The sequence below is a fragment of the Sphaerisporangium sp. NPDC049457 genome (assembly GCF_055586705.1).
Map to the genome: position 1 here is coordinate 1 of NZ_JBVJHR010000002.1, position 57458 is coordinate 57458.

The following is a 57458-nucleotide window of genomic DNA, read 5'->3' on the forward strand; positions in this document are numbered from 1 at the left end:
TACATTCCGAACCCGGAAGTTAAGCCTTCCAGCGCCGATGGTACTGCACCGGGGACGGTGTGGGAGAGTAGGACACCGCCGGACAAAATTTCATATACGCAACACGGGCGGTAGTGTCGTGTTGTGTGGTTGCAGGGAAGCCATCCGGTATCCGGGTGGCTTTCCTGCGTTTCAGGACCCTTATCCCCGCGGTCCCCTCTTCTGTCCCGGCCCGGCGCCCTTTCCCTCTGGGCCCTCCTTTTCTCCTCAGTCCCCCCTTCTGTTCCGGAGCCCTTCCCTCTCGGCCCTTTTTCTTCTCTGGGCCTGTGGGATAGGCCACCGCCGGCGATCACTCTTCCCCCGGCCGGGGATCACCCTTCCCCCGGTGACGAGCTGCTCCTCCATGGCGCCGACGCGGCGGGATGCTGGTCGGTGAATCCGGCGTCGTCCTACGGCGCAGCACCCTTCCCGGTGGGAACCGCCTGCCCCCGGTCATCGGCTATTTCTCATGGCGTCCACGGAATGGGGAACTGGTGTGCTGGCCATGGACAGGTGCCGGGTCGGGCACCGTACGACGGCGCCGGCATCGCCGTACCACTTCTCGCCGACCCGGCGCCGGTCATGTCCAGCACATGCTGGGGTGGGGCGGGGTGCCCGGTGGGCGGGTGTCGGTGGTGGTGCCGGGGTCGCCGCCGTGCTGATTCTCGCCGGCCGGCGCTGACCGTATCGGGCACACACTGGGGTGGGGAAGGGGTCCCAGTGAGGGCGTGGGGCTGGGTGCCTTGGGCGGTGTGGGAGGTTAGGGGACGAGGAGGAGGGCGTCGCCTACGGTGCGTTCGGAGCCGTCGGAGGGGTGGTTGACGACCTTGCCCTTGACGATCATCGCGCTCGAGCCGCCGCCGTCGAGGTTGATGGCCTGGCGGGCGCCGAGCCAGAGCATCAGATGAGCGGCTTCGATCATCGAGGCCCCGACGGTGACGCCCGGCTTGCGGCCGTCGACCACGGCGAGGATGAGTCGGCCCGACTTGGTGACGCCCGCCATCGTGCGGGGATGACGGCGCAGGATCATGTTGATGTTCGCCTGGCCGTCGGCCTTGGCGGTGACGTGCTCGTGGCCGTCGCGGACGAGGCCGACGCCGCCGCCGATGATGCTCGTCTCGGGGGTGAGCGGGATGGCCTTCCGGGTGCGCAGGTCGGTGACCTTGCTGGTGATCTTCAGGCTCCAGCTCTCCCAAGCGTGCGACCAGATCCAGTCGGCCATGATGCCGGTGCCGTGCAGGACGCTGGTGCCGGCCGCCACCTTGCCGCCCGCCGGGCGCAGTTCGAGCACCTGGCCCTTGGCGTCCAGGACGGCTTCGGCGCCATCGTCGGCAGGAGTCTTCGCGCCGTACTCCTCGGTGTAGAGCACCAGCTCGTCTGACGCGGGGACGCGGTTGACGCCGTTGATGATCGTCTTCTCGCCGTCGGCGGACGTGGCCGTGATGGCGGTCGCCACCTCGGAGATGCGCGCGGTGCGGCCCTTCAGAATGAGGGCGCTGCGTCCGAGGACGGCCTCGCTCAGCAGGCGGCCGTTCACGACGGAGATGCCGACGGGTTCGCCTCGGAGGTTCTTTTCGGTGTGGATGTTGAAGAAGCCGCCGTTGACCGCGGCGACCGCGCCGGCCTTCTTGGCCATCGAGGAGGTGGTCTCGCGCTTGGCGACCGTCGCCCCGAGGCTGGCGTGGTAGGAGCCGGTGAAGGCGCGGGGGTCGACGGTCAGGACGCGCATGTCCCAGGGGCCGGTGGTCTGCAGCCCGTCGTCGCCGAGGAAGTCGACCTTCGCCTTGACGCCCGACTCTCCGAGCTGCTTGACGATCTTCTCGGCCTCGGCGCGCTCGTCGAGTTTCCACATGCCGACGCGCACCATGTAGCTCAGGCCCGCGGGGAAATCGGCGACGGCCGGGCGGGTGAACTCCTGGATGCCGGCCGGCAGGCCAGCCGCCTGGACCGCCTGGGCGGCGGCGTCGGCTTGCTCCCGGGTGCCGTAATCCTTGCCGTTCATGAGCGCCGACACCGTGTATCCGTCGGTCGGCTCCCCATGGACGAAGGTGAACAGGTCGATGCCCTTGGCGACCGCTTTCTGCTTCCGAGCCGGCTTTCCTGGCTGTCCCAGTGGGAAGTTCGACGTCGGGAGGCCCGAACGGACCCGGGCCGCCGTCGTTTCCGTCGACTGCGCCGCCTTCGCCGAGTGTGCGGCGCCCGTCGATTTCGCCATCGCAGGTGCCGGAGCGGCGACGGCGGCGAGGGATAGAGCGGCAAGTCCGGCGACGAGACGACGTGGCATCAAGGGGCTCCCGTGGGTGATCTGTTCCTCGGTCACCATCGTCTTGGCTGTGGAACGTCAAGCGCCGGTAAACACGCCAACGTCTACGAGAATGTAACCCGGAATGTAATTGGCCCTCGTGCCGGGGGTTGGGGCGGTGCCGGGCCGTGTGGGGAAAGTCGTCGGCGGGGATGGCGCGGATGGCGCGGGCGTCCGGAGGTCCGCGTCGTGGAGTCGGTCCATTCGTGTGGAGTCGGTCCACTGGTGTGGTGATGGGACTCGTGGTGACGGGCTTCGCGGTCGTGCGGTGTTGGGTGTTGAAGGCCGTGTGGGGATTGGTGTTGAAGCCGGTGAAATGCCCAGCCCGGTACCAGTAAGCGTGGGGCGGCAGGGTTGGGTTCGCCGGGCGCCGGGCGCCGGGCGCCGGGTGGCGGGTGGCGGGTGGCGGGTGGCGGTTGCCGGGTGGTTGGTGGCGGGGCGCGGGGGCTTCGGTTTGGCGTCGGGCTTCGGGGGCGGTCGTGCGCGTGATGATCGGTATTTCGGCGTCGTGGTATTCCGCGGTGTCAGAGGACGGCCGGTGCAGGTGGAAGCCCCTTTTGGGATGAGGGCGGCGGAGTGGCCGTAAGGGGCTACGTAAATCTGGTCAATGCCGTGGTCATTCCGGATCAGTCGGCCGCGATCCGCTGTCCGGGCTCGCATTCCGGCGTTACGGTTCGTCAGGCCGCAATCACCGAGCAGGCGGCACACCTTCCTCGAGAGGCACCCGTCATGGGGCTCAACGTTCTTTTCGTGATAATCCTGGCAAGCATGAGCCTTGGTTTCATCCTCGGAGTGATCATGGCTCGGCCGCGCCGGTGGGACGCTTACGTCTGCGCCGACGACGCGGCTCATACGGCTCACGCGACGCGCGCGGACGCCGTTCCCGACCCGTGAGGCGCGGCCTTCAACGGATCTCTCTGCGGAACGACTCCAGCGCCAGGAGCGCCACATGCAGCGACAGGCAAGAGTCGACGTCGTCCAGGTCGGTGTCCAGGACGCGTTCGAGGCGGCGGAGCCGGTCGTAGAACGCGGGCCTGGACAGGTGGGCCCGCTGTGCCGCGACCGCCTTGTTGCGCCCGGCGTCCAGGTAGATGCGCAGGATGCCGGTCAGGTCGCCGCCCCGGTGCGCGTCGTGGGCGAGCAGCGGGCCGAGCTCGCGTTCGGCGAAGGTCTGCAGCCGCGCGTCGTCGCGCAGCAGGTGGAGAAGGCCGCGAAGGCGCAGGTCGGGCAGGCGGTAGAAAGGGCGGCGGTCGGGCTGGCGCGCGGCGGCCTCGGCGACCTGCTCGGCCTCCAGGAAGCTGCGCCGCACCTCTTTGATCGACTCGACCACCGAGCCGGCGGCCAGGACGAACGGGGTGGTGAAGGTGGTGCGGAGCCGTTCGGCCAGGGTGGTGAGCGCGCCTTCGGCGAGGACGCGCGGTGGCAGGGGCAGCAGGACGCCGACGCGGTTCTGGTCGAGCGCGCCGACGAGGGCGGGCAGCTTGGCGTCCCGGCAGGCGGCCGCCGTGGCCTCGGCCAGCTCGCTCAGCTTGGCCTGCAGGTTGAGCACGGTCTCGGCCGGCGGCTCGGCGAGGCGGAGCACGACGCTGATGAGCTTGCGCCCGGTGAGCGGGACGCCGACCGCGCGGGCGCGTGCCGCGACCTCTTCAGGGTCGGCGTACGCGTGGGTCAGGATGCCGGCGATGATCGTGCCGTGCGCCTGGCGTTCGAGGCTTTCTTGGTGGCGCTCCAGCAGCCGTCCGAGGGCGAGCGTGGTCGCGGCCCGTTCGGCCAGGACGATGTCGCGCGGGCTCGGCGCCGACTCGCAGAGCAGGATGAGCCGTCCCCAGTCGTGGCCGCGGGCGCCGACCATCGTCACCAGCCAGCCCGACGAGGGGTCGTAGGCCGTGCGCTCGCGAGGTGCCACGGCGCGTGACCGGGCTTCCCAGTTGGCGAGCAGGATGCCGGTGTCACGTCCGGCGGACTCGCAGGCGAGCACCTGGTGGGCGAGGTTCTCCAGCAACGCCGGCCGGGCCGAGAGGCGGGAGACCTGGGCCAGCACCTCGGCCGGGGAGGCGCCTTCGACCGACAGCTCGGTGAACACCTCGTGCAGTTGCTCGGAGGCGCGCAGCTCTTCGAGCTGGATGTCGATGATGCGGGCGTGCACCGACTCGGTGATCTGCACGAAGGGCGTCTCGCGGGCGAGAGTGACCAGCGGCAGCCCGTGGGTCTCAGCGGCCTCCACGACGGCGCGCGGCAGCTCGCGGATGAACCTGCGGCCGAGCTCCACGATCAGGCCGGAGGCGCCCACGCTCGCCAGGTCGGCGATGTAGTCGGCGAGTTTGTCCGCCTCTTCGGGCAGGGCGACGCCTGTGGTGAGGATGAGCTCGCCGCCGCGCAGCAGATGGGCGATGTCGCTGACCTCGCCGACGTGCACCCAGCGCACGCGCGTGTCCAGCCGGTCGGAGCCCGCGACCACACGTGGGTTGCCTCGGCGGACGGTGTCCAGAGCAAGGACGTCGGCCAAGGTCGGTAGCATATTTACGAGCCTAGCCGATCACGCTGTAAGAACGACCGGCCCCTGTGTGACATAGTGTCCGCCCGTTATGTGGCACTCGTTCCAGTTGGCGGCTGATCGTCCCACCACCTGCTCCCGTCAGGTCGTATCTGTTGACCGGTCGAGTGGATCGGCCGGGTCGGCCGGGTCGGCCGGGTCGGCCGGGTCGAGCAGGTCGGTCGGGTTGGGCGGGCGGGTCCGGTGGGCCTGGTGGGGTGGTCAGGTTTGGTGGAGGCGGAGCGCTAGGCCGTCGAGGAGGGCGGAAAGGCCGTAGTCGAAGCTGAGGCGGCGCAGCTGGGTGATGTCCAGGTCGTGCATGGCGTCATAGCGGGCGAGCAGCTCGGGATGCCCGGCGCCGGCGATGTGGAGCTGGTCGCGAATGTGCCGCATGGACTCGGCCTGGTCGGTGTCGGCGCGGCCGACCATGTTGATCCAGCTCGCCTCTGGTGTGGTGGCGCCCAGGGTGTAGGCGATGACCGAGGCGACGGCGAAGTCGAGGGTGACGCCGGTGAAGCCGCCGGACTCCAAGGCGGTTGTCAAGGTGGCGACCACCTTGAGCGCGTTCGGCCCGATGCTCGGCATGGAGCCGATGAGCGTGATAGACCACGGATGCTGAAGCATCGCGTGGCGCAGCCCATAGGCGAACGCGGCCGCGGTGTCGTGCCAGCCGACCGCCTCGTCGTCGGGCAGGTGCATCTCGCCGTACACCTCGTCCAGCGCCAGCTCCAGTAGCTGCTCTTTGTTCGAGACGTGCCAGTAGATGCTGGTGGCCCCGGAGCCGAGGCGTGAGCCGAGCTTGCGCATGCTGAGGGCGTCGAGGCCCTCGGCGTCGAGCAGTTCGATCGCCGCCTTGACGATGTGGTCGCGGCTCAGCGCCGGCTGCTCGCGGACGGGCGCGGGTTTCTGGGCGCTCTGGCGGGACCAGACCGAGGTGAAGCGTTGTTTGGGCGGCACGTGCGCGGGCTCCTTCGTTCGCTCCAGGATAAATCTGTCGCACACTGTGCGAGCCGTATCGTACGCTGTGCGAGTGAACTCGAACAGTGTACGAGAAGAGGTCGGGCAGGCCCCGGCCAAGCATCCGCGCCGCTGGTGGATCCTCGGCGTGCTGTGCGTGAGCCTGCTGGTGCTCGTGGTCGACAACACGGTGCTCAACCTGGCCATCCCGTCGTTGATCCGCGACCTCGGCGCGAGCCCCGCCCACGTTCAGTGGATCATCGACGCATACGTCCTGGCCTTCGCCGGCCTGCTGCTGACCGCCGGCAGCCTGTCCGACCGGTACGGCCGCCGGCGGTTCCTGATCATCGGTCTGGTGGCGTTCGGGGCGGCCTCGCTGGTCGCGACCCTCGCGCAGGAGCCGTGGCAGCTCATCGGCGCCCGCGCGCTGATGGGGGTGGGCGGGTCGTTCCTGATGCCCAGCACGCTGTCCATCTTGGTCACGGTCTTCGACGACTCCGAGCGCCGCAAGGCGTTCGCGGCCTGGAGCGCCGTCGCCATGGTGGGTGTCATCGCCGGTCCGACGCTCGGCGGTTTCCTGCTGGAGCACTACTGGTGGGGTTCGGTGTTCCTGCTGAACGTGCCCATCGCCGCCGTCGCCGTCATCGCCGCGGTGGTGCTGATGCCGGAGTCCCGCGCGCCGGCCCGCCCCACGGATCCGGTGGGCGCGCTGCTGTCTACGGCCGGCATGGCGGCGCTGGTGTACGTCGTGATCGCCGCGCCCCGCGACGGCTGGAGTTCGGCCGGGTCCGTGGCGGCGATGGCGGTCGCCGTGCTGGCGCTCACCGCCTTCGTGGTCTGGGAGCGCAGGACGGAGCACCCGATGTTGCCCCTGACGCTGTTCCGCGACCGTGACTTCAGCGGATCGTCGTTCTCCATCGTGCTGATGTCGTTCGGCACCGGCGCGCTCCTGCTCATGCTCACCCAGTACCTGCAGTTCGTCCTCGGCTACGGGCCGATGAAGGCCGGCCTGGCCCTGCTGCCGTACGCGGTGGCCGCGGCGATCTTCAACGGGGTGGGCGCCGGGCTGGGGCAGCGGGTGAGCAACCGCGTGCTGATCGCCGGAGGACTGGCCGTGCTGGCGGGCGGTTTCGCGGTGCTCGGGACGGTCGGCCCGGCCGACGGGTACGGCAAGCTGATCGCCGGCCTGCTGGTCATGGGCGTCGGCGGCGGCCTGGCCGGCCCGGCGGCGTACGCGACGCTGATGGGCGCGGTGCCGCAGGAGCACGCGGGGGTCGGCTCGGCGCTGAACGACACCGTCCAGCAGGTCGGCATGGCGCTCAGCGTGGCGATTCTCGGCAGCGTGCTGGCCGGGGTCTACACCGTGAACATGCCCGCCACCGCGCCCGCCGCGGCCCGCGACTCGATCGGCGTGGCCCTGCAGATGGGGGACGCGGGCCTGGCGAGCACCGCCAAGGAGGCGTTCGTGTCGGCGATGTCGTTCGGCTCGTGGGTCGGGGTCGCGTTCACCCTGGCGGCCGCCGCGCTGGCCTTCGCCGTCCTGCGGCCACGTCGGCCCGCGCCCGTGGCCCAGCCGGACCCGGACCTGGACCCGGAGAAGGTCGCCTGAGAGCGCGGACGTCGGCCCCCACGGCGGAGAGCCGGTGTGGGGGCCGCTCGCGTCCACGGAGCTATAGCATTATGTCTGGACATTAAGTTCACCGGGAAACATGACATTTTAGCCTGACCCTAGCAGCATGTAAGGTGATTTCCGGGTACGCCGACACCTTGAAGGTGGGAGCGATGGCGATGAGTAGACATAATCGGTCTATGTCCGACCTGCTGCCACGCCACCGTGCGGTCATGCCCAACTGGCTGTCCCTCTACTACGACGAGCCCATCGAGATCGTCCGGGGGAAGGGCAACCGCGTCGTCGACGCCGAAGGCCACACCTACCTCGACTTCTTCGCCGGCATCCTGACCAACATGATCGGGTACGACGTCCCGGAGGTCCGTGACGCGGTCGAGCGCCAGCTCGCCACGGGGGTCGTGCACACCAGCACCGTCTACCTGCTGCGCGCCCAGGTCGAGCTGGCCGAGAAGATCGCCAGGCTGTCGGGCATCGAGAACGCCAAGGTGTTCTTCACCAACTCCGGCACCGAGGCCAACGAGACGGCTCTGCTGCTCGCGACCTACGCCCGTAGGTCCGACCAGGTGTTCGCCATGCGGCAGAGCTACCACGGCCGCAGCTTCGGCGCCATCTCGGTCACCAGCAACCGCAGCTGGAAGAACAACTCGCTGTCGCCGCTGAACGTCCACTTCCTGCACGGTGCCGACCGTCACCTGGCGCAGTTCCGCGGCCTGTCCGACGCCGACTACATCGCCGCCTGCGTCGACGACCTGCGGCACGTGCTCGCCACCGCGGTGTCCAACGACGTCGCGGCGCTCATCGCCGAGCCGATCCAGGGCGTCGGCGGTTTCACCATGGCGCCCGACGGGCTGTTCAAGGCGTACAAGGAGGTGCTGGACGAGGAGGGCATCCTCTTCATCTCCGACGAGGTGCAGACCGGGTGGGGTCGTACGGGCTCGGCCTTCTTCGGCATCCAGAACCACGGCGTCACTCCGGACATGATGACCTTCGCCAAGGGGCTCGGCAACGGCTTCGCAGTCGGCGGCGTGGTCGCGCGAGGCGACCTGATGGACGCGCCGCACGCCATCGGCCTGGCCACTTTCGGCGGCAACCCGATCTCCATGGCGGCGGCCAACGCCACCCTCGACTACGTCCTCGACCACGACCTGCAGACGCGTGCCGCCACCACCGGCGCCATCCTCATCGACGGGCTGCGCGCCGCCAAGGGCCGGCTGCCGATCGTCGGCGACGTGCGGGGCAAGGGGCTGATGTTCGCCCTTGAGCTGGTCGACCCGGGCACGGGCGCGCCCGCGCCCGCCCTGGCCGCCCGCTTCATGGAGGAGACCAAGAAGCTCGGCCTGCTGGCCGGCAAGGGCGGCCTGTACGGCAACGTGCTGCGCATGGCGCCGCCGCTGACGCTCAGCGAGGACGAGGCGCGCGAGGGGCTGGGCATCATCCTCACCGCGCTGGAAACGATCAACGGGGAGACGGGCAAGTGAACGACGGGCCGGTTCGGGGACCGCTCGACCAGCAAGCGCACGATGACGAGGCCGGGCAGGGCGGGGCGGTGAAACGGGTCACGCACTGGATCGGCGGCGCGCCCGCGTCCGGCGGCTCCGGGAGGCGGGGCGACGTCTACAACCCGGCCACCGGCCAGGTGAGCGCCCAGGTCGACCTGGCCGGCCCCGAGGACGTCGACGCGGCGGTGGCCGCGGCCGCGGCGGCCTTCCCCGCCTGGCGGGACGCCTCGCTGATGAAGCGGGCGCAGGTGCTGTTCCGGTTCCGCGAGCTGATGTACGGCCACCGCGACGAGCTGGCCGCGCTGATCAGCGCCGAGCACGGCAAGGTGCGCTCCGACGCGCTCGGCGAGGTGTCCAGGGGCCTTGAGGTCGTGGAGTTCGCGTGCGGCATCCCGCACCTGCTCAAGGGCGGCTTCTCGGAGAACGTCTCGACGAACGTGGACTCGTTCTCGATCAGGCAGCCGCTCGGCGTCGTCGCGGGCATCACCCCGTTCAACTTCCCGGCGATGGTCCCCCTGTGGATGTACCCCGTCGCCATCGCCTGCGGCAACACCTTCGTGCTCAAGCCCTCCGAGCGCGACCCGTCTGCGTCGCTGCTGATGGCCTCGCTGTGGAAGCGGGCCGGCCTGCCCGACGGGGTGTTCAACGTCGTCCAGGGCGACAAGGCGGCGGTCGACCGGCTGCTCGAGCACCCGGACGTGCGGGCGGTGTCCTTCGTCGGGTCCACCCCGATCGCCCGGTACGTCTACGAGACGGGCACCCGGCACGGCAAGCGGGTGCAGGCGCTCGGCGGCGCCAAGAACCACATGCTGGTGCTGCCCGACGCCGACCTCGACCTGGTCGCCGACGCCGCGGTGAACGCCGGCTTCGGCTCGGCGGGCGAGCGCTGCATGGCGATCTCGGTGGTGCTCGCGGTGGACCCGGTGGGCGACGAGCTGGTCGCCAAGATCGCCGAGCGGGTGAGCGGGCTCACCATCGGCGCGGGCGACGACCCGGACGCCGACATGGGCCCGCTGGTCACCGCCGTCCACCGCGACAAGGTGGCCTCCTATCTGGACACCGCGCTGTCCGAAGGGGCCAAGCTGGTCGTCGACGGGCGGGAGACGCCGATCAAGGGCGGCGCCACCGCCGCCGAGACGCCCGGCTTCTGGCTCGGCCCGACGCTGATCGACCACGTCAGGCCGGGGTCCGCCGTGCACCGCGACGAGATCTTCGGCCCGGTCCTGTCGGTGATCAGGGTCTCCTCCTACGAGGAGGGCCTGCGCATCATCAACGGCACCGAGTACGGCAACGGCACGGCCGTCTTCACCAACGACGGGGGCGCGGCGCGGCGCTTCCAGAACGAGGTGGAGGTCGGCATGGTGGGCATCAACGTGCCGATCCCCGTGCCGATGGCCTTCTACAGCTTCGGTGGCTGGAAGGCCTCGCTGTTCGGCGACACGCACGTCCACGGCACCGAGGGGGTCCACTTCTACACCCGGGGCAAGGTCGTCACCTCACGCTGGCTCGACCCGAGCCACGGCGGCGTCAACCTCGGGTTCCCCACCAACAAGTAGCGAAGGCCTCCGGCCGGTAGGCTGCCTCGCAGAAGTCGGAGCGGACGAGGGGGCGGCCGGCGTGACCACGCGGAGAAGTCGTCGCCGGTCGGCGGCGGCGCTGCTCGCCTCGGCCGCCGTCGCCCTCACCGGGTGCGGCGGCACCGGGCGGCAGGCTCCGGTGGCGACCGTGGCCACGGGGCCGACGCCCAGCGCCTCCGCCTCCAGTTCCGGTTCCGGTTCCGTTTCTCCGGCCGGGTCGCTCCCGCCGTCCGCCTCGCCCACCCAGACGGCCTCGCCGTCGCCGTCACCGTCGCCCAAGGCGCTCGGGCCGGGGGAGGGGTCGGTCACGGTGCTCGCCTACCGGGGGTACGCCGAGTACGGCGGGACCCAACCGGACTACAACTGGGTGGGGCCGTTCGAGACCGCCACCGGCTGCCGGGTCAATCTGCGCTTCCCGCCGTCCGACGACCAGCTGGACAAGACGCTGGCCGGCACCGCGTTCGACGTGGCGTCGGTCCCCCCGCAGGTCGGCGGGCGGTTGATCGCCGAGCGGAAGGTCGTCCCGATCGCCACCTCGCTGCTGTCGCACTACGACGAGATCCCCGAGTGGCTGCGCACACAGCGGGCGCTCACGGTGGGCTCGCGGGTGTACGGCGTGCCGTTCCTGTGGGGGTGGTACGCGACGCTGTACGACAGCGGCAAGACGCGTCCGCCGGCGGGGACCGCGCTGTACACCGGCGGCGGGCCGGTCACGCTCAAGGACAGCCCGATGACCATCGCCGACGCCGCCCTCGCGCTCAAGCGCGAGCGGCCGAAGCTCGGCATCGACGACCCGTTCAACCTCACGCGGGCCCAGCTCGACGCGGCGTTGACGCTGGTCGGCCGGCGGGACGGCGCCGACCGCTTTTACTGGAAGAGGCCGGTCCAGGCGCTGCGGAAGCTCGCCGCCGGCACGGTCGTCGCCGGACGCGCCCTGCCCTCCCAACTGGACACCCTGCGTAGGTCCGGCCATCCGGTGAAGGCCGTGAAGAACGCGAAGGGCGAGCCTGCGACCGGCTGGGTGGACTCCTGGATGATCTCGGCGCGGGCCGCGTCGCCCAACTGCGCCTACCGCTGGATCAACTGGGCGTCCTCCGACAAGGCGCAGCAACGGGCGTCGGTGTGGAACATGCTGGCGCCGGCCAACCCCAAGGCGTGCGCCTTCAGCGACGAGGGACACGCGGCGGCGAGCCAGGCCAGGCTGGAGAAGCGCGTCTGCGCGGCGTTCCGGGTCACCGACGATTCCTGGGGGGAGAAGGTCGACTTCGCCGTCCTTCCCGGAAGCGACTGCGAAGATCGGGGCGGCGACTGCACCGACTACGCCGAGTGGGCGGCCAGATGGCGCTCGCTCGTGGACTGAACGGGGCGCCGTTCACCGGAAGGTGAGAAGGGACACGGGCGGCGCCCGCCGCTCGCCGCTCGCCGCTCGCCGCTCGCCGCTCGCCGCTCGCCGCTCGCCGCTCGCCGCTCGCCGCTCGCCGCTCGCCGCTCGCCGGGCGCCGGGCGCCGAAACTCGGATGCTTCCTCCCGGCAGCCTCGATGCTCCCTCTGACATCGGAGCGGCCTTCCGTGTCCCGTCCCCCCTCCCTGGCGCGTTCCCGCCTCGTGGACATCCAGGTCCGAATACTGGATCGGTCGATTCGGCGGCTGACAGCCGTCCTTCTGGTCACGGATCCGGCTGGGCGGCCACGGAATACGTGGTGAAACCGGGGGCTCGTGACGGGCGACATGTTGATTGGTCGACCAGTCAGTTGGTAGCGTCGCCGCATGCGCATCCTTCTCGTGGGTGCGGGAGGCGTGGGGTCCGCCGTGGTCCCGATCGCCGCCCGCCGTGACTTCTTCGACCACATCGTCGTCGCCGACTATGACCGCTCACGCGCCGAGGCCGTCGTCTCCAAACAGGTGGCCGCCCCGGGAGGTGGCGCACGGGCGGCTGACCGGTTCAGCGCGATCGCGCTGGACGCCTCCGACGAGGCGGCGGTGGAGGCGGCCCTGCGCGAGCACCGGTGCGACGTGCTCTTCAACGCCGTCGACCCCCGGTTCGACATGCCGCTGTTCCGCGCAGCCCTGGCCGCGGGGGCCGACTACCTCGACATGGCCATGTCGCTGTCCCGGCCGCACGCCTCGCGGCCGTACGAACTGCCCGGCGTCAAGCTCGGCGACGAGCAGTTCGCCATGTCGCCGCGCTGGGAGGCCGAGGGGAGGCTGGCCCTTCTCGGCATGGGCGTCGAGCCGGGCCTGGCCGACGTCTTCGCCAGGTACGCGGCCGACCACCTCTTCGAGAGCATCGACGAGATCGGCATCCGGGACGGCGCGAACCTGGTCGTCCAGGGGCCCGACGGGGAGGAGGCCTTCGCGCCCACCTTCTCCATCTGGACCACCATCGAGGAGTGCCTGAACCCGCCCGTGGTGTGGGAGGACGGCGGCTGGCACACCACCGAGCCGTTCAGCGAGCCCGAGGTGTTCGACTTCCCCGAGGGCATCGGCCCGGTCGAGTGCGTGAACGTCGAGCACGAGGAGGTGCTGCTGGTCCCACGCTGGGTGAAGGCCCGCCGGGTGACGTTCAAGTACGGCCTCGGCGCAGAGTTCATCGAGGTGCTGCGGACGCTGCACAAGCTCGGCCTGGACTCCACCGAGCCGGTGCGGATCAAGGGCGTGGAGGTGTCCCCGCGCGACGTCGTGGCCGCGTCCTTGCCCGACCCGGCGACCCTGGGCGACCGGATGCGCGGCAAGACCTGCGCCGGCACCTGGATCAAGGGCACCGGCAAGGACGGCCGGCCGCGCGAGGTCTACCTCTACCACGTCGTGGACAACGAGTGGTCGATGCGCGAGTACGGCGCGCAGGCGGTGGTGTGGCAGACCGCGGTCCACCCGGTCGTGGCGCTCGAACTGCTCGCGCGCGGCACCTGGAAGGGGCGCGGCGTCCTCGGCCCCGAGGCGTTCGACCCCGTGCCGTTCCTGGACCTGCTCAACGAGTACGGCTCCCCGTGGGGCATGCGCGAGCAGTGACCACGCGCCGGCCGCCCGCCGTACCAGGGCGCCGGCATCACCGTAGCCCCATCCCGCCGTCGCGGCGCCATTTCCACGTCTGGTAGCGGGGAGTCTGTCGTGCGTGGCCGGGGCGGCCGGTCCGTGGATGCCGGTCGGGGTGGGGGCGCCGGTATCACCGTGGTGCCGCCGGGGGGCCGGTTCGGGGATGTCCGTTGGGGGTGGAGGTGTGGTGCCCGGGCTCTGGCAGGGCGGTTGTGCGGTGCTGTGGTCGGACGGGTGGTGGCTTTGTGAAGGGTGGGGTCAGGGTAGGGCGGCTTTGCGGTGGGTGGGGTTCTTGCGTGGCGCGGGGGAGGCGGGGAGCAGGGCTTCCGCGCAGTCCTCGCAGGCCATGACGGGGGCGTCGTCGGGGAGCCGGCCGACGCGGACCCGGGGCCTTGGCCACTTCTTGTGGCAGACCACGCACGCGTCCCCTTCGCGCTGCGGGCCGGTCAGGTCGTGCGGGTCGAACGTCAGGTTGAGCCGTGCCGCTCCGGTCGGTTCCCAGCTCATCACGCTCCCGTGGATCGAATGGCTCCTACCCGAACCGTTATAACCTCATTACCCACAGTGATCGACTAGGGCGATGTCAAGGACCGGTTAAATCGCGTCCCTCGCCCCGCCCGTTCAATGACAAAAGGGACACCTCGGGTGAAAGCCGGGTGCCCCTTTCGCGGTGGACCTAAACGGAGGCGATGGCCTTCTCCAGAATGGACAGGCCTTCCTCCAGCAGGTGGTCGGGCATGGAGAGCGGCGGCAGGAAGCGCAGCACGTTGCCGTAGGTGCCGGCCGTGAGCACGACCAGGCCCTCGGCGTGGCAGCGCCTGGCGATCTCGCCGGTGATCGCCGGGTCGGGCTGCTTGGTCCCCGGGACGACCAGCTCGATGGCGATCATCGCGCCGCGGCCGCGCACGTCCCCGATCACGTCGAACCGCTCGGCCAAAGCCTCCAGCCGGGGCAGCATGACGGCGCCGATCCGCCGGGCGCGCTCGACCAGGCCGTCGGCCTCGATGGTGTCGAGCACGGCCAGCGCGGCCTCGCAGGCCAGCGGGTTGCCGCCGTAGGTGCCGCCGAGGCCGCCGACGTGCACGGCGTCGAGGATCTCGGCCCTGCCGGTGACGGCGGCCAGCGGCAGGCCGCCCGCGATGCCCTTGGCGGTGCAGATGACGTCCGGCACGATGCCCTCGTCCTCGCAGGCGAACAGGTGCCCGGTGCGGGCGAAGCCGGTCTGCACCTCGTCGGCGATGAACACGATGCCGTTGGCCCTCGCGTACTCCAGCAGGGCGGGCAGGAAGCCCCGGGCGGGCTCGATGAAGCCGCCCTCGCCCTGGATCGGCTCGATCACGATGGCGGCGACGTTCCGCGCGCCGATCTGCTTGTCGATCGCGTCGATGGCCTGTGCCGCGGCCTCCTCGGCGCAGTTCTCCGGGCCGGTCGGCCACCGGAAGGGATAGGCCATCGGCATCCGGTACACCTCGGGGGCGTACGGGCCGAACCCGTGCTTGTAGGGCATGTTCTTCGCGGTGAGTGTCATGGTGAGCAGCGTGCGGCCGTGGTAGCCGTGGTCGAACACGACGACCGCCTGGCGGCCGGTGGCGTGCCGGGCCACCTTCACGGCGTTCTCCACGGCCTCGGCGCCGGAGTTGACCAGGAACGAGCGCTTCTCGTGGTCGCCGGGAGTGAGGGCGTTGAGCCGCTCGCAGACCTCCACGTACGACTCGTACGGCGTCACCATGAAGCACGTGTGCGTGAAGTCGGCGACCTGCTTGCGCACGCGCTCCACCACGCGCGGCGCGGCGTTGCCGACCGTGGTCACCGCGATGCCCGAGCCGAAGTCGATGAGGGAGTTGCCGTCGGCGTCCACGAGCACCCCGCCGCCCGCGTGGGTGACGAACACCGGCAGCGTGGTCCCGATGCCCGGCGGCACGGCCGACCGCTTGCGCGCGAACATCTCGCGCGACCTCGGGCCGGGCACCTCGGTGACCAGGCGCCGTTCCTGCGGCAGGGACGGGCCGCCTTGCGTGATGGGCTGGTCGGGTGCCACGCCCGGCTGCTGGTTTACCTCACGCTCGATGCTCATGCCTGTGACGTTACGGCCGCCGCGTCCACGTGCCGACTTGGCGACATGTCACAATATGTCCGTCTGGCTTGTCCAACTTGTACAACTCCGGTCACCTGAGGGGTGCCATGGCTCCGACCCTGCGGCGGGTGGTGGCGCTCGCGCCGCTGCGGCTGCGGGTGCGCGCGGGCGAGGGCGCGCTAGAACGGCCGGTGCGCTGGGTCGCGGTGAGCGAGCTGGAGGACCCGACCCCGTTCCTGGAAGGCGACGAGCTGGTCCTCACCACCGGCATGCGGCTGCGCCCCGACGACGCCCGATCCTACGTCTCGCGGCTGGTCGGCCGCGGGGTGGCCGGTCTCGGGTTCGGCGTGGGGCTCGGCCACGAGAGCGTGCCGCCGGAGCTGGTCGAGGCCGCCGCCCGCGCCGGGCTGCCCCTGGTCGAGGTGCCGAGGGAGACGCCGTTCATCTCCGTCGGCAAGGCCGTCAGCGAGATGCTCGCCGCCGAGCGGTACGAGGAGCTCGGCGACGCCTTCGCCGCCCAAGGACGGCTGACCCGCGCCGCGCTGCGGGCGGGCGGCATGGCCGCGGTGGTCCGGCGGCTGGCCCGCGAGATCCACGGCTGGGCCGTGCTGTTCGACGAGACGGGAGACATCCTGCACGCCGCGGGTGACGACGTGGACAAGGGCGCCGCCCTGGTGCGCGGCGAGCTCGACCGGCTGCGCGCCCCCGGCGGCGCGCCCGCCACCCTCGCGCTGTCCGGACCGCACGAGCACGTGATCGTCCAGCCGCTCGGCGACCAGCGGCGCGTCAGCGGCTTCTTCGCGGTCGGCGCGCGGCGGCCCTTCTCGCCGGTCGGGCACACCGTCGTCAACACCGCGGGCTCGCTGCTCGCCCTCTCCCTTGAGCAGCGCCGCGACCGCCTCGCCGCGGTGCGCCGCGTCCGCGCCGCCGTGCTGCGCCTGCTGCTGGCCGGCGAACGGCGGGCCGCCGCCGAGACGCTCGCGGCGCTCCCCGGCGGTCAGGGCGACGCGGCGTTCCTGGAAGGCGGCCCCATCGTGGTACTGGCCTGCGAGCCCGGCGACGCGGACGAACTCCAGGACGCTCTTCCAGGGTTCACCGCGCCGTGGGGCCGGCTCGTGATCGCCCTGGTCGCCGAGGCGGCGGCCGAGCCCGTGATCGCCGCGGCGGCGCTGGGCGGCCGCGTCGGGGTGAGCGAGCCGGTGGAGCCGTCCTTCCTGGCCGCGGGCCTGGAGCAGGCGCAGCGCGCCCTCGCCACGGCCGACCCGGTCATGCGCTTCGCCGACCTCGCCGGGCAGGGACTGCTGTCGCTGGTCGACCCCGGGCTGCTGTCGGGGTTCGCCGCCTCGCTGCTGGCCCCGCTCCGCGAGTACGGCTCGCGCGCCGACCTGGTGGACTCGCTGCGCGCCTACCTCGCGTGCAACGGCCACTGGGACGCGGCGGCCCAGCGGCTCGGCGTCCACCGGCACACGCTGCGCTATCGGATGCGGCGGGTCGCCGAGCTGCTCGGCCGCGATCTGGACGACCCCGCCGTGCGCGCGGAGCTGTGGGTGGCGCTCGCCGCCCCCACCCCCGGCGTCGAACGGGAGCGGCTTCGGTAGGGCGGCCGCCACGCCCCGCTCGGCGGCGAGGCGACGCCGGCCGGGTGGGGCCCGCACGCCCGGGTCCGGAGCCCGGTTCGGCGGCGAATCGACGTCGGCTGGGTGAGGTACGCACGCCGGTTCGGACGGGGAGCGTTCAGTAGGGGGCGGGGGGCAAGGTGTCCTTGCGGACCAGATAACGGCTGATCGCGGCGAGCGTGACCGCCGTGTAGACGTGATCGTCGCGCAGGTGCCCGGCGCGTTCGAGGCTCACCGCGCCCTGCGCCGCCGCCCAGAGACAGTCGGCGATCTTGCGAGGCTGGGTGGGCACCAGATAGCCGGCCGCGATGCAGTCGGCGATGGCCCGGTCGAGGATGTTCACCGCGGCCCTGGCCAGCGTGCGCGCCCGCTCGCTCGGCTCGAAGCCCGGGATCGCCTTCTCGAACATCACGCTGTAGTACCCCGGTTCGGCCAGGCACGCCTCGCGGTAGGCCGGACCAAGAGAGGTGAGGTACTCCAGAGGGTCCGAGTGGTGTGGGACCTCCGAGAGCCTGCGGCGGAACCGCTCGAAGCCCTCAAGGTAGAGCGCCTCGGCGAGCCCTTCCTTGTTGCCGAACATGGTGTACACCACGGTGACCGAGCACCCCGCCTCGGCGGCGATGCGCCGCACCGTCAGGCTGTCGGCGCCCCGGGTGACCAGCAACTCGCCGGCCACCGTGATCAGACGGGCGCGCAGTTCATCCTGCGAGGTCTGGTTGGCCGGTTCATAAGCGCCTTGGAGGCCGAGCGGCGCAGGCGAACCCATGAGCGACTCAGCCCCTTCTCCGTGCGGATCCCGCGCGGACCCGCATGTTGACTTAACCATGTGTCGCGACCTTCAAACCGTCCTGCAACAGAAAACATTCCGAAAATGCGGCATGCTCGCTACAGAACGGGGAAAGAACGTACCTTATGCGGAATGTAGCGGTCTGAGCAGGCACTTGTCCGTACTGGAGTAGCGCCCGGGACCACGGGAAGGCATAGCGTCGGAATATGGACGTACGCCCCTTCTGGCTCGCCGGCTCGCCCGCGACGGGCGATGACGAGCTCACGGTGACCAATCCCCACGACGGCCGCGTCGTCGGCGTCGGCTCGGTGCCGACCCAAAACCAGGTAGAGGAGGCGGTGGCGGCCGCGCACGCCGTCCGCAAAGAGGCCGCGGCGCTGCCGATCCACGTGCGCGCCGAGGCGCTGGCCCATGTCTCGCGCCGCCTGGCGGAGCGCTCGGAGGAGATCGCCCGGCTGATCAGCGCCGAGAACGGCAAGCCGATCTTCTGGGCGCGCGGCGAGGTCGGCCGCGCGGTCTCGACCTTCCGCTTCGCCGCCGAGGAGACCCGGCGCTTCAGCGGCGACGTCCAGCGGCTGGACACCGAGCCGGCCGCGAACGGCCGGCTGGCCTACGTCTCGCGCCAGCCGTACGGGCCGGTGCTGGCCGTCACGCCGTTCAACTTCCCGCTCAACCTGGTGGCCCACAAGGTGGCGCCCGCCATAGCGGTCGGCGCGCCGGTGATCGTCAAGCCGGCCCCGGCGACCCCGCTGTCGGCGCTGCTGCTCGGCGAGATCCTCGCCGAGACCGGCCTGCCGGCGGGCATGTTCTCGGTGCTGCCGGTGCCCAACGACCGCGCCGGCGCGCTGGTCGACGACCCGCGCCTGCCGGTGGTGTCCTTCACCGGCTCGGGGCCGGTCGGTTTCGCCATCAAGGAGCGCGTGCCGCGCAAGCACGTGACGCTGGAACTCGGCGGGAACGCCGCCGCGGTGGTGCTCGCCGACGCCGACCTCGACTGGGCGGCCACCCGCATCGCGCTGTTCTCCAACTACCAGGCCGGGCAGAGCTGCATCGCCGTGCAGCGGGTGATCGTCGAGCGGCCGGTGGCCGAGGCGTTCGCCGCCAAGCTCGTCGCCGCCGTCGAGAGCCTGGTCGTCGGCGACCCGGCCGACGACAAGACGCAGGTGGGGCCGCTGGTGTCGGTCGAGGCCGCCGAACGGGTGGAGCAGTGGGTGGCCGAGGCGGTCGCCGCGGGCGCCAGGATGCTCACCGGAGGCGGCAGGGAGGGCGCCACCATCGCCCCCACCGTGCTGGCGGACGTGCCGGGCGACGCCAAGGTCGTCCGCGAGGAGGTCTTCGGCCCGGTGCTGGTGATCCAGCGGGTCGACTCGGTCGACGAGGCGTTCGCCGCGGTCAACGACTCCAAGTACGGTCTGCAGGCGGGCGTCTTCACCCGCAGCCTGGAGGCGGCCTTCCGCGCCGGGAAGGAACTGGAGGTCGGCGGTGTGATCATCGGCGACGTGCCGTCCTACCGCGCCGACCAGATGCCCTACGGCGGCGTCAAGGAGTCGGGCATCGGCCGTGAGGGCCTGCGCTCGGCGATGGAGGACTACACCTACGAGAAGGTCATGGTGCTCACCGGCCTGACTCTGTGAGCCGGCCGCGTCCTTCGGTGCCAGGTTCGCCGCCACGTCAGGCTCGCTGCGCCGCCTCGAACAGCCGGCGGGCCTGGTCGCCGAAGTACGGTCCGTACATCGTGCCCGGATCGTCGCTGTATTTGAAACTGCTCACCGAGGTCACCACGCCCTGCCCGGACGCCGGGTCGAAGGAGCTCAGCCATGGGCCGCCGCTCGACCCGGCGGTCAGATCGCAGCGCATGCCCTGGTCTTTGGTCTGGCCGTGCGGATCGGCGTGCATGGGACCGGAGCAGTAGATCAGGTGCTCGCCGTCGTAGGGCGGGTCGGCGGGGAAGCCGAACCCGAACGCCCGCCCGCCGCGCGGCACGTCGAACCCGATCTCCTGGCCTCCGACGATCTGGCCGAGATGGCGGTCGCCCATCGGGTTCACCGCCACCATGCCCAGGTCGTGGCTGTCGTCGCCCTTGCGCGACCACGGCTCGGGCACGAGCATGCGCCGGGCGGTGAACACCCCGTAGGGCCTGCTGCCCGACTCGTAGCCCGGCACGAACGTCCAGTTCTCGGCCCAGGCGCCCGCGCCGTCCTTGACGCAGTGGCCGGCGGTGACGACGACGTCCATGTTGCGGCTGCGCACCGCGCCCGCCGAGCAGACGTAGTCGACGCCGCGCACGGTGAGGAACACCCGGCCGGTGGTGCGCGTCACCGCGCCTCCGGCCGACCACCGCGCGGCGCTGGTGTTCACGACCGGGGTGCGCGCGGCCGTCGCCGGAGACCCCGGCGCCCCTGACGCGCCGGACGCCGCCTGCGCGCCCGCCGGCCCCCCGAGGGCCGGCGGGCCGCCGCGGGCGGGAAGGTCGCGGCCGGCCGGCCTCTCGCGGGGCGGAGCGGCCGGGCGTGCGGGGGCGGGCGACGAGGCCGGAGGCCTGCGGTGCGCCGGGGGCCGGGGCGCGGCGATGCGCAGGGGCAGCGCGCCGGAACCCAACCGGCCGATCTTGGCGACCGAGCCGAGCAGCCCGGCGGGCAGCGCCCGCGCCATGCGCCGCGGCGTCCAGTAGGCCACGACCCGTCGCTGCTCGGCCCCGGTGAGGGCGGCCACGTGCTCGACCACCCCCGCCGCCGACGTCACCTGCCCGACCACCTGCCCGGCCACCGGCGCGCTCACCTGCCTGACCACCCCCGCGAACACGCCCGCCCGCGCGGCCGGGAAGGCCGGCGAGGAGAGCGCGGCCGACGGGCCGGCGACCGGCGGCGGCAGGACCCGGAAGGGGTCGGCGGACGCGGCGCCGGCCGGCCCCATGACGAGCGACGCGGCGGCGATCAGGGGGAGGATCGGGGTCATGGATCCCGAGTGTGGACTACCCAAGGTCGCCTTGCGGATACTTTCGGTAAATCAGGTGGCGTCCTGCTTCTGCGCCGCCGTGTAGACCGCCTCCGCCTCCGTCCCGAAGTACGGGCCGAACATCCAGTACGAGGCGAAGTTGTACTTGAAGCTGTTGACCGAGTTAAGCGTGCCCGCACCGGTCGTCTCGCTGAAGTTGACGAACCAGCCGCCGCCGCTGGAGCCGCCGGTCATGTCGCAGGTCAGGCCCTGGTCGGTCGAGATCAGGAAGTCGTCGAACACCCTGCCGCCGCAGTAGATCAGCCTCGAACCGTTGTACGGGCTCGCGGCCGGGTAGCCGAAGGCGTACATCTGCCGCCCGCGCGGCTGGTTGAAGGCCACGCCCTGGCCGCCGACGACGTCGACCAGGCGCTGCCCGTTCAGCGGGGCGACGACGGCGGCGGCCATGTCGTGGTTCATGTCCTCGCTCGCGTTCCACTGGGGGGTGGTGAGCAGGCTGGTGGCGACCCAGGTGCCGTACGGGCGGCTTCCGGCGTTGTAGCCGGGGACGAACACCCAGTTGGTGTGGAAGGCGCCGCCGAGCTTCACGCAGTGCCCGGCGGTGATGACGACGCTCTTGTTGGCGCTGGTGACCGCGGTGCCCGAGCAGGAGGCGTTGCGGCCCTGGTAGGTGAAGAACACCCGCCCCTCGGTGCGGGTGATCGCGCCGCCCGCCGTCCACGGCGCGCCCGACGAGCGGGCGGCCAGCGTGGAGGCCGCTGAGGTCGCGGAGGGGGAGGGCGTGGGGGTGGGCGACTCGGCCGCCGCCGACGGCTCGGGCGTGGCCGGCGCGGTGGGCGCGGCCTGGGTGGGCGAGGCGGAGGCCGTCGGCTCGGCCGGGGTGTCGGCGCGTTTCACGGCGTGCGAGCCGGGTGCGGCCAGGATGATCGCCTTGCCGCCGCCCGGGGCGGCGGTGGTGCGCCCGCCACGCGACCTCACCAGGACCAGCGGCTTGGCCGCGGCCATCTTGGCGGGGGTCCAGAACTGTTTGACCACCCGCTGCTCCTTGGTGGTGTCGGCCGCCTCGTGGACGCTGGGCCTGGGCGCGGCGGACGGCTTGGCCGCCTCGGCGGTCGGAGCGTTCAGCAGGAATCCCGCCGCCGCCACGGGTGTGATCGCGAGGATGGGGATGAGACGTCGTGCCGTGCGGTGCATGCGGGGTCCTCCATGCGGTGGTCGCGGGAGCCGGGCGGGCGCGCCGGCGTACGCGCGCCGGTGTTCGGGCCGGCGCGGGGCACTGGACGCGTGCCCGGCCCCCGCGTGATCGGGTGCCGTGCTCTGACGCGGGAAGTTAGTGCCGCCGAATGCGGCATTTCTCGCTATTCACCGAGACAGGTATGGCGGGTTTCGGGCATTGAACTGCTGCTTTCCCACCCGTCGCACTGGTGACGCATAACGGCGGCCGGTGGGCCGGTGGGAGCGGCCGCGATAATGGGGGGCATGCAGACCCCTCTCGCCGCACCGGCGGCTCCCGCGGGCGACGCGCCGGCGGGTTCCGCGTCCCCGGGCTCCGTGTCCGCGGGCGCCTCCCGCACGCGTCCCGCCGATCGGCCCGGCCCCGTGGATCCGCCCCGCCCCGCCGAGCCGCGCTCGATCGTCGTGCTCGGCTCCACCGGCTCGGTGGGCACCCAGGCTCTGGAGGTCATCGAGCGCGATCCCGCGAGCTTCCGGGTCGCCGGGCTCGTCGCGGGCGGCGGGCAGGTCGACGTGCTGGCCGCCCAGGTCAGGCGCTTTCGTCCTGAGATCGTCGCGGTGGCCGACGAGCGGGCCGTCCCGGCGCTGCGCGCGGCGATCGGGCCGGTGCCGATCGTGGCGGGCACCGAGGGGGTGGCGCAGGTGGCGGCCTGGCCCTGCGACATCGTGCTGAACGGCATCACCGGGGCCGTCGGGCTGACCTCCACGCTCGCGGCGCTCTCCGCCGGACGGGTTCTGGCCCTCGCCAACAAAGAGTCGCTCATCATCGGCGGCCCGCTGGTCAAGCGGCTGGCCGGTCCGGGCTGCATCCTGCCGGTCGACTCCGAGCACTCCGCCCTGGCCCAGTGCCTGTGGGCGTCCGGGCCCTCGGGGTACGACCCGGCGCAGGTGCGGCGGCTCGTGGTCACGGCGAGCGGCGGCCCGTTCCGCGGCCGCACGCGCGCGGAGCTGACCGGCGTGACGCCCGAGCAGGCGCTGAAGCACCCCACCTGGGACATGGGGACGGTCATCACGCTGAACTCCGCGACGCTGGTCAACAAGGGCCTGGAGGTCATCGAGGCCAACCTGCTGTTCGACATCCCCTTCGACCGCATCGCCGTGGTCGTCCACCCGCAGTCGGTCGTCCACTCGATGGTGGAGTTCGTCGACGGGTCCACCATCGCGCAGGCCAGCCCGCCCGACATGCGGCTGCCGATCTCGCTGACGCTGGGCTGGCCGTCGCGCGTGCCGGGGGCGGCCCGCGCCGTCGACTGGACCAAGGCCCACACCTGGACGTTCGAGCCGCTGGACGACGAGGCGTTCCCGTCGGTGGCGCTGGCCCGGCACGTGGGCACCCAGGGCGGCACGGCGCCGGCCGTCTACAACGCGGCCAACGAGATGTGCCTGGAGGCGTTCCTGGACGGGCGGCTGCCGTTCCTCGGCATCGTCGACACCGTCGCGGCCGTGGTCGGCGAGCACGCCGTGACGCCCGCGGACTCGGTGGAGGAGGTCCTGGACGCCGACGCCTGGGCGCGCGCCCGCGCCCGCGAACTGGTCGCCGGTCAGGCGGCGGGGTAGCGGCGCGGACCGGGGTGGTGGGAGTCACAGGTGGCCGGGAACTCCTGGTTCATCGGTGGTCCCGAGCCCAGCGGTCCGCGCGGGTCCCTAGACTGGAGGACGTCTGAGCGCGTCGCCACTACCAAGGTGCTGGAAAAAGATGACATCTGTTGATCTGGGAATTCCCTCGGTACGGAGCAAGCCGATCGCCGAGCGGCGGGTTTCGCGGCAGATCATGGTGGGGTCGGTGCCGGTGGGCGGCGGTGCGCCGGTCACGGTGCAGTCCATGACCACCACGCTGACCGCCGACGTGAACTCCACGCTCCAGCAGATCGCCGAGTTGACGGCGTCCGGCTGCCAGATCGTCCGCGTGGCCGTGCCCTCGCAGGACGACGCCGACGCGCTGCCGATGATCGCGCGCAAGTCGCAGATCCCGGTGATCGCCGACATCCACTTCCAGCCGAAGTACGTCTTCGCCGCCATCGACGCCGGGTGCGCGGCCGTCCGGGTGAATCCCGGCAACATCAAGAAGTTCGACGACAAGGTCGGCGAGATCGCCAGGGCCGCCGCCGCGGCTGGCGTCCCCATCCGCATCGGCGTCAACGCCGGTTCGCTCGACCCGCGCCTGCTGGCCAAGTACGGCAAGGCCACTCCCGAGGCGCTGGTGGAGTCGGCGCTGTGGGAGTGCTCGCTGTTCGAGGAGCACGGCTTCCGCGACATCAAGATCTCGGTGAAGCACCACGACCCCGTCGTCATGATCCAGGCGTACCGCCTGCTCGCGGCGCGGTGCGACTATCCGCTGCACCTCGGCGTGACCGAGGCCGGCCCGGCGTTCCAGGGCACGATCAAGTCGGCGGTGGCCTTCGGCGCGCTGCTCGCCGAGGGCATCGGCGACACGATCCGCGTCTCGCTGTCGGCGCCTCCGGTCGAGGAGGTCAAGGTCGGCATCGGCATCCTCGAGTCGCTGAACCTCCGCGAGCGCGGGCTTGAGATCGTCTCCTGCCCCTCCTGCGGGCGTGCCCAGGTCGATGTGTACACCCTGGCCGAGCAGGTGCACGCCGGGCTCGACGGGCTGAAGGTCCCGCTGCGGGTGGCCGTGATGGGTTGTGTGGTGAACGGCCCTGGCGAGGCCCGCGAGGCCGACCTGGGCGTCGCCTCGGGCAACGGCAAGGGCCAGATCTTCGTCAAGGGCGAGGTCGTCAAGACCGTCCCCGAGTCGCAGATCGTCGAGACTCTCATCGAGGAGGCTCTGCGCCTGGCCGAGGAGATGGGCGTGGACGTCGACCTCGACGACGACACGTCCGGCCCGCAGGTCGTCGTCGGCTAGGGCTCGCGCCGGCGCCGGGCACGGGGTGTGGAGGGGCCATCGGGCCTGGTGAGAGCGGTGGCGGGTTTCCAGTGTGAGGTCGCGCTGGTGTATGCATGAAGAATGCGGCACGGACGCCCGGCTTCTCGTCCGCGCCGGCCGTGGCGTCCTGGTCACGCGCTGGTGGCGCTCCCGCTCGCGCTGATCGTGCTGATCACCATCGCCGACCTGCTGACTCCCCGCCAGATCGTGCTCAGCCCTCTGCTCATCACCGCTCCCGCGGTGACCGCCTCGTTCGCCGGGCCGTGGGTGACGGCGACGATCGGGGGGCTGGCCGTCCTCGCCCAGCTCTTCCTCGACTTCTACGACGGCCTGCTCGGGGCGCGTCCCGTGCAGGCGCAGTTCGTCGCGGCCGTCGTGGTGACCACGTTCCTGGTGCTGTTCTCCTATCTGCGCGCGCGGCACCAGCGGGTCCTCACGCGCGTGCGGTCGGTCTCGGAGGTCGCGCAGCGGGCGCTGCTGCGGCCGCTTCCCCCGAGGCTCGGGCCGCTGCGGCTCGCCTCCGCCTACCTCGCCGCCGAGGAGGAGGCCCAGATCGGCGGCGACCTGTACGCCGCGGCGCGCACCGACGCGCGGACGCGCATCGTCATCGGTGACGTCCGCGGGAAGGGGCTTCCCTCGGTCTCCGACGCCGCCCTGCTCGTCGGCGCCTTCCGCGAGGCCGCCCGCCTGCACGCGACCCTGCCGGACGTGGCCAGATATCTGGACGAAAGCGTGCGGACCGACCTGGCCGAGCAGGCCTGCGACTGCGCGCAGGCCGTCGAGAGCTTCATCACCGCCGCCGTGCTGGAGATCCCGCACGACCGGGCGGTGGTCGACGTGATCAACTGCGGGCACCCGCCGCCGCTACTGCTGCGCGACCACCACGTCATGACCCTGGAGGCCGCCAAGCCCGCGCCCCCGCTGGGCCTCGGCGAGCTGGGCGACGCCGCCTACGAGGTGGAGACGTTCGACTTCAAGGCCGGTGACACGCTGCTGCTCTACACCGACGGCGTCATCGAGGCCCGCGACCGTGGCGGCCGCTTCTATCCGCTGGCCGGGCGGTTGCTGAGCTGGGAGGGCGACGGGCCCGAGACGCTGGTCGAGCACGTCCGCGCCGACCTGCTCACCTATGCCGGCGGGCGGCTCGGCGACGACGCCGCCATGGTGGCGATCCAGCGCCTGCCCGACTGAGAGCCCGTGACGCGATGTGCATCGCGGCGCCGGCCGGTATTACGGTAGGCAATCGAATGACTACAGATCGATAAACGTTGGGCCGGGTCGGCCGTCCCCGCACGGCTCCGTCCGGAAGCATCGCCTCTGCCACCGCAGCAGAGGGAGTCAACGGGTGAAGCGTGTTCTCAGTGTCATGGCGGGTGTGACCTTGCTGGTCACCGGGCTGACGGGAGGGGCGGCCGCGGCGCCCCATGACGGCCCGGCGTGGGCGGCGTGTCCAGGGCCGAAGATGATCGTCGCGGCCGAGTGCGCGTCCCTTGACGTGCCGCTGGACGCGGCCCGGCCCGACGGGCGCACGATCGCCCTCGCGCTCAGCCGCGTCAAGGGCGCGGAGTCCCACGACCGCCGCCGCGGGCTCGGCGTGCTGCTGGTCAACCCCGGCGGCCCCGGCGCGCCCGGCGTGAACCTGGCCCGGTACGTCGCCGCGGCCCTGCCCAAGGACGTCGCCGCCCGGTACGACATCATCGGCTTCGACCCCCGCGGCGTCGGGGCCAGCGAGCCGGCGCTGCACTGCGTCGACCCCAAGAAGCACTTCGCCGCGCCGCGCCTTGACCAGGTGCCGGGCAACGACGCGGCCGAGGCGGCGCTGCTCGCCCGAGCCAAGGGCTACGCCAAGGCGTGCGGCGCGCGCTGGTCGTGGCTGCTGCCGCACATGACCACGGAGAACTCCGCCCGTGACATCGACGCCATCCGCGAGGCGCTCGGCGAAGACAAGATCAGCTACCTCGGGTACTCCTACGGCACCTACCTGGGCTCGGTGTACGCGACGCTGTTCCCCAACCGGGTCAGGCGCATGGCGCTCGACAGCGTGGTCGACCCCGACGGGGTGTGGTACGACGCCAACATCGCCCAGGACTACGCCTTCGACCGGCGGCACCGCCAGTTCCTGGCCTGGGTCGCCCGGCACGACGACGTGTACCGCCTGGGTGACACCGAGACCAAGGTGACCGCGGCGTGGTACGCGCTGCGCCACCGGCTCGCCGCCCGGCCCGCCGGCGGCCTGGTCGGCGCGAGCGAGCTGGACGACATCTTCACCGTCGGCGGGTACACCAACGCCGTCTGGCCGCAGTTCGCCGCCGCCTTCTCCGCCTACGCCAAGAAGGGGCAGCCGGACGGCCTGGTCGCCGCCTACCGGCGCCACGTGGACCACGACGCCGCCGCCGAGAACAACTACGCCGTGTACCTGGCGGTGCAGTGCCGCGACGCCGAATGGCCGCGCGACTGGGCGCGCTGGCAGGCGGACACCGTCAAGGTGAACGCCAAGGCGCCGTTCATGGCGTGGTCCAACGCCTGGTACAACGCGCCGTGCGCCTTCTGGCCGGAGAAGGGCGGCACGCCGGTCCGCGTCGGCGACGTCGCGCACCTGCCGCCCATCCTGCTCGTCCAGTCCAGGCATGACGCCGCCACGCCGTACGCCGGCGCGCTGCGGGTGCGCGAGCGGTTCCCGACCGCGCGGCTGCTGGTGGAGGCCGGCGGCAACCACGGGGTGGCGCTCGGGGGCAACGCCTGCGTCGACCGGCACCTGGCCGCCTACCTGCGCGACGGCAGCCTCCCGGGGAGCGGCGCTGAGCAGCGCGCCGGGCACCGGCCGGACGCCGTCTGCGCCACCGTGGCCGAGCCGCGGCCGCAGCCGCAGCCGGCGCCGACCCCGGCGCACACCAAACCCGCCAGGGCCATTCTCGGGCAGTAGGGTCGGTTCGTTCCAAAATCGGGGCGGTCGCGTAGGCTAAGCCCCGTGATGCTGCGAACATCGGCGTCGCGCGTGCTCGACGAGCAGGACCGCGACGAGGTGCTCACGCTCCTCGACGCGGACCCCGTCGCCAACGTCTTCGTCGCCTCCCGGGTCCGGTCGGTCGGGCTGAGCCCGGCCCGGCTCGGCGGACAGATGTGGGGGTTCGGCCCGCGCGGTGGGCTGACCTCGCTGTGCTACGCCGGCGCCAACCTGGTCCCGGTGAACGCCGGGCCCGAGGCCGTACAGGCGTTCGCCGACCGTGCCCGCAGGCAGGGACGGCGCTGCTCGTCGATCGTCGGCCCGGCCGACGCCGTCGAGAAGCTGTGGGAACGGCTGGAGCCCTACTGGGGGCCCGCGCGGGCCATCCGCTGGGCACAGCCGGTCATGGCCACCTCCTCGCCGTCGCCCGTGCCGGCCGATCCACTCGTCCGGCAGGTACGCCCGGAGGAATTCGCCACGCTGCTTCCCGCATGCGTGGCGATGTTCACCGAGGAGGTCGGCATCTCGCCCGACCTCGGCGACGGCGGCGCGCTCTACCGGTCGCGGGTCGCCGAGCTCATCCGCATCGGCCGGTCGTTCGCCCGCATCGAGGACGGCCAGGTCGTCTTCAAGGCCGAGGTCGGGGCGGTGACGCCGCAGGTCTGCCAGATCCAGGGCGTGTGGGTGCATCCCGACCGGCGCGGCCGCGGGCACGCCGTCTCGGGCATGGCGGCCATCGTCGGTCTGACCCTGCGGCACTTCGCCCCCGTTGTGTCGCTGTACGTCAACGACTTCAACGTCGCGGCCCGGGCGGCCTACCGCCGGGCCGGCTTCAAAGAGGTCGACACCTTCATGTCCGTCCTGTTCTGACGCTTCCCGCCTGTCCGTCCCCTCCCAGCCTGTCCGTCTCCTCCCCGCCTTTCCCGCCTTCGCGCCGTCCGGGCGGCCGGCGCGCGTTCGTGAACGGGGCGCCGGGCGCTCGTGAACGGGGTTCCGGGCGTTCGTGGGCGGGCCGCCGGGCGCCCGGGGAGCGGGGTCGCCGAGGTCGGTACCCTTGGCGGGTGCTCGAACTGGTGACCGCGACGCGTTACGTGACTCCCCTGAGGGAGGGCGGTTCGCTGCCGGGTGTCGTCGAAGCAGATGACCTTGGCACTTATGTCATGAAATTTCGCGGCGCGGGGCAGGGGCGGCGGGTGCTCGTCGCCGAGATCATCTGCGCGGAGCTGGCACGGCGGCTCGGCCTGCGCACTCCCGACCTGAAGATCATGGATCTCGACCCGCGCATCGGCGCGCGCGAGCCCGACCAGGAGATCCAGGAGCTGCTCAAGGCCAGCGAGGGACACAACCTCGGCGTCGACTTCCTGCCCGGGGCGCTCGGCTTCGACCCGCTGGCCTGGACGCCCGACGCCGGCCTCGCCTCCCGCGTCCTGTGGTTCGACGCGCTGATCCACAACGTCGACCGCAGCTGGCGCAACCCCAACCTGCTGGTCTGGCACGGCGACATCTGGCTGATCGACCATGGAGCCGCGCTGTGGTTCCACCACAACTGGCCCACCGCCAACCCGCAGCGGCCCTTCGACGCCGGTGACCACGTGCTCGCGCCCTTCGCCAAGCGGCTCAAGGAGGCCGACGCCGAGCTGCCCGCGCTGATCACCGAAGACCTGCTCCGCGCGGTCGTCGCCCTGGTGCCCGACGAGTGGCTCGACGGCGAGCCCGGCTTCCCCGACGCCGAGGCCGTGCGCCGGGCGTACGTCGATCACCTGCTCGCACGCGCCCACGGCCCGCGCGCCTGGCTTCCGGAGACCGCCCGATGAACACCGCGCTCCCGCCCGAGCACCGCGCCGGCGAGCCCGCCGAGCCCCGCGAGCGCCGCCGGACCGGCGAGGCGTCGGCCGTCTACGAGTACGCGGTGATCCGCGTCGTGCCGTGCGTGGTGCGCGGCGAGTTCCTCAACGCGGGGGTGATCCTCTACTCCCAGCCGCACGACTACCTGTGCGCCCGCACCGAGCTGGACGTGGCCAGGCTGCGCGCGCTCGACGAGACCGTGGACGTCGAGGGCGTCGGCAAGGCGCTCGGGGCCTACGAGGCGGCGTGCTCGGCCGACGCCGGGCCGCTGCGCGGCGAGTCGCTCGGCAGCCGGTTCCGCTGGCTCACCGCCCCGCGCAGCACGATCGTGCAGACCGGCCCGGTCCACGCCGGGCTCACCGGTGACCCGGGCGCCGAGCTCGAATGCCTGCTCGACCGGCTGGTCAGAAAGGGCCCCTCCGCGCGCTAGCAGCCCGGCGGCGACGAGGACCGCCGCGCCCGCGCGGAGCGGGCGACGGACCCGTCCCGTGCTCGGCTACGGGGGAAAGCCGGGCACGGGACGGGAGCTCAAAGGGTGCCGGAGCGCTCGGGACGCTCGGCGCGGCGGGCGCCGGACCTCGGCGCGCGCCGGGGTCGGGCGCATCACCCAGGTGGGTCTCCGTCGTGCTTCGCCGCGGAGGGCGCCCACCACATCTGGCCGCCGGCGATCTCGTGGTACACGTCCAGCAGGTCGTCGCCGGTCGTCACGCTGCGCGACTCGGCCGCGGCCCAGGTGTAGACCCCGCGCGACATGGCCGAGCTCTCCTGCCGCACCCGCAGCGTGTAGACGCGGGCTCTGATCTCGTGCACCTTGGGGTCCGCTGGGTCGGCCTGCGTGGCCATCTCGGCGAGCTGGCAGGCCAGCCGCAGGTCTCCTTCGGCGGCCGCCGTGGCGGCGCGCGTGGCCAGGGCCGCCGCGCCTCCGGAGAGGCCGGCCAGCGCGCGGGCGAGGACGTCGTCGGGCGGGGGCTTGAGGCGCGCCGGGTTGCCGTCGTGCCAGCCGCCGTACAGCCGCCAGATGTTGCGCACGACGAACTCCGGCTCGTCGTAGTGCGGCCGCAGGTAGGGCCGGTCGGCCAGTGCCTCCGGCGGGCGGACGGTGTGGATGATCTCGTCGAGGCGGGCGCCGGCGTTCATCAGGTCCAGCGTCTGCTCGACCAGGCTGTCCAGGTAGTCCGCCGTGTCGGTCAGCGCCTGGCGCACCCGCGCCGCGCCGACGATCGGCAGCCCGTGCCCGGGAAGCAGCACCTCGGCCGACAGGGCGGACATCGCGCGCAGCGCGACGGCCCACTCGTCGGGATACCGCTGCGCCTTCTGCGGGTTGCCCGCGTTGGGGGTGACCCAGATGAACAGGTCGCCGGTGAGCAGCACGCCCCGCTCGGGCAGGAACGCCCAGGTCGCGTCGTCGGTCTCCCCTCGGGCGTGCCGCAACTCCAGGGAGACGTCCCCGAGCGACAGGCACATCCGGTCGCGGTAGGTCAGGTCCGGGCGGCGGAAGCTCGTGGGCCACACCATCCGGGTGAAGCCGAACTGGCGCTGGTTGATCACCGTGTTGTACCCGGCCGTCCTGGCGTAGCGGACGAACCGGGCGGCGACGTTCTCGTGCGCGATCACCTGCGGCCGGGCGCCGTCCTCCGCGTCGAAGGGCTCCATGCCGGCGACATGGTCGAAATGGCCGTGCGAGAAGATCGCGTAACGGACCGGCTCGTCCGACCAGGCGCGCATGGCCGCGTGCATCGCGCGCGCGTCCACGCTGTTGCCGGAGTCGAACAGAGCCAGGCCGCCGTCCCCCCTGATGCCGTAGACGTTGCCGAAGGCGGGCCACATGACCACGCCCTCGGCCACCTCCTGCACCCCCCTCGAGCGCAGGTCCCGCAGCGGCACCTCCTGCGGGGGCACCGACCCGCGCCAGACATTGTCCGCGTGCTGGAGGATCGGCGATGTCATGCGCCAAGCATGTCCTGGACCGGTCCCGGCGCGGCAGTAGGGAGATCCCTACACCTGGCCTGGCGGCGCGGGAGCGTGAGGCAGGCCAGGTGCCGGGCCCTCGCCGGACGCTCGCCCCACCGCGGGGGGTCAGGCGCTATTCGGGCCAGGTCCAGAGGGGCACTTCGCGGATCGGGTGAAGCTGGTCGTCGGTCTCCGCGTGCGAGTTCTGGAGGGCGACCTGGGAGCCGAATTCCACGTGGGAGCGGAGGGCCTCGCGGAAGGGCGGGTCGGCGGGCAGGCCCACGGCGTCGGCGGCGGCCATGTAGAGCTCGACGAACCGCTGCCGCTGCTCCTCGGTGATCTTGAGGCCGCGGTGTACGGCGATGATATGGGCGAATCCCCCCATATCGGTGGTGAAGGTGGTGGGCCCGCCGAAGGTCTCCGCGGTGAAGGCGGTCAGGTGGGTGACATGGTCGGGGCGGCCGCGTCCGAAGAGGGGCTGGAGCAGGGGGTCGGCCAGGACGCTGCGGTAGAAGACATCGATGAAGTGGCGCAGTCCTTCCTGCCCACCGGCGTGCTCGAAAAGGGTCTCCATAATTACATGATTACGTAGAAGGTCCAGAAAAGCACCAGCGGACTCCAAGACTTACCGTGCTGATTCCCTGCTCCCTCAATGCCTGTCTCGCCTGCCCCTTGCGGTGACGCGCTGCCTCGACTCCTCTCCGCGCCGACCGGAATATGACAACACGGAGCGAGCCGGCTACCCGTGCGCTCTGGTCGTGCGTGGGAGAGGTGTCAGCCTCTCAGGTAGGTGAGGACGGCGAGGACGCGGCGGTGGTCGTCTTCGGCGGGGGGAAGGTCGAGCTTGCTCAGGATGGCGGCGATGTGCTTGGACACCGCCGCCTCGGTGACCACGAGCCGCCGGGCGATCGCGGCGTTGGAGCGGCCTTCGGCGATGAGCCCGAGGACCTCACGCTCGCGGGGCGTCAGGCGGGCCAGCGGGGCGCGGCGGCGGCCGAGCAGTTGCCTGACCACCTCGGGGTCGACGACCGTGCTGCCGGACGCGACCCGTTCCAGCGCGTCGACGAACTCCCGCACGTCGCCGATGCGGTCCTTGAGCAGGTAGCCGATGCCGACGCCCGCGCCCGCGTCGAGGAGTTCGGCCGCGTAGGTCTGCTCGACGTACTGGCTGAGCACCAGCACGGCCAGCCCGGGACGGTCGGCCCGCAGCGTGAGGGCGGCGCGCACGCCCTCGTCGGTGAAGTCGGGCGGCATCCGGACGTCCATGACCACGATGTCGGGCTCGTGCTCCTCGACGGCGGCCAGCAGCGCGACGGCGTCCCCGACGGACGCGACGACCTGGTGGCCGAACCGTTCGAGCAGGCCCGCCAGTCCTTCGCGCAGCAGGACGACGTCCTCGGCGATTGCTACGCGGAGCCCGGGCACGGGATCTCCACGCGGAGGGTCGTCGGGCCGCCGGCCGGGCTGTACAGCGTCATGACGCCGTCCACCACCGCGACCCGGTCGGCGAGCCCGGCCAGCCCCGACCCTGCGGCGGGGTCGGCGCCGCCGACGCCGTCGTCCTCCACCTGGAGGACGAGCGTGCCGTCCACCAGCCTGCCGCGGATCAGGCAGCGGCTCGCCTCGCTGTGCCTGGCCACGTTGGTCAACGCCTCGGAGGTGACGTAGTAGGCGGTCAGCTCGACGGGGCCGGGCAGCCGCGTGGGCAGGGCGATGTCCACCTCGGCCGGGACCGGCGACCTGCCCGCCACATCTCGTACGGCGGCGGGCAGCCCGCGGTCGGTGAGCACCTGCGGGTGGATGCCGCGGATCAGCTCGCGCAGCTCGGCCAGCGCCTTCTTGGCCTCTTGATGCGCCTGGTCGACGTGGGCGGCGGCGGGCGAGCCCGCGGGCAGGTCGAGCTGGGCGAGCCCGAGCCGCATGGTGAGCGCGACCAGCCGCTGCTGGGCTCCGTCGTGCAGGTCGCGCTCGATGCGCCGCCGTTCGCTCTCGAACGCGTCGACGAGCCGGGCGCGCGATCGGATGATCTCGGCGTCGTGCGGCGCGAGGACCGCGCGGACGATCGTCGCACGGGTGCCCGCCCAGGCCGTGACGAAATAGGCGGCCAGCGGGATCACGACGAGCGCCCCGGCGGCCACGGGGAGGCCGGCCCAGAAGCCGAGGGTCGGCTGCAACGGGGCCGAGAGCATGAGCAGGGGCAGCCAGACGGCCTGGAACACCACGCCGAGGTCGACGCACCAGATCGCCAGCGCGACCAGCAGGAGGGCCTGCTCGCGCCAGGTGGCCTGCTCGCGCAGCCGCGTGGCCAGCCAGGCGCGCGGACCCGGACGCTCGGGCGGCCGGTGCGGATCGGCGACCGGGCGCAGGTCGATCAGGCGGAGCCGCGCCCGTTCGAGCCTCGCGGCGGGAAGCCCGCACACCACGACGACCAGCAGCAGGGCGGCGCAGGCGACGGCGACTCCGAACAGGTAGGCCAGATAGATCAACACGGCGGCGGCCGAGGCGAGGTACGCGCTGGACAGCAGATACACGAACGACCGCCACGGCCACCGCGACCGCAGGAACACCGACGGTCTGCGGGTGAGGGCCTCCAGGGCGGTCCGGGGGTGCACGCTTCGACGCTATCGGAGCCCCGGGAGGGCACGCAGTAGTGCTGTCTCTACCTCCGGTCCTCGCCGCAGCGCCAATGTGCCGTGACGCGCCGGCCGCTTGGCTTGCCTCATGGAGACAACGGAGATCGTCCAACTGTGGTCGGTGCGCAAGACGTACCGCACCGCCGCCCACGAGGTGACCGCGCTCGACGGGGTGACGACCGGCTTCCACGCCGGTACGTTCACGGCCGTCATGGGCCCTTCGGGGTCGGGGAAGTCCACTCTGCTGCAGTGCGCGGCCGGGCTCGACCGGCCGACGGCCGGGAAGGTCGTCGTCGACGGCACGGACCTCGCCACGCTCGGCGAGACCGGCCTCACCGCGCTGCGCCGCGAGCGGGTGGGGTTCGTCTTCCAGGCGTTCAACCTGGTCTCCGCGCTGACCGCCGAGCAGAACGTCTCGCTTCCGCTGCGCCTGGCGGGCCGGGCGGTCGCGCCCGCCGAGGTCCGCGCGGCGCTGGCGCAGGTCGGGATGGCGGAGCGGGCCGGCCACCGGCCGAGCCGGCTGTCCGGCGGTGAGCAGCAGCGGGTGGCCATCGCGCGCGCTCTGATCACCCGGCCGGCCGTGGTGTTCGCCGACGAGCCGACCGGCGCGCTGGACATCAGGGCGTCGCGCGAGGTCCTTCGCCGGCTGCGCGGCATGGTCGACGACCAGGGGCAGACGGTGGTCATGGTGACGCACGATCCGGTCGCGGCGGCCCACGCCGACAGGGTGCTGTTCCTGGCGGACGGCCGGCTGGTGGAGGAGTTCGCCGGGAACGTCGACGCAGAGTCGGTCGCCGCCCGCATGGCGGGACTGGAGCGGTCGGCATGCTGAACACACTCATGGACGGCCCCGGGTCAAGGCGGGCGGGTGGCGGTGCGTGGCTGGGGGTCGCCGGGGTGCGCGAGCGGTGGACCACGTTCGCCGGCACGTTCGTGACGCTCCTGCTGGCGGTGGCGATCATGTCGGTGACGTCCCAGGCCTTCTTCTCGGCGGCGCCCCGGGTGCCGGACCGGCTCGCGGGCGCCGCCGTCCTGGTGGGAGTGCCCACGGTCGAGCGGCAGGACGGGAACTTCACGCCCGACCGGCCCTGGTCGCCGGAGACGGCCGCGGCGCTCGTCGGGCGGCTCGGCGGCATCCCGGGCGTGGCGCGGGCCATACCCGACGAATCGTTCTACGCGCAGGTCGTGATCGCGGGGGAGCCGGTCGAGGCCCACCAGGGGTACGCCTGGTCGGCCGCGGCGCTGGCGCCATACCCTCTGGCGTCCGGCACGGCGCCGCAGGGCAGGGGACAGGCCGTGCTCGACCGGGCGCTCGGCCTCGCCCCGGGGGCCCGGGTCACCGTGCTGACCGCGAGAGGTCCCGCGGCCTACACGGTCTCCGGCACCGTCGACGCGCCGGGCGTGTACCTGAGCGACGCCGAAGCGCGGACCCTCGCGGGCGGGGTGCGGACGATCGGGCTGGTCACCGCGCCGGGCGCGGACGTCGCCGCGGTCGAGGCCGCCGCGCGGGCCGTCGTGGGCGGCGGCGGCCGGGTGTTCGCCGGCGAGGCGCGTGCCGCGCTGGAACCCTTGGACGACGCGCGGATCCGCTGGATCGGCTCGCAGGTGCTGACCGCCATGGCCGCCATGGGGGCGTTCGTATCGATCTTCGTGGTGGCTTCGACGTTCGCGTTCGGCGTGGCGCAGCGCCGGCACGAGTTCGGGCTGCTGCGGGCCGTCGGGGCGACACCGCGCCAGGTCCGCGCGATGGTGTACGGCGAGGCGCTGGTGGTCGGGGTCGCCGCCGCGGCGGCGGGCGTGGCGCTCGGCGCCCTGCTCACCCCCGTCCTCGGAGACCGGCTGGTGGCCGCCGGGTTCGAGCCGCGAGGGTTCGCGGTGGAACCGCGGCCGGCGCCGCTCGCCGGCTCGTTCGCGGCCGGTGTGCTCGTCGCCCTGCTCGGCGTCGGATCGGCCGCGCGGCGTGCCGCGCGGGTGCGCCCGCTGGAGGCGCTCCGCGAAGCGGCGGTGGACGAGCGGCCGATGCCGCGCAGCCGGTGGATCGCCGGCCTGCTGTTCTGCGCCGCCGGTCTGGCCGGCGCCGTGGTCACCGCGAGCGCCGGCGGGAACGGTCTGGTGACCTCCGGCCTCTTCACCGCGATGGCGCTGATCGTCGGCGTCGCCCTGCTCGGCCCGGCCGTCGTCCCGCTGGTGGCGCGGGCGCTCACCTGGCCGCTCGGGCGGCTGCGCGGCGCGACGGGAATGCTGGTGCGGGAGAGCGCGCTGGCCGCGGTCAGGCGTACCGCCTCGACGGCGACGCCCGTGCTCGTCACGGTGGGGTTCGCCGCGCTGATCACCGGCATGGTGCAGACGACGGCGGGCGCGTTCGTGTCCGCGCGGACCGCCGCCGTGCCGGTGGAGGCGATGGTCGTCCCGGACGGCACGCCAGGCCTGTCCGACGCGGCGGTCTCCGCGGCCGGCGCGGCGTCCATGCTGTCCACGGCCTTGTACGGGCGGAACGGCGACGCCGCGCCCGCCGTGGGCGCCGACCCCGAGCTGGTCGCGGCGGGCAGGGGAAGGCTCCGCGTCCTTGCCGGGTCGCTCGACGGCTTCGGCGAGCGCGAGGACGGCATCGCCGTCGCGTCCTGGGTGGCGGAGCAGTGGGGCTGGACGCCCGGTCGCACGGTGCGGGCGGCCTTCGACGACGGCATCGACGTGCCGCTGCGGGTGATCGCGGTGGTCGACGGCGGGCCGGGCAGCGTGCTTGCGCCGCGCGACCTGGTCAGGGCGCATGACCGGTCGGCGCTCGCCGAGGAGGCGTTCGTCATCCGCGAGGGCGCGGCGCCGCCGCCGTCCGGGCTCGGCGCCCGGGTGGTCGACCTGGCGACCTACCGGGCTTCGGCCGACAGCGAGGACGACCGGCTGGTGTGGATCTTCACGGTCTTCCTGGTCGTCGTGTCGGCGGGCTACACGGCCGTAGCGATCGCGAACACGCTGATGATGGCCGCCGCCGGCCGGATCCGCGACCTGAGGGTGCTGCGCCTGTCCGGCGCGACGACGCGGCAGGTGCTCGGGACGGTCGCCGCCGAGTCGGCGCTCGTGGTCGTCCTCGGGACGGCCCTCGGCCTGGCGGTGGCGCTGCCCACGCTGCTCGGGATGCGCGCGGGGCTGGAGGAGGCCATGGCGACCCCGATCGCGCTCGTCGTGCCGTGGCCGCTGCTGCTCGGCGTGGTGGCCGTGTGCCTGACCCTCGCGGTCGGCGCCGCCACCCTCACGGTTCGGCCCGCCCTGCGACGGGCCCGGTGACGCGCCGTCAGGGTGCCGCCGCCGAGCGGCGGGCCCGCGGTCAGGCGGTCGCCGGTCAGTGGGCGAGGCGCGGTCAGGGGGACGCGGTCACGGGACGGGCGGGGGCTCGGGCCGCCGGCGCGGGGCGGGCGGCATGGCGCGCGCGGCGAGGACGGCGAGGGTGACGCCGCACAGCAGGAGAGCGGCGATCTGGGCGATGCCGACGGCCGCCATCGTCCGCGTCACCGGGTCGATGCCCCGGAGGTCGAGCCGGACCAGGCGGCTGAGCACCACCGGGACGACGAGAACGGCCAGAGCCGCCGCCGGAGCGGGTGAGCGCCGGGCCGGGACGAGCAGGTGGACGCCGGCGCGCGCCACGCCGGCGACCAGCAGCGCGAGGCAGGCCAGCCCGGACATGTCGAGCCAGGGCCAGATCCACGGCAGGGCGTCCAGGCTGATGGACGGCTGCATGGACCAGGTGCCGGCCAGGCCCAGGACCGCGTAGAGCAGGACTCCGGCGGCGGCGGGCAGCGCGGCCGCCCACGCGGGGCGGCGGACCGCCGACGCGTCGCGGTGGAACCCGGCGAGCAGGGCGAGCACCGGGACGGCGTACATCACGCCGTTCGCGGCGACGGCCGTCACGGCCTGCTCGGTGTCGACGCTCCACAGGCCGAGGAGGGCGGCGCAGGACGACGCGACGGCGAGCAGCGCCGACGCCTTGGCGGCCCGCGGGCGGCCCCGGACGAGCGCGGCGAAGGCGGCGATCCACAGCAGGGTGGCGAAGCCCTGGGCGATGTCCCACAACCGGCCCGCCGAGCCGGGCGGAGGGAGGGCGGCCTCGTGGCCGCCGAACGGCGGGCCGGAGAACGCGTAGGCGGCCAGGAACTGTCCGAACAGGACGCAGCTCATCGTCGCGTGGAAGGCCAGCCCCAGCACGGCCACCAGGCGGACGGTCTCGCCCCAGGCGAAGAACCTCGGGCCCGCCTCGGCCCCGCCCAGGCGCACGCGCACCGACAGGGCCGCCACGCTCGCGACCTCCGACCAGCGCGGCCGCGGGCCGTCGGCGTCGGTGGCCTCGCCCGCGCCCTCCAGGAAGGTGGCGACCATCTCGTCCTCGCGCTCGGCCCGATAGGAGGCGGGCAGCAGCCGCAGCACGTGCCGGTAGCGCTTCTCCAGCAGGCTCACGCCAGACCTCCCGCGTGCCGGGCGCGCAGCCGGTCGCGCGCGTGCTCGACGGTCTCGGCCAGCCGCGCGGCCTCCTCCTCCAGCGCGCGCGCCCCGGAATCGGTGAGCCGGTAGTAGCGGCGCAACCGCCCCTGCTGCACCTCTTCGCGGTCGAGCGCGACGAGCTCGTCGCCCGCCAACCGGTCGAGCACTCCGTACAGGCTGCCGACCTTGAGCTTCATGCGCCCGCCCGACAGCCTCTCGACCTCCTGGACGATGCCGTAGCCGTGCCGCGGCTCGTCGACCAGCGCCGTGAGGACCAGGAACGCGGGTTCCGTCATCGTCCGAGAACTCATGACGGCAATCATATATTGGCGGACAAGATATAGGGCAAGGCAAGTACGCCGGCGGCCCGCTCGCCGCACGCGGGAGAGTCCGTACGCGCGGAAAGCGCCGCACGCGGAATGGGCTGTACGCAGAAGGGCCGTACGCGGAAGGGGCTGTACGCGGGAGAGGCCGTTCGCGGAGCAGGAACGTCACTCTCGGACCACCGCGCCGCTCCGCCCGCCGGCGAGGGTGCGCCGCCGGGCTCGCGGCATGGATTCGGCCACGCATCCCAAGTTTCGGGACATGCGCCGCCTTCGTCGTTGTCGGCGTGAAACCGCCTGCCAAGGATGTGTTCTCGGAGGCGTTCAAGACACGCGGAAGTTCAGGAGCACCCGGATGACTCGACAGCCTGAGCACGATGCGGGGCTTTCAGGCCGCGCGACCGGCGCCCGCGCCGGTGGCAAGCGGGGGCGTGGCCTGACGGTCGCCGCCGTCATCGCCGTCGGCGTCATCACCGGATGGGCGGTCGCCGGCGGCGGAACAGGCGCCGCCGAGGACGCACCGGCATCGGGCGGCCGGCCGGTGGCCGGGGACGCGCCGGCCTCCGGCGGCCGGCCGGCGGCGGCCGCCGACGGCGAGCTGCTCCACCGGGCGTCGGAGCGGCTGATCGCCCGTTGCATGGCCCGGCACGGCTTCGCGTACGCCGAGCAGCCGCCGCCCTCGTCGGCGGAGCCGGACTTCCGCTACGTGCTCGACGACGCCGGGTGGGCGCGCGAGCACGGGTACGGAACGCTGCTGGGCAGACCCGGCGCATGGGACCGGGATGCCAACACCGGCAACCTGGAGAAGCTGACGCCTGAGCGGCGGCGCGCCTGGCAGCGCACGCTTCTTGGGTCCGGACGCCGGCTCGTCGTAGACCTTCCCGGCCTGGGACGGGTCTCCGCGCCCGACAACGGCTGCACCGCCGAAGCGCGACGCACCCTCTACGGGGACCTCGCCGGCTGGTACCGCGTGCGGCGGATCGTCGACCACTTCGGCGCCTACACCGCCGGGCGGGTGGCCAGAGACTCCGAGTACCGGGCCCGGCTCGCGGACTGGGCCACGTGCGCGCGCGAGCGGGGATACGCCGTGTCCTCCCCGCACGAGTTGCGCGAACTCGTCACGGCCAAGGCGCCGGAGCCTCTCCCCGCGCGGGCCGGGACGCGAGAGATCGCCGCGGCCGAGACCGAGGCCGAGTGCGCCGTCTCCTCCGGGCTCTCCCGGACCGCCGACGCCCTGGAGCGGAGGTACCGGCCGGAGATCGAGAAGAGGTTCGCGCGTGAGCACGACGCCCTGGAGACCTTCGAGCGGGCGGCCGTTCCCCGGGCCAGGCAGGCCCTGGCCGGCGCCTGACACTCCATCCCACCTGAAGACATCGTCCATCGAAAGACGACCGAAAGGACAATCTCATGATCAAGACTCTCAAGGCCCTGGCCATCGGCCTGCCCATCGCGGCGGCGGCCCTGCTGGTGGCCCCGACCAGCGCCAGCGCAGACCTGGGCGACTGTCCCCGGACCGCCTTCTGCGCGTGGGCGGACGACAACTACAAGGGCCATATGGCGTACTGGTACGGCAACGACGCGAGCTGGGGGAACGACGGCATGCACGACAACGCCGAATCCCTGTTCAACAACGCGCGGTCGAGCACCACGGTGCCCGACAACGTCTGGGTCTACTACGACCCCAACTACATATTCGAGTCCATCTGCGTTCTCCCTGGGGAGACCGTCGACGTCGCGATGAACGACAACGACTACGACTCCCACAAGTGGGTCCACTCCTGCTCCTGACGAACGGGCAGGGCCGGCGACGCGGGCCGCACTCTCGTCCCGCGTCGCCGCCCACGACAGCACGACGCCCGGGACCGGTCACGCCGCGTTCCGTGGACGCCGCGCCCGCCGCCGCGTCGTGGGATCCGGACGGGATTCCACGCCGCGGCGGCGGCCGTGCGGGCCGGCGTCAGACCTCGCCGCGTTCGTGGGCGAGGGCCAGTTCCACGCGGGAGTGCAGGCCGGTCTTGGCGTACACCCGGGACAGGTAGACCTCGACGGTCTTGCGGCTGTAGTGGAGCTCGTCGGCGATCTGCGGGTTGGACATGCCTTCGGCGACCAGTTCGACCACGCGGCGTTCGACGGGGGTGAGGCCGGTGGACGGGGACGGGGCGAGCCCGGCCTCCCTCAGGGCGCGGGCCGTGCGGTCGCGCCAGGGGGCGGCGCCGAGATCGGTGAAGATGGCGTGCGCCCGCACCAGGTGGGAGCCGTCGGAGAGCGCGCCGAGGACGAGGCGGGCCTTGCCCTCCTCGAAGCGCAGGCCGTCCGCTCTGGCGGTCTCCAGCGCCGCCTCGGCCCTGGCGACGTCCCTGAAGACCATGGCGGACGCCAGTTCGGCGCTCATCCGCGCCCGCGGGGAGCCGGTGCGGGCGGTCTCGGCCAGGGCGGTGGCCGCGGCGCGGGCCGCGTCCAGCTCCCCGGCGGTGGCGTGCATGTTGACGCGCACGGCGAGCTCGCGGTGCCGGACGTCCGGCGGTCCGGCGGCGGCCTGGTCGAGCAGGCCGGCGGCCGTGGCCCGGTCGCCGAGCGCGAGCGCTCGCCGGGCCTTGAACATGGCCCGCAGCGAGAGCTGGAGCACGCAGTTGGGCGGCGGGTCGGCGAGCAGCCGCCCGGCCTCCTCGTAGCGTCCCTGGTCGAGGAGGATGTCCACCTCGATGTTGCGCAGCAGCGCGACGTTCTCCCACAGGCCGGCCTCGGTGAGGGTGACGGCGTCGGAGCGGATCTCGCGCAGGGCGTGCTCCCATTCGCCGCCGAGCCGGCGTACCACGGCCATGGTGCGCGCGTGCTGCCCGGCGATGTTGTGCCAGCCGAGCCCCCGGTAGATCTGCTCGGCCTGCGACAGCAGGTCCAGCGCACGCGTGCGCGCGCCCGCGCTGGCCAGGATGTGCGCGGCCGACTCAAGGGAGGCGAGCCGGCCGGCGGGCGGCAGCGCCGCGGAGGCCGACAGCAGGGCGTCGAGCGCGCGTTCGGTCTCCTCCCACCGCGCCTTGATGATCGCGTCGCCGGCCAGGGCGCTGAGCGCGATCACCAGGTCCTGCTGCGGGCATCCGGGCAGCGCGTTCCAGGCCGCCTCGGCCGTCTTCGCCGAAGGGAGCCCGAGCTGGGTGCTGACCACCGCCTGCTGGGCGAGCAGGGCGGTCGGATCGTCGGCGTGTGGGAGCTGCTCGGCCGCGATCGACACCGCGACCTCGTAGCGGCCCATCGCGTGCGCGGCGTTGACCATCGTCTGGGCGGTGCGGGTGTGACGGCGTCCGGGCGCGAGCACGGCCAGGGCGGCCTGCCCGGCGCCCAGCGCGTCGGCCGGCCGTGAGCCCTTCCAGTACGACAGCGCCTGCCGGGACAGCAGCACGCCCCGTTCCTCTGCGGGGGCCAGTTCGGCGGCCCTGCCGTACCAGTGGGCGGCCGACAGCGGCGCCGTCCAGCGGGTCAGCTCGGCGGCGCGCAGCATGGCCGTCAGCGCCTCGGCGCTGGTGCCGCCCTCGGCGACGTGGGTCGCCCACTCGAGCACCCGGCGGGTGCCGCTCAGACCTTGGCGGTGGAGCAGTTCGGCGATGCGGGCGTGTACGCGCCGCCGCTCGGCGGGCCCGAGGTCGGCGTACAGGGCGTCGGCGACCAGCGGGTGGGTGAACTCGTAGGCGCCGTCGCCGGTGTACTCGACCAGCCCGTCCCGCACCAGCCCGTCGAACGCGCGCTCGGCGTCGGCCGCGTCCAGCCCGGCGACCTCCGCCAGCGCCGGCAGGTCGGACATGGCGGCCGGGCGGGTGCGGCGCAGCGCGGCCAGCACCCGGGCCAGGCTCCGGCCGCCCTGGTCGCGCTGGAACAGCCGGCTGAGGATGGCGCCCCGGCGGGCCCCGGGGAAGGCCGACTGCACCGCGCCGCCCTGCACCAGGGTGAGCACGGTCTCGCGGGCGAACCAGGGGTTGCCCCGGCTCTCGGCGTGGACCCGGCGCACGGTGGCCTCACTGGGAACGCGGCCGAGCAGGCCGGTCGCCAGCGCGGCGATCTCCTCCAGCGACAGCGGGCTGAGCCGCACCAGCAGGTCGGCGTCCATCGCGGGCGGCCGCCGGGCGGTGCCGAGCACCACCAGGCCGCGCACCCGGCGGGGCAGGTAGCACAGCGCCTTGACGGTGTCGGCGTCGGCGAGGTGGAGGTCGTCGACGGCCAGCAGGGTGCGGCCGGGCAGCGTCTCCAGCAGGTTGGCGGTGCGCACGGCGGGAGCGGCCCCGGTGGCGCCGAGCGCGGCCTGGTCGATGGCGTCCAGCAGCTCCTTGAGCGGTTCGCGCGCGGAGGGTTCGGCGTGCAGCGCCCCGAGGGCGTCGGCGAGGGAGGCGTAGGCGAGGCCGCTGCCGAAGTCGCGCGCCTGGCCGTGCAGCACGCGGTAGCCCAGTGTCTTGGCCAGCGACTCGATCTCGGTCAGCAGGTGCGACTTGCCGATGCCGGCCTCGCCGAGGAGCAGCACGGTCAGCGGCGGGCGGAGCAGGACCGACTCGAACCCCCGGAGGATGGTCGGCCGGTCGGCGGGCCGGTCGCTCGCGACGGTCGCGTTCGTGCCGTCAGGGAAGTCCGCGACGGCCGGCAGGGGATCGTCCTCCAGGTCGCCTGTCACTCGTCACCGGGCCCGGTGGGGGGATAAGGACGCGTCGTGGACGGCGAGGGCGGCGGTGAGGACCAGCTCGCGCACGGTCTCCTGGGGGAGGTCCATGGTCTTGACCACGGCGAACTGCAGCGACCCCATGACCGCCCACGCGCGTACGCGGGCGGCGTCGCCGGGCCGCGGGCCGGCGAGCCTTGCGTGGATCTCGTCGCGGAACGCGCGGATGGCCTCGCGGGGCGAGCCGGGGGTCGCCTGGTCGGCGCCGCCGATGTCCTCCATCAACAGGCCGATGATGGCGCGGTGCCGCACGACGAAGTCGGTCAGCGGTTCGATGAACGCGCGCGGGTCGCCGCCGTGGTCGCCGTCGAGCAGCGTGACCAGGTCGTCGGCGGCGGGTGCGATGAGCTCGGTCGCCAGCCGGTCCTTGGGGTGGAAATGATAGGCCACGGCGGTCTTGGTCAGCCCGACGCGCGCGGCGATGTCGGACAGTGAGGTGGCGGCGTAGCCCTGCTCGGCGAACAGCTGGCGTGCGGCGGCGAGGATGCGGGTGCGCGTGTCACCGCCACGGTCCATTGTGGTCATCGTCTCACTTCTCAGTGTGGTTCGGCGTCCAACGATATTCCCGCCTAAGCTCTTAGACGTACGTCCTGCACGGTCGTACAGAACGATGTTTCCGCGGCGTTTCCAATTCATCAATAGTGTCTGGGACGGTCACCGATGGCTAGATTGCTCGGTCGATTGGGCGGTTGGTGCGCGAGACACGGCCGCGTGGTGCTGGCCGCCTGGGTCATCCTCGCCGGGGCGCTGACGGCAGGCACGCTGGTGTTCGGCCGGCCGGTCAGCAACGACGCCTCCATCCCCGGCACCGACGCCCAGCGCGCGCACGACCTCATGCGCGAAGGCTTCGGGCCCGGGTACGACGCCGGCGGCACCTTCCAGGTCGTCCTGTACGGCAAGAGCGGGCCGCTCATCGACGGCGAGCGCAAGCGCGCGGTCGAACGGGCGATGGCGGAGATCCGCGAGGTGCCCCACGTGGTGCAGGTGGACACCCCCTACCGCGTGGGCGGCCTCTCCAGGAACCTGGTGATCGGCGTCATCACCGTCCGGCTGTCCGGACAGGACTCCGGCGGCCTCGCCGAGACCTCGCGGCGGATGTCGGCCGCGGTGGAGCCGGTGCGCGCCGCCGGCGTCGAGGCCGTGATCGCCGACAACGGCACCCCCGCCGACAAGGAGATCAAGACCGGCAGCAGCGAGATCATCGGCGTCGCCTGCGCCCTGCTGGTGCTGCTGCTGGCGTTCGGCACGCTGGTCGCCGCGCTGGTGCCGATCTTCACCGCCCTGGTCAGCCTGGGCGTCGGCCTCGGCGTGATCGGGCTGCTCGGCCACCTGGTCGACGTGCCCAAGCAGGCTTCGGTCATGGCGTCCATGATCGGCCTCGGCGTGGGCATCGACTACGCGCTGTTCCTGCTGTCGAGGCACCGCAAGCTGCTGGCCGACGGAGTGCCGGTGCTGGAGTCGGTCCGCCGGACGGCGCAGGGCGCGGGCGGCGCGGTCTTCTTCGCCGGCGGCACGGTCGTCATCGCGCTCAGCGCGCTCATGCTCGGCGGGTTCCCGATGCTGCGGACGCTCGGCTGGATCACCGGCATCTCCGTCGTGTGCGCCGTGCTCACCTCGCTCACGCTGGTGCCCGCGCTGCTCGGCATCCTCGGCCACCGGATCAACGCACTGCGCGTCCCGTTCGTCGGCCCGCGGCGGGACGCCGCGCATTCGGCGGCGAGCGGCTGGGCGGGCCTTGGCACCTGGGTCGCCGGCCGCCCGTGGCGGGTGCTCGTGGTGGCCGTGGCCGTGCTCGGCGCCCTCGCCGCGCCCGCCCTGGCGTTGAGGCTCGGCCCCCTCGACGACGGCTACGCCGACAGAGGGCAGGACGGCCGGCGGGCGTACGAGCTGATGGAGGCCGGGTTCGGGCCGGGAAGCAACGGCCCGCTGATCGTGGTCGGCGAGCTGGACGCCGCCGTCGCCGTCAGCGACCCACCCGCGCCGGCCGTGACGCGCGTCGGCGACCGCCTCGCCGATGTCGCCGGCGTCGCGTACGTGTCGCCGCCGAGGATCAACACCTCGGGCAGGTCGGTCCTGTTCCAAGTGGTCACGGACTACGCGCCGAGCGACCCGCGGGCCGGCGAGGTCGTGCGCGCCGTGCGCGGCCTGCACCTTCCCGGGGCGCGGCTGCACGTGGGCGGCGAGGTCGCGGGCATGGCCGACGCGAGCGACCGCATCGCCGAGCGCACCCCCACCGTCATCTCCGTCGTCGTGCTGCTCAGCGCCCTGCTCCTGCTGCTGGCCTTCCGCGCGCCGCTGGTGGCCGTCAAGGCGGCGCTGATGAACCTCATCTCGCTGGGCGCGGCGTTCGGCGCGCTCGCGATCGTGTTCTCCTACGGCCTCGGCAGCCGCCTGGTCGGCCTGGACCCGCCGGTCTCCACCGATAGCTCCTACCTGTCGACGTTGTTCTTCACCGTGCCCATCGACTCCTACGTGCCGCTGATGCTGTTCGCGGTGCTGTTCGGGCTGTCCATGGACTACGAGGTCTTCCTGCTGACCTCGGTGCGCCAGGCGTACCAGCGCTTCGGTGACAACCGCCGGGCGGTCGCGGAAGGGCTGGGCGCCACCGGCAGGGTCATCACCTCGGCGGCGCTGATCATGGTGGTGGTGTTCGTCGCCTTCATCGCCTACCCCGATCCGCTGGTCAAGGTGTTCGGCGTCGGGCTCGCGGTCGCCATCGCCGTGGACGCCACGGTCATCCGCGGCCTGCTCGTGCCGGCCACGATGGTGCTGCTGGGCCGGCTCAACTGGTGGTGCCCCGCCTGGCTCGACCGCGTCCTGCCGGATCTGTCGATCGCCGGGCACGGTGAGGACGACGACGAGCCGCCGGTGACCGCGGAGCCGGAGAAGCGGCTGGTCCCCGCCGCCCGCAACTGAGCCGGGACGCCCTGGACAAGAGCCGGGCCGCCCCGAACCGGGCTGCTCCGGACAAGAGCCGGGCTGCCCCGAGCCGGGGCGCCCCGGACAAAGGCCGAGGTGGCCCGGACAAGAGCAGGGGCGGGGGCGGTCAGGACCGGGCGGGGGCGCGCCGCTCCTCGCGCCGCCGCCGCCACCGCTCGCGCAGGCCGGTGACCGCGGGAAGCAGCCCGTGCGGCAGGAAGAGCACGACCACGATGAGCAGGAGCGCGTACACCGCGTAGGAGAGCACGCTCGGAGCGTAGTCCGGCATCCCGGGCGCCGTCCCCACCACGTTCAGCGCCTGTACGAGCAGCGTGATCGCCGCCGCGCCCACCACGGCGCCCCATATCGTGCCGAGCCCCCCGACCACCGCCATGACGATGTACTCGATGGACAGCAGCACCGGGAACGACGAGGGCGCCACGTAGCCGGTGTAGAAGGCGTAGATGCCGCCGGCCAGCCCGGCGAACGCGGCCGACAGGGCGAAGACCACCAGTTTGTAGCGGACGACGGGGACGCCGGAGGACGCCGCCGCCGTCTCGCTCGTGGCCAGGGCGCGAAGCGCGCGGCCCGGCCGCGACTCGATGACGTTGCGCGTCACCAGCATCACCAGGGCGACCCCGGCCCAGACGATGTAGGCGTACTGGCCGGCGTCCCCCAGCTCGAACGGCCCGGCGCCGAGCTGCGGGATGCCCTGCAAGCCGATGTCCCCGCCGGTGAACGCCAGCCGTCCCGCCAGCGACAGCAGGATCAGCTGCATGGCCAGGGTCGCGAAGGCCAGATGGTGCCCGCGCAACCGCAGCAGCGGCAGGCCGACCACGACGGCGAACGCCGCCGCGACGAGCGGTGCGGCCAGCAGCCCGGCCAGCGGAGGGCCGCCGCGCACCGCCAGGATGCCGGCCGTGTAGCCGCCCACCGCGTAGAACGCGCCCTGGCCGAGCGACACCTGGCCGGCGTAGCCCATCAGCAGCGAGACGCCGACCGTGACCATCGCGGCCAGGCCGAGGAAGATGTACACCGGCAGGGCGCTGTCGTCCAGGACCGCCGGCAGCGCCAGCGTGACGGCGGCCACGGCGAGGCCTGGCACCAGCCGCCACACGCGCCGCCGGCCCGGCCCGCCCGGTGATCCGGCGGAGGGACCGGCCTGCTCGTCCGGTGAGCGGGTGGGACGGTGCTCGGGCACGCCCTCGGCGCCGGGGGCGCCGTTCGCCTCGGCGTCGTCCGGGGACGGCTCCTCCGCGCGCGTCGCGGGCTCGTCTGCGGGACGGGTCATGCGGTCTCCCCGAGAACGGTGGGGCGCCGCGCCGACTGCAGCACCATGATCACGAGCATCAGGCCGAGGGCGATCTCCGTCTGGTAGGCGCCGTACCCGTACCCCGCGGCCAGCGACTCGGCGACGCCCAGCAGCAGCGCGCCCACCAGCGCGAGCCCGGGACGGGTCAGCGCGCCGAACACCGCGGCGGCGAACCCGTTGACGATCAGCGTGACGTCGGTGTCGAAGGAGATGGGCCGCAGCGGCGTCACCAGCACCCCGGCGATCCCGCCGAGCAGCCCGCCGAGCGCGAAGGCCACCAGGCCCATCTTGCGGACGTCGATGCCGACGACCCGGGCCGCGTACGGGTTGGACGCGCACGCGCTCAGCGCCTTGCCGAGGTAGGTGCGGCCGAAGAACGCGGCGAGCGCGACGATCGTCACGGCGGTGGCCGCGATGACGAGCAGGTGCTGGCGCTGGACGCCGACCCCGGCCAGCGTCACCGAGCCCGGCAGCCCGGGGAACGACCGCGTCTGGTCGCCCCAGATCACGATCTCGACGGCGTAGGCGAGCACGCCGACGCCCAGCGTGATGATCAGCGACGACTGGGGGGTGGTGCCGCGCCTGCCGATCGCGAGGAGGCCGGTCAGCAGGCCGGCCGCGGTCGCGATCACGATGGCGGCGGCCTCGCTGAGCCCGTGCGGCAGCCCGGTGCCGAGCAGCCACGAGCCGCTCAGCCCCGCGACGACGGCGAACATGCCCTGGGCGAAGTTCACCACGCCGGTCACCCGGTGGACCGCGACCAGGCCGCTCGCGATCAGCGCGAACCCGCAGCCCACGGCCAGGCCGTTGACCAGGTAGGTCAGGAACTCTCTCACGTCATGCCCCTCCCGGCCGGGCCGCCGTCGCCGGACGCCTCCGGCGGCGCTCCCGCGGGCCGGGTGCGGAGCACCGCGCCGGCACGCCCGTCATCGCTGAGTCTCCTCGACGGAGCCGCCGAGGTAGGCCTGGGCGACCCGGGGATCCTCGGCGAGCTCGGCGCACGGGCCCTCCGCCACGATGCGCCCCGCCTCCAGCACGTAGGCCCGCTCGCAGACGCCGAAGGCCAGCCGGGCGTTCTGCTCGATGAGCAGCACGGTGAGCCCTTGGTCCCTGTTGAGCTCCACCAGGTGGGCGGCCAGGTCACGGGTGGCGATGGGGGCGAGCCCGAGCGACAGCTCGTCCACGACCAGCACCTCGGGGCGGGACATCAGGGCCCTGCCGAAGGCCACCATCTGCTGCTCGCCGCCCGACAGCACGCCCGCGCGGCGCCGGCGCAGGTCGGCCAGCCGGGGGAGGACCTCGAAGACCGGAGCGGGGTCGCGCGTGCCCGCGCGCCAGCCGCCGAGCAGGAGGTTGTCCTCCACGGTGAGGTCGGGGAAGAGCTGGCGGCCCTCGGGGATGTGCGCGAGCCGGCCGGCCACCTCGACGGTCCCCGAGGCGGGCGGGACGATGCCCGACAGCGTGTCGGCCAGGGTCGACTTGCCGGCGCCGTTCGGGCCGAGCAGGGCGACCATCTCGCCGCGCCGCACCGAGAGCCGGACGTGGTCGAGCGCGGTGGCCGAGCCGTAGGTGACGACCAGGTCGCTGATCTCGATCACGTCGCCGCTCCAGGACGGTCCACGGGCGGCGCGCCCGCCTCGTACGAGGGTGAGGCGCCCTTCCGGGACGCGGGCGGGGCGCTCGTCCGGTACGCGGGCGGGGCGCCGGTGTTGTCCGCGAGCGGGTGCCGGGGCCGGTTCACGAGGCGTCCCCCAGGTAGGCGGAGACGACCTGGGGATCGGCGCGGACCTCGCCGGGTGTGCCCTCGGCGATGACCCGGCCGAGGTCGAGCACGGTGACGCGGTCGGCGAGCCGCGTGACGAACGCGACGTCGTGCTCGATCAGCATGATCGTCAGGCCGCTCGCCTTCAACTCTTCGATGAGCACGGCCAGCGCCTCGCGTTCGCCGGCCCGCAGCCCCGAGGCGGGCTCGTCCAGCAGCAGCAGGCTGGGCTGCGCGCACAGGGCGCGGGCGACCTGCATGGACCGCTGCTGCCCCAGGGGCAGCAGGGCCGCCTCGTGCCCGGCCCACGCGCTCAGGCCGACCCGGGCCAGGGCCTCGTCGGCGCGCCGGGCGATCTCGCGCTCGTCGCGGCGGTGCCGCGGCAGCCGCAGGGCGGCGGCCGCGAACCCGGTGCGCCCGCGGGTGTGCGCGCCGACCATGACGTTCTCCCGCACGGTCATGCCGCGGAACACGCGGGCGCCCTGGAAGACGATGGACATCCCGAGCCGGGCGCGCCGGTGCGGGGCGAGCCGGTCGAGCGGGGCGGACCGCATCGTGATCGTGCCGTGGTCGGCGGGCAGGTGGCCGGTGATGAGGTTGAACAGGGTGGACTTGCCGGCGCCGTTGGGGCCGATGATGCCCCGCACCTCGCCGTCGGCGATGTCGAGGCTGACGTCGCGGACGGCGTAGACCCCTCCGAACGAGCGGGAGACGCCGTCGACGGTGAGCATGCCCGGCACGTCGCCCCTACTCGGCGGTGACGGTCTTGGACAACTGCTCCGCGGCCCACTTGGTGGGAACGAACTGCCCGTTCTTCACCGTGTTGACGGAGATGAAGTCCGGCCGCAGCCCGGAGTGGTCGGTCGGGGAGTAGCGGAAGCGGCCGTTCGGCGTCCACAGGTCCATGGTCTCCAGCGCCTGACGGATCTTCTCCTTGTCGGTGCTGCCGGCCTTCTTGATCGCCTCGAACAGCAGCAGGCAGGCGCTGTAGCCGTCCTGGGCGAACTGCGGCGGCGGGTAGCCGTGCTTCTGCTTGAACGGCGCGGCCATCTGGTCGATGACCTGCTTCTGCTTGCTGTCGGGCAGGTGGTCGCCGATGACGCCGATGGCGCTCTGCACGGTCATGCCCTCGGCGGCCGCGCCCATCGGCTCCAGCCACAGCTTGCTGGCCTGCGAGGCGGTGAGGAACAGCGGCACCTTCAGTCCCGAGGCGGCGTACTGCTTGGCCGCCGTGACCCCGGGGGCGCCCGACCCCCAGAACACCAGGGCCTGCGCGTCGGAGTCCTTGACGTGCGTGAAGATCGCGCTGAAGTCGGAGTTGGTGGTCTCGTACGGCTCGTCGGCGACGATGCTCACCCCGTACTTGGCGGCCAGGGACGCCATGGCCTTGTGCCCGGCGACGGAGTAGGCGCTCTTGGTGTCGTGCGCCACCGCGATCTTGGTGATCTTCTCGGCCTGCATGTACTGCAGATAGCGCTCGGCGTACATGTTCGACAGGGCGGGGGTGACGAAGATGTACGACTTGATCGGCTCCACCTGCTCCTGGGCGGGTGCCAGCGACAGCTGGGGGATCTTCGCGCGCTCGGCGAGCGGCTCGATGGCGAGCGCCGAGTTGGAGAAGACCGGGCCGATCAGCGCGTCGATCTGGCCCTTGATCTGGTTGAACGCCACGATGCCCTGGTCGGGGGCGGTCTTGTCGTCTCGCTGGACGAGCTCGACCTTGCGCCCGAGCAGCCCGCCCTGGGCGTTCACCTGCTCGACGGCGAGCTCGACGGCCTTTTTGTCCTCGCTGCCGAGCGGGGTGTAGTTGCCGGTCAGGGACACGATGAGGCCGACGCGGATGGGGTCGGCCGACCCGCCTGAGGACGCGCCGCCGGAGGCGCCGCCGCCCTGCCCGCCGCACGCGGCCACGGCCAGGACGAGACAGGTGATCGTCGGGACGAGCTTGCGCACGTGCGTCTCCTGGGGGTCATGTCGCGGCGACGGCTCTTGCAACGCGCCTCCGCCGCGCCCCGGAACTCCAGCGCGCAGGAGGAACGATAGATCAAATCCCCGATCGCCTGAATCTAGGCACTTTTTTTGTCGATTGTCAACACAACGCCGACATTCACAGGACCTTCGCTGGACACGCGCGGTCGCCGCGCCTCCTCGCGCCGGGAGCCGGAGGTGATCGTGACACCCGCTGACCCGCTGGCTTAAGTTGATGCCGGATCACCTGACCGTCAGGGAGCGGTGCCATGCGAAATCAGGGGTTGGGGTCGTGGCCGGCGCGGCGGGCGCGCATGACGCCCGGGCGAGTGGCGCTGCGCCACGAAGGGCGCGTGTACAGCTACGGCGAGCTGCGCGAACGCGTCGACCGGCTGGCAAGCGCGCTGAGAGGGCTGGGCGTGCGGCACGGCGACCGCGTCGCCTACCTCGGGGCCAACCATCCCGCGCTGGTCGAGACGCTCTTCGCCGCCGGCGCCGCCGGAGCCGTCTTCGTCCCGCTGAACACGCGCCTCACCGTGCCGGAGCTGTCGTACATCGTGGCGGACGCCGGCGCGGCCGTGCTGGTCTGCGGGCCCGGGTACGAGGACACGGGCGACGCGTTGCCCGTCCCGCACCGGGTGCGGGTCGCGGAGGAGTACGAGGAGCTGCTGGCCGCCGCCGATCCCGAGCCGGCCGACGAGCCGGTCGGCCTGGACGAGCCGTGCCTGATCATGTACACCTCGGGCACGACCGGGCGGCCCAAGGGCGCGACGCTGAGCCATGGCAACCTGGCCTGGAACACCTTCAACCTGCTCGTGGACGTCGAGCTGGCGCACGACGAGGTCACGCTGATCAGCGCGCCGCTGTTCCACATCGGCGCGCTCGCCCAGACGCTGGTGCCGACAGTGCTCAAGGGCGGCACGGCGATCCTGGTGTCCTCGTTCGACGCCGACCAGACGTTCGACCTGGTGGAGCGCGAGCGGGTGACGCTCATGTTCGGCGTCCCGGCGATGTTCGCCTTCCTCTCCCAGTCGCCCCGGTGGGACGGCGCCGACCTGTCCAGCCTGCGCAACCTGCTGTGCGGCGGCGCGCCGGTGCCCGAGCCGCTGATCCGGACCTACCAGCAGCGCGGGCTGACCTTCCTGCAGGGGTACGGCATGACCGAGACCTCGCCGGGCGCGCTGTTCCTGGCGGCGGAGCAGTCGGTGCGCAAGGCCGGCACGGCGGGCGTGCCGTGCTTCTTCTCCGACGTCCGGCTGGTGAGGGCCGACGGCGGCGAGGCCGCGCCCGGCGAGCCGGGCGAGGTGATCGTGCAGGGGCCGAACGTCATGACCGGGTACTGGGGGCGCGCGGAGGAGACCGAAGCGGTGCTGTCGCGGGACGGGTGGTTCCACTCGGGCGACATCGCCGTCGCCGACGACGACGGCTACGTCCGCATCGTCGACCGCGTCAAGGACATGATCATTTCCGGTGGCGAGAACATCTACCCGGCCGAGGTCGAGAGCCTGCTGTACGAACATCCCGCCGTCGCCGAGTGCGCGGTCATCGGCGTCCCCGACGACAGGTGGGGGGAGGTGGGCAAGGTCCTGGCCGTCCTGCGGCCCGGCGCCGCCGCCGAGGCGGGCGACCTGCTGGCCCACCTGTCGGGACGGCTGGCCGGCTACAAGATCCCCAAGTACGTCGAGTTCGTGTCCGTCCTGCCGCGCAACGGCGCGGGCAAGGTGATCAAGGCCCGGCTCCGGTCGCTGTACGGATCGCCCGGCGCCCTCACCGGGGAGAAGCCCGAATGAACACCGGCGACTCGGCGGCGGTCGGCGTCCGCGCCGGCCGGCCTCGGCGCGACGGGCGGGTAACGATGCGGGGCGTGTCGCGAGGACCCGCACACCCGTCGTCCCGCCTGGGAAGTACGATCAAGAGATGACCGAAAAGACCGAAACCGCACCTGGATGGCTGGCTCCCGACGAGCTTGAGTCGGTGCGGGGGCGGATGCCGATCCTGTACGTCGACGCCGTTCCCGTGCGGGTGGACGACACCGGCGCGGTGACCCGCGTGGGCCTGCTGTTGCGCATCGGCCCGGACGGGGCGGTCAGCCGGGCCCTGGTTTCCGGGCGCGTCCTGCACCACGAGCGCGTGCGCGACGCCCTGCTGCGCCACCTGGAGAAGGACCTCGGCCCGGTCGCGCTGCCGCGCATCCCGGCCTCGCCGCAGCCGTTCACCATCGCCGAGTACTTCCCGACGCCGGGTGTCACGCCGTACCACGACCCTCGCCAGCACGCGGTGTCGCTGGCCTACATCGTCCCGGTCGCGGGCGACTGCCGTCCACGCCAGGACGCCCTGGACCTGGTCTGGTTCACCCCGGAGGAGGCCGCCTCGCCGATGGTGCAGCAGGAGATGTCCGGCGGGCACGGCGTGCTGGTCAAGCAGGCGCTCGCGTACGTCGGCCGGCTGACCTGACGCTCGGGGGCGCCGGCCGCGCGCGCCGGCGCGCCTCGCGAGGCGGGGCGGGCCAGGAGCCGCCGTGCGGGCGGCCTTCGCCCGCACGGCCTCGCGAGGGCACGCTCACTCGTTCGTCTCGACGCCGATCCAGTTCACGTACCAGCCCTTCTCCTGGGCGTCCGCGGGTGTGAGCGGGTGGCTGTCCCACCACCGGACATAGACCCGAAAGCCCAGCGCTGTGGGGATGTAGACGGCGTTGACGCCGGTCAGCGCCCAGTGGTCCTCCGTCCCGCCGATCGAGTAGGTGTAGACGGGCGTGCCGACGAAGTGGCCGGAGGCGGTGTTCACATCCAGGGAGAGGCCGTTCGGGCCGTAGGGGGCCCAGCCCTGGCCGGGTGCGGTGCGGCCGGCGCCGATGCGCACCCCCGACTTCGCGGCCGGCACCGCCTCGGCGGCCGCCTGTGGCTTGGGCGGCGTCTGCTCGGCGTACGCGCCGGCGTCCGTCACCAGGGCGGTGCCGGACGTCAGCGCCGCGGACAGCGCGGCGACCGTGAAGATCTTGGCGAACATGCTTCTCCTTCAGTGGTGCGATGCCCGGCGGTCGGCCGGGGTGACGCGCGCTCTCGCGGAGCGCCATCACCGCAGGTCAGAACGCTGGAAGGCGGTGATCATCACTGATGGTAGTAAGATCGGCGCACTTCGTGGCCGAGTGCCCGTCCGCCATGGCGCGTGTCGCGGGGAACGCGCCGCGTCGGTCTCGCGCGCCGGCCCGGAGTGCCTACCGTCCCGTTGACCGCCGTGTGGCGGGCGGCCGGCGCGCACCCGTGCGGGCGGCGGCGGTGCGGGCGGTGGAGTGCCGCACCTTCAGGCAGGCGATCACGACCAGGATGGCGATCAGCACGGGGATCACCAGCGCCGCCGGGCCGGTGGGCTGCCGGCCGGCGATGCCGTGCGCGGCCCAGTCGTGCGCGGCGGGAACGGCGACCATGGCGGCGGGCAGCGGGAACTCCGCCGCCACCGGCTTCAGCGCGGGCGTGGCCGCCGGGGCGGCCTTGTCGGCGAGCGCCTTGGCCTCCTGTTCGGCCTTGATCTTGTCCGGGTAGCCGTATCCGACGACGGAGGACTGGTCCCTGACCTTCGCCTTGGCGTACTGGCCGTCGACGTTGCCCTCGATGGTGTGGATGGTGTCGCCGTCGACGGAGGTCACGATGCCGACGTGGTCGATGTTGTCGATGACGTGCGAGCCGCCCCAGTCGTAGAACACCACGGCGCCGGGTCTCGGGGTGGTTCCCCAGGCGCCCTGGTCGGCGAACCACTGCGCGTGGGCCGGGGTGTAGGCGAACTGCCCGAACCACTTCTGGTAGCCGAGCCGGTAGGCCGCCCACGACAGGAACATGTCGCACCAGGGCTGTGCCGAGTAGTCGGAGTCGAACTCCACGTTCTCGCCGTACCAGGTGCCGAACTTGGTGCGGCCGCCCGCTTGTTCGCTGTAGCCGATCTGGGTCTGGAGCAGGTCGATGAGCTTCTGCAGTTCAGGTGACATGGACATGGAAGTGAGGGCCCTTCCGCTTTCGTGCGGCCGGCGCTGGGGTACGCCCGCCGTCACCATGTGGCTTCACCGGCGCGTGGGGCGCGCCGGCTCATCGGTGCGTGACGCGGCCGACGCCGTGGGGCGCGCCGGCCGTCATCGCGGGACGAACCCGGCGCGGGGGAGGCGCCGGTCCGTCCGTGTGGCAGGACGTTAGTCAGGAAAAGCCCAGGTCAAAAGGGGGTCAAGGCGGGCCGGGCAGGCGGTCCGCCGTGGGGTCGGCGGGCCCGGAACGCCGTGCGCACAGGGGTTCGCGGCACCTGAGAGATCGACGACCGGCATTCCTCGAACGGGATTTCTTTCCGCAAACTTGACCAAAACGGTCAGAACCGAACATCGTTCCACTATCCGCCCTATAATCGGCGCATGATGACCGAGCTCGCCACGCCCCAGGAGTCCGGTCGCGAGGCTCGCCTCGCGGCCCTCGCCGTGCTCGCCCAGCAGGCGCGCGACCTCGTCGACGCGGTCACGGTCACGGACGTGCCGGAGGCCGAGCTGACGGCCGTGACCGCCCGACTCGTCGCGCTGACCGAACGGCTGGGCGCGGAACGGCGGGACGCTCCGCTGGGGCCCGAGTTCGGGCCCGGCGGCCGGTTCCGCCACCTCGGCAACGCCGTCGTCGGCGACTGCAATCCGCACGCGCTCCCGCTCGTCGTCGAACGGGCCGCCGAGGGCGGCGTCCGGGCCGACCTGGCCTTCCGTCCCTCCCACGAGGGGCCGCCCGGGTTCGTGCACGGCGGCGTGAGCGCGATGATCCTCGACCACCTGCTGGGGGAGGCCGTCGCCGCGGCCGGCAAGGCGGCCATGACGGGCACCCTCAGCATCAAGTACCGCCGGCCCGTCCCCTACGGCGAGCCGCTGCTCGGGGCGGCGGCCGTCTCGCGCAGCGAGGGCCGCAAGACGTGGGCCGAGGGCGTGATCCGCCTGCCGGACGGCACCGTGCTGGTGGAGGCCACCGGCCTGTTCATCACCCCCGCCCAGTGGGTGGGCGTCCGCGCCGACGGCTGAGCGGCTACGGCCCTGCGCCAGGGCGACCGGCTCAGGAGCCCGGTGACGGCGGGACGCCGGGAACGGCGGGCGTCCCCGCCATCGGCAGGTGAAGCTGCTGCGCCAGCCAGGGGAGCGTCTGCGGCAGCTCGCGGCTCCAGGTGTTGAAGTTGTGCCCGCCGCTCGGCAGGATCAGCGACGACGCCCGCATCGGGGACCTCACCGCCGAGAGGAATTCCAGCGTCGTCCGGTAGTTGGACTCGCCCCGCTCGCTGCTGGTCACCAGGGCCGAGATCGGTGGGGGCGGCAGGTGGGCCAGGCGCCACATCAGGTCGTTCTCGTTGCGCAGCCTCCCGTCGCCGCCGAACAGGTCGCCCGTCGTGGCGTCGATCGGCGCCTTGTAATAGCCCGAGAGGGACACCACCGCCGAGTACGCCTCAGGGTGGCGCATGCTCATCTTCAAGGCGCAGTATCCGCCGGTGGAGGCGCCCATGATGCCCCAGCTCGCGGCGTCGACCCCCACG

At 72.7% G+C, this 57458-nt stretch carries 47 protein-coding genes and 1 rRNA gene (1 of these 48 running past the window's edge); 24 read left to right on the top strand and 24 right to left on the bottom strand.

The window, feature by feature from the left end; genetic code table 11:
* Positions 1-84, top strand: a 5S ribosomal RNA gene (rrf, locus tag ACZ6QO_RS03410); the annotation flags it as partial.
* A 694-nt stretch (positions 85-778) separates the two neighbouring features.
* Here rrf and ACZ6QO_RS03415 read toward each other — a convergent pair.
* Positions 779-2020, bottom strand: a complete 1242-nt coding sequence (locus ACZ6QO_RS03415) for a phosphodiester glycosidase family protein (protein WP_465847247.1) — start codon at positions 2018-2020, stop codon at positions 779-781.
* An 876-nt stretch (positions 2021-2896) separates the two neighbouring features.
* Between ACZ6QO_RS03415 and ACZ6QO_RS03420 the strand changes: the two genes are divergently transcribed.
* Positions 2897-3214: a hypothetical protein gene (locus ACZ6QO_RS03420; RefSeq protein WP_465847249.1), complete on the top strand. Its 318-nt coding sequence runs from the start codon at positions 2897-2899 to the stop codon at positions 3212-3214.
* Positions 3215-3224: 10 nt separating this feature from the next.
* Here ACZ6QO_RS03420 and ACZ6QO_RS03425 read toward each other — a convergent pair whose 3' ends face one another.
* The gene (locus tag ACZ6QO_RS03425; RefSeq protein WP_465847251.1) at positions 3225-4838 is read right to left on the bottom strand and encodes a PucR family transcriptional regulator; all 1614 of its coding nucleotides are present in this window, start codon (positions 4836-4838) and stop codon (positions 3225-3227) included.
* 237 nt (positions 4839-5075) lie between these two features.
* Positions 5076-5810, bottom strand: coding sequence for a TetR/AcrR family transcriptional regulator (locus ACZ6QO_RS03430; protein WP_465847253.1), 735 nt, complete (start codon positions 5808-5810; stop codon positions 5076-5078).
* A 73-nt stretch (positions 5811-5883) separates the two neighbouring features.
* Here ACZ6QO_RS03430 and ACZ6QO_RS03435 point away from each other — a divergent pair, with 73 nt between their 5' ends.
* From ACZ6QO_RS03435 to ACZ6QO_RS03455, 5 genes are all read left to right on the top strand, one after another.
* Entirely contained in the window at positions 5884-7419 is a 1536-nt protein-coding gene (locus ACZ6QO_RS03435) for an MFS transporter (protein ID WP_465847254.1), read from the top strand.
* 200 nt (positions 7420-7619) lie between these two features.
* Positions 7620-8918, top strand: a complete 1299-nt coding sequence (locus tag ACZ6QO_RS03440; RefSeq protein ID WP_465847256.1) for an aspartate aminotransferase family protein — start codon at positions 7620-7622, stop codon at positions 8916-8918.
* Between the two features lie 68 nt (positions 8919-8986).
* On the top strand, positions 8987-10495 hold the full coding sequence (locus tag ACZ6QO_RS03445; RefSeq protein ID WP_465848063.1) for a CoA-acylating methylmalonate-semialdehyde dehydrogenase: 1509 nt from the start codon (positions 8987-8989) through the stop codon (positions 10493-10495).
* 61 nt (positions 10496-10556) lie between these two features.
* A complete protein-coding gene (locus tag ACZ6QO_RS03450; RefSeq protein ID WP_465847258.1) occupies positions 10557-11876 on the top strand; it encodes an extracellular solute-binding protein in 1320 nt (439 codons plus the stop codon).
* 407 nt (positions 11877-12283) lie between these two features.
* Complete coding sequence (locus ACZ6QO_RS03455) at positions 12284-13525, top strand: saccharopine dehydrogenase family protein (RefSeq protein WP_465847259.1); 1242 nt, start codon at positions 12284-12286, stop codon at positions 13523-13525.
* 282 nt (positions 13526-13807) lie between these two features.
* On the opposite strand, the gene ACZ6QO_RS03460 is transcribed toward ACZ6QO_RS03455, so the two are convergent.
* The gene (locus ACZ6QO_RS03460; protein WP_465847260.1) at positions 13808-14056 is read right to left on the bottom strand and encodes a hypothetical protein; all 249 of its coding nucleotides are present in this window, start codon (positions 14054-14056) and stop codon (positions 13808-13810) included.
* Positions 14057-14225: 169 nt separating this feature from the next.
* The gene (gene gabT, locus ACZ6QO_RS03465; protein ID WP_465847261.1) at positions 14226-15623 is read right to left on the bottom strand and encodes a 4-aminobutyrate--2-oxoglutarate transaminase; all 1398 of its coding nucleotides are present in this window, start codon (positions 15621-15623) and stop codon (positions 14226-14228) included.
* 107 nt (positions 15624-15730) lie between these two features.
* On the opposite strand from gabT, the gene ACZ6QO_RS03470 reads away from it, so the two are divergent.
* Positions 15731-17221, top strand: a complete 1491-nt coding sequence (locus ACZ6QO_RS03470; protein ID WP_465847262.1) for a PucR family transcriptional regulator — start codon at positions 15731-15733, stop codon at positions 17219-17221.
* Positions 17222-17357: 136 nt separating this feature from the next.
* On the opposite strand, the gene ACZ6QO_RS03475 is transcribed toward ACZ6QO_RS03470, so the two are convergent.
* Positions 17358-18005: a TetR/AcrR family transcriptional regulator gene (locus tag ACZ6QO_RS03475; protein ID WP_465847264.1), complete on the bottom strand. Its 648-nt coding sequence runs from the start codon at positions 18003-18005 to the stop codon at positions 17358-17360.
* A gap of 227 nt (positions 18006-18232) precedes the next feature.
* On the opposite strand from ACZ6QO_RS03475, the gene ACZ6QO_RS03480 reads away from it, so the two are divergent.
* The gene (locus tag ACZ6QO_RS03480; protein WP_465847266.1) at positions 18233-19660 is read left to right on the top strand and encodes an aldehyde dehydrogenase family protein; all 1428 of its coding nucleotides are present in this window, start codon (positions 18233-18235) and stop codon (positions 19658-19660) included.
* 37 nt (positions 19661-19697) lie between these two features.
* Here the strand turns inward: ACZ6QO_RS03480 and ACZ6QO_RS03485 are convergent, their stop codons facing one another.
* Both ACZ6QO_RS03485 and ACZ6QO_RS03490 read right to left on the bottom strand, forming a co-directional pair.
* Positions 19698-20981, bottom strand: coding sequence for a trypsin-like serine peptidase (locus tag ACZ6QO_RS03485; RefSeq protein ID WP_465847267.1), 1284 nt, complete (start codon positions 20979-20981; stop codon positions 19698-19700).
* 51 nt (positions 20982-21032) lie between these two features.
* Positions 21033-22175, bottom strand: coding sequence for a trypsin-like serine peptidase (locus ACZ6QO_RS03490; protein WP_465847269.1), 1143 nt, complete (start codon positions 22173-22175; stop codon positions 21033-21035).
* 285 nt (positions 22176-22460) lie between these two features.
* Between ACZ6QO_RS03490 and dxr the strand changes: the two genes are divergently transcribed.
* From dxr to ACZ6QO_RS03525, 7 genes are all read left to right on the top strand, one after another.
* Positions 22461-23771, top strand: a complete 1311-nt coding sequence (gene dxr / locus ACZ6QO_RS03495) for a 1-deoxy-D-xylulose-5-phosphate reductoisomerase (protein ID WP_465847270.1) — start codon at positions 22461-22463, stop codon at positions 23769-23771.
* A gap of 139 nt (positions 23772-23910) precedes the next feature.
* Positions 23911-25077, top strand: coding sequence for a flavodoxin-dependent (E)-4-hydroxy-3-methylbut-2-enyl-diphosphate synthase (gene ispG / locus ACZ6QO_RS03500; RefSeq protein ID WP_465847272.1), 1167 nt, complete (start codon positions 23911-23913; stop codon positions 25075-25077).
* Between the two features lie 162 nt (positions 25078-25239).
* Positions 25240-26289 carry a PP2C family protein-serine/threonine phosphatase gene (locus tag ACZ6QO_RS03505; RefSeq protein ID WP_465847274.1) on the top strand — a complete coding sequence of 350 codons (1050 nt, stop codon included), beginning with the start codon at positions 25240-25242 and terminating at the stop codon, positions 26287-26289.
* Positions 26290-26443: 154 nt separating this feature from the next.
* Positions 26444-28021 carry an alpha/beta hydrolase gene (locus ACZ6QO_RS03510; protein ID WP_465847275.1) on the top strand — a complete coding sequence of 526 codons (1578 nt, stop codon included), beginning with the start codon at positions 26444-26446 and terminating at the stop codon, positions 28019-28021.
* A gap of 48 nt (positions 28022-28069) precedes the next feature.
* On the top strand, positions 28070-28912 hold the full coding sequence (locus ACZ6QO_RS03515; RefSeq protein ID WP_465848065.1) for a GNAT family N-acetyltransferase: 843 nt from the start codon (positions 28070-28072) through the stop codon (positions 28910-28912).
* A 191-nt stretch (positions 28913-29103) separates the two neighbouring features.
* Positions 29104-29856 (top strand): HipA family kinase, encoded by a 753-nt coding sequence (locus ACZ6QO_RS03520; protein WP_465847277.1) that lies wholly within the window; start codon positions 29104-29106, stop codon positions 29854-29856.
* Positions 29853-30317, top strand: a complete 465-nt coding sequence (locus tag ACZ6QO_RS03525) for a DUF3037 domain-containing protein (protein WP_465847279.1) — start codon at positions 29853-29855, stop codon at positions 30315-30317. The genes ACZ6QO_RS03520 and ACZ6QO_RS03525 overlap by 4 nt, the downstream gene beginning before the upstream one ends.
* Positions 30318-30490: 173 nt before the next feature.
* On the opposite strand, the gene ACZ6QO_RS03530 is transcribed toward ACZ6QO_RS03525, so the two are convergent.
* The 4 genes from ACZ6QO_RS03530 to ACZ6QO_RS03545 form a co-directional block, all read right to left on the bottom strand.
* Positions 30491-31834, bottom strand: a complete 1344-nt coding sequence (locus tag ACZ6QO_RS03530) for an alkyl sulfatase dimerization domain-containing protein (protein WP_465847281.1) — start codon at positions 31832-31834, stop codon at positions 30491-30493.
* A 136-nt stretch (positions 31835-31970) separates the two neighbouring features.
* Positions 31971-32411 carry a group II truncated hemoglobin gene (locus ACZ6QO_RS03535; RefSeq protein ID WP_465847283.1) on the bottom strand — a complete coding sequence of 147 codons (441 nt, stop codon included), beginning with the start codon at positions 32409-32411 and terminating at the stop codon, positions 31971-31973.
* A 200-nt stretch (positions 32412-32611) separates the two neighbouring features.
* The gene (locus tag ACZ6QO_RS03540) at positions 32612-33262 is read right to left on the bottom strand and encodes a response regulator (protein WP_465847284.1); all 651 of its coding nucleotides are present in this window, start codon (positions 33260-33262) and stop codon (positions 32612-32614) included.
* On the bottom strand, positions 33244-34449 hold the full coding sequence (locus tag ACZ6QO_RS03545; protein WP_465847286.1) for a sensor histidine kinase: 1206 nt from the start codon (positions 34447-34449) through the stop codon (positions 33244-33246). The genes ACZ6QO_RS03540 and ACZ6QO_RS03545 overlap by 19 nt, the downstream gene beginning before the upstream one ends.
* A gap of 109 nt (positions 34450-34558) precedes the next feature.
* Here ACZ6QO_RS03545 and ACZ6QO_RS03550 point away from each other — a divergent pair, with 109 nt between their 5' ends.
* Both ACZ6QO_RS03550 and ACZ6QO_RS03555 read left to right on the top strand, forming a co-directional pair.
* Positions 34559-35302 (top strand): ABC transporter ATP-binding protein, encoded by a 744-nt coding sequence (locus ACZ6QO_RS03550; protein WP_465847288.1) that lies wholly within the window; start codon positions 34559-34561, stop codon positions 35300-35302.
* Entirely contained in the window at positions 35296-37752 is a 2457-nt protein-coding gene (locus ACZ6QO_RS03555) for an FtsX-like permease family protein (protein WP_465847289.1), read from the top strand. The genes ACZ6QO_RS03550 and ACZ6QO_RS03555 overlap by 7 nt, the downstream gene beginning before the upstream one ends.
* 87 nt (positions 37753-37839) lie before the next feature.
* Here ACZ6QO_RS03555 and ACZ6QO_RS03560 read toward each other — a convergent pair whose 3' ends face one another.
* Both ACZ6QO_RS03560 and ACZ6QO_RS03565 read right to left on the bottom strand, forming a co-directional pair.
* Positions 37840-38916: a hypothetical protein gene (locus tag ACZ6QO_RS03560; protein ID WP_465847291.1), complete on the bottom strand. Its 1077-nt coding sequence runs from the start codon at positions 38914-38916 to the stop codon at positions 37840-37842.
* On the bottom strand, positions 38913-39251 hold the full coding sequence (locus ACZ6QO_RS03565; protein ID WP_465847293.1) for a PadR family transcriptional regulator: 339 nt from the start codon (positions 39249-39251) through the stop codon (positions 38913-38915). The genes ACZ6QO_RS03560 and ACZ6QO_RS03565 overlap by 4 nt, the downstream gene beginning before the upstream one ends.
* A gap of 367 nt (positions 39252-39618) precedes the next feature.
* On the opposite strand from ACZ6QO_RS03565, the gene ACZ6QO_RS03570 reads away from it, so the two are divergent.
* Together ACZ6QO_RS03570 and ACZ6QO_RS03575 are read left to right on the top strand one after the other, a co-directional pair.
* Positions 39619-40614, top strand: a complete 996-nt coding sequence (locus ACZ6QO_RS03570) for a hypothetical protein (RefSeq protein WP_465847295.1) — start codon at positions 39619-39621, stop codon at positions 40612-40614.
* 56 nt (positions 40615-40670) lie between these two features.
* Complete coding sequence (locus ACZ6QO_RS03575) at positions 40671-41051, top strand: peptidase inhibitor family I36 protein (RefSeq protein WP_465847297.1); 381 nt, start codon at positions 40671-40673, stop codon at positions 41049-41051.
* 169 nt (positions 41052-41220) lie between these two features.
* Here the strand turns inward: ACZ6QO_RS03575 and ACZ6QO_RS03580 are convergent, their stop codons facing one another.
* Positions 41221-43917 carry a LuxR C-terminal-related transcriptional regulator gene (locus tag ACZ6QO_RS03580; protein WP_465847299.1) on the bottom strand — a complete coding sequence of 899 codons (2697 nt, stop codon included), beginning with the start codon at positions 43915-43917 and terminating at the stop codon, positions 41221-41223.
* Between the two features lie 3 nt (positions 43918-43920).
* Entirely contained in the window at positions 43921-44487 is a 567-nt protein-coding gene (locus ACZ6QO_RS03585; RefSeq protein ID WP_465847301.1) for a TetR/AcrR family transcriptional regulator, read from the bottom strand.
* A gap of 186 nt (positions 44488-44673) precedes the next feature.
* On the opposite strand from ACZ6QO_RS03585, the gene ACZ6QO_RS03590 reads away from it, so the two are divergent.
* Complete coding sequence (locus tag ACZ6QO_RS03590) at positions 44674-46878, top strand: MMPL family transporter (protein WP_465847303.1); 2205 nt, start codon at positions 44674-44676, stop codon at positions 46876-46878.
* 130 nt (positions 46879-47008) lie between these two features.
* On the opposite strand, the gene ACZ6QO_RS03595 is transcribed toward ACZ6QO_RS03590, so the two are convergent.
* From ACZ6QO_RS03595 to ACZ6QO_RS03615, 5 genes are all read right to left on the bottom strand, one after another.
* Positions 47009-48172 (bottom strand): branched-chain amino acid ABC transporter permease, encoded by a 1164-nt coding sequence (locus ACZ6QO_RS03595; RefSeq protein WP_465847304.1) that lies wholly within the window; start codon positions 48170-48172, stop codon positions 47009-47011.
* Positions 48169-49029: a branched-chain amino acid ABC transporter permease gene (locus tag ACZ6QO_RS03600; protein ID WP_465847306.1), complete on the bottom strand. Its 861-nt coding sequence runs from the start codon at positions 49027-49029 to the stop codon at positions 48169-48171. The genes ACZ6QO_RS03595 and ACZ6QO_RS03600 overlap by 4 nt, the downstream gene beginning before the upstream one ends.
* A gap of 90 nt (positions 49030-49119) precedes the next feature.
* Entirely contained in the window at positions 49120-49791 is a 672-nt protein-coding gene (locus tag ACZ6QO_RS03605) for an ABC transporter ATP-binding protein (RefSeq protein ID WP_465847308.1), read from the bottom strand.
* 139 nt (positions 49792-49930) lie between these two features.
* Positions 49931-50686 (bottom strand): ABC transporter ATP-binding protein, encoded by a 756-nt coding sequence (locus tag ACZ6QO_RS03610; RefSeq protein ID WP_465847310.1) that lies wholly within the window; start codon positions 50684-50686, stop codon positions 49931-49933.
* A gap of 16 nt (positions 50687-50702) precedes the next feature.
* A complete protein-coding gene (locus tag ACZ6QO_RS03615) occupies positions 50703-51908 on the bottom strand; it encodes an ABC transporter substrate-binding protein (protein WP_465847312.1) in 1206 nt (401 codons plus the stop codon).
* A 284-nt stretch (positions 51909-52192) separates the two neighbouring features.
* Here ACZ6QO_RS03615 and ACZ6QO_RS03620 point away from each other — a divergent pair, with 284 nt between their 5' ends.
* Positions 52193-53713 carry an acyl-CoA synthetase gene (locus tag ACZ6QO_RS03620; protein ID WP_465847314.1) on the top strand — a complete coding sequence of 507 codons (1521 nt, stop codon included), beginning with the start codon at positions 52193-52195 and terminating at the stop codon, positions 53711-53713.
* A 127-nt stretch (positions 53714-53840) separates the two neighbouring features.
* Entirely contained in the window at positions 53841-54377 is a 537-nt protein-coding gene (locus tag ACZ6QO_RS03625) for an NUDIX hydrolase family protein (RefSeq protein ID WP_465847316.1), read from the top strand.
* Positions 54378-54482: 105 nt separating this feature from the next.
* Here the strand turns inward: ACZ6QO_RS03625 and ACZ6QO_RS03630 are convergent, their stop codons facing one another.
* Both ACZ6QO_RS03630 and ACZ6QO_RS03635 read right to left on the bottom strand, forming a co-directional pair.
* Positions 54483-54929 carry a hypothetical protein gene (locus ACZ6QO_RS03630; protein ID WP_465847318.1) on the bottom strand — a complete coding sequence of 149 codons (447 nt, stop codon included), beginning with the start codon at positions 54927-54929 and terminating at the stop codon, positions 54483-54485.
* A 208-nt stretch (positions 54930-55137) separates the two neighbouring features.
* Positions 55138-55908, bottom strand: coding sequence for a CHAP domain-containing protein (locus ACZ6QO_RS03635; RefSeq protein ID WP_465847319.1), 771 nt, complete (start codon positions 55906-55908; stop codon positions 55138-55140).
* 405 nt (positions 55909-56313) lie between these two features.
* Between ACZ6QO_RS03635 and ACZ6QO_RS03640 the strand changes: the two genes are divergently transcribed.
* Positions 56314-56955, top strand: a complete 642-nt coding sequence (locus tag ACZ6QO_RS03640) for a PaaI family thioesterase (RefSeq protein WP_465847321.1) — start codon at positions 56314-56316, stop codon at positions 56953-56955.
* 31 nt (positions 56956-56986) lie between these two features.
* Here ACZ6QO_RS03640 and ACZ6QO_RS03645 read toward each other — a convergent pair whose 3' ends face one another.
* On the bottom strand, positions 56987-57458 hold the end of the coding sequence (locus tag ACZ6QO_RS03645) for an alpha/beta hydrolase (RefSeq protein WP_465847323.1). 713 nt of this gene lie beyond the right edge of the window; 472 of the gene's 1185 nt are visible here — the last part of the coding sequence; its start codon lies beyond the right edge, outside the window — the gene reads right to left on this strand; it ends in the stop codon at positions 56987-56989.

Bases quoted from the DNA above. Each gene is read 5' to 3' on its own strand.
- ACZ6QO_RS03575 (WP_465847297.1), top strand. From the start codon at position 40,671: ATGATCAAGACTCTCAAGGCCCTGGCCATCGGCCTGCCCATCGCGGCG.
- ACZ6QO_RS03470 (WP_465847262.1), top strand. From the start codon at position 15,731: ATGGCTCCGACCCTGCGGCGGGTGGTGGCGCTCGCGCCGCTGCGGCTG.
- ACZ6QO_RS03610 (WP_465847310.1), bottom strand. From the start codon at position 50,686: ATGCTCACCGTCGACGGCGTCTCCCGCTCGTTCGGAGGGGTCTACGCC.
- ACZ6QO_RS03485 (WP_465847267.1), bottom strand. From the start codon at position 20,981: ATGACCCCGATCCTCCCCCTGATCGCCGCCGCGTCGCTCGTCATGGGG.
- ACZ6QO_RS03635 (WP_465847319.1), bottom strand. From the start codon at position 55,908: ATGTCCATGTCACCTGAACTGCAGAAGCTCATCGACCTGCTCCAGACC.
- ACZ6QO_RS03595 (WP_465847304.1), bottom strand. From the start codon at position 48,172: ATGACCCGTCCCGCAGACGAGCCCGCGACGCGCGCGGAGGAGCCGTCC.
- ACZ6QO_RS03535 (WP_465847283.1), bottom strand. From the start codon at position 32,411: ATGGAGACCCTTTTCGAGCACGCCGGTGGGCAGGAAGGACTGCGCCAC.
- ACZ6QO_RS03630 (WP_465847318.1), bottom strand. From the start codon at position 54,929: ATGTTCGCCAAGATCTTCACGGTCGCCGCGCTGTCCGCGGCGCTGACG.
- ACZ6QO_RS03455 (WP_465847259.1), top strand. From the start codon at position 12,284: ATGCGCATCCTTCTCGTGGGTGCGGGAGGCGTGGGGTCCGCCGTGGTC.
- ACZ6QO_RS03620 (WP_465847314.1), top strand. From the start codon at position 52,193: ATGCGAAATCAGGGGTTGGGGTCGTGGCCGGCGCGGCGGGCGCGCATG.
- ACZ6QO_RS03425 (WP_465847251.1), bottom strand. From the start codon at position 4,838: ATGCTACCGACCTTGGCCGACGTCCTTGCTCTGGACACCGTCCGCCGA.
- ACZ6QO_RS03585 (WP_465847301.1), bottom strand. From the start codon at position 44,487: ATGACCACAATGGACCGTGGCGGTGACACGCGCACCCGCATCCTCGCC.
- ACZ6QO_RS03490 (WP_465847269.1), bottom strand. From the start codon at position 22,175: ATGCACCGCACGGCACGACGTCTCATCCCCATCCTCGCGATCACACCC.
- ACZ6QO_RS03440 (WP_465847256.1), top strand. From the start codon at position 7,620: ATGTCCGACCTGCTGCCACGCCACCGTGCGGTCATGCCCAACTGGCTG.
- ACZ6QO_RS03525 (WP_465847279.1), top strand. From the start codon at position 29,853: ATGAACACCGCGCTCCCGCCCGAGCACCGCGCCGGCGAGCCCGCCGAG.
- ACZ6QO_RS03550 (WP_465847288.1), top strand. From the start codon at position 34,559: ATGGAGACAACGGAGATCGTCCAACTGTGGTCGGTGCGCAAGACGTAC.
- ACZ6QO_RS03415 (WP_465847247.1), bottom strand. From the start codon at position 2,020: ATGAACGGCAAGGATTACGGCACCCGGGAGCAAGCCGACGCCGCCGCC.
- ACZ6QO_RS03480 (WP_465847266.1), top strand. From the start codon at position 18,233: ATGGACGTACGCCCCTTCTGGCTCGCCGGCTCGCCCGCGACGGGCGAT.
- gabT (WP_465847261.1), bottom strand. From the start codon at position 15,623: ATGAGCATCGAGCGTGAGGTAAACCAGCAGCCGGGCGTGGCACCCGAC.
- ACZ6QO_RS03570 (WP_465847295.1), top strand. From the start codon at position 39,619: ATGACTCGACAGCCTGAGCACGATGCGGGGCTTTCAGGCCGCGCGACC.
- ACZ6QO_RS03640 (WP_465847321.1), top strand. From the start codon at position 56,314: ATGATGACCGAGCTCGCCACGCCCCAGGAGTCCGGTCGCGAGGCTCGC.
- ACZ6QO_RS03530 (WP_465847281.1), bottom strand. From the start codon at position 31,834: ATGACATCGCCGATCCTCCAGCACGCGGACAATGTCTGGCGCGGGTCG.
- ACZ6QO_RS03555 (WP_465847289.1), top strand. From the start codon at position 35,296: ATGCTGAACACACTCATGGACGGCCCCGGGTCAAGGCGGGCGGGTGGC.
- dxr (WP_465847270.1), top strand. From the start codon at position 22,461: ATGCAGACCCCTCTCGCCGCACCGGCGGCTCCCGCGGGCGACGCGCCG.
- ispG (WP_465847272.1), top strand. From the start codon at position 23,911: ATGACATCTGTTGATCTGGGAATTCCCTCGGTACGGAGCAAGCCGATC.
- ACZ6QO_RS03475 (WP_465847264.1), bottom strand. From the start codon at position 18,005: ATGGGTTCGCCTGCGCCGCTCGGCCTCCAAGGCGCTTATGAACCGGCC.
- ACZ6QO_RS03565 (WP_465847293.1), bottom strand. From the start codon at position 39,251: ATGAGTTCTCGGACGATGACGGAACCCGCGTTCCTGGTCCTCACGGCG.
- ACZ6QO_RS03515 (WP_465848065.1), top strand. From the start codon at position 28,070: ATGCTGCGAACATCGGCGTCGCGCGTGCTCGACGAGCAGGACCGCGAC.
- ACZ6QO_RS03625 (WP_465847316.1), top strand. From the start codon at position 53,841: ATGACCGAAAAGACCGAAACCGCACCTGGATGGCTGGCTCCCGACGAG.
- ACZ6QO_RS03460 (WP_465847260.1), bottom strand. From the start codon at position 14,056: ATGAGCTGGGAACCGACCGGAGCGGCACGGCTCAACCTGACGTTCGAC.